Origin of the sequence: Pseudonocardia sp. (assembly GCF_050250275.1) — a bacterium.
Classification (GTDB): domain Bacteria; phylum Actinomycetota; class Actinomycetes; order Mycobacteriales; family Pseudonocardiaceae; genus Pseudonocardia.
The window spans coordinates 168501-226171 of the sequence record NZ_JBFWOY010000001.1 but is presented as its reverse complement, the minus strand read 5'-3'; the positions used below and the strand labels follow the sequence as shown (position 1 = coordinate 226171).

Annotated in this window: 49 protein-coding genes, 1 tRNA gene and 1 pseudogene (2 of these 51 cut by a window edge); 37 read left to right on the top strand and 14 right to left on the bottom strand. The window is 73.4% G+C overall.

What is annotated here, in order from left to right; genetic code table 11:
- Both AB7F12_RS01115 and AB7F12_RS01110 read right to left on the bottom strand, forming a co-directional pair.
- Window positions 1-18, bottom strand: partial view of an MBL fold metallo-hydrolase gene (locus tag AB7F12_RS01115; RefSeq protein ID WP_428498992.1) — the start only. 777 nt of this gene lie to the left of the window's left edge; the window shows 18 of its 795 coding nt (coding positions 1-18); it begins with the start codon at window positions 16-18; the stop codon falls past the left edge of the window.
- Between the two features lie 2 nt (window positions 19-20).
- On the bottom strand, window positions 21-818 hold the full coding sequence (locus tag AB7F12_RS01110; RefSeq protein ID WP_428498954.1) for an NUDIX hydrolase: 798 nt from the start codon (window positions 816-818) through the stop codon (window positions 21-23).
- 82 nt (window positions 819-900) lie between these two features.
- Here AB7F12_RS01110 and AB7F12_RS01105 point away from each other — a divergent pair, with 82 nt between their 5' ends.
- On the top strand, window positions 901-1788 hold the full coding sequence (locus tag AB7F12_RS01105) for a Gfo/Idh/MocA family protein (protein ID WP_428498953.1): 888 nt from the start codon (window positions 901-903) through the stop codon (window positions 1786-1788).
- 9 nt (window positions 1789-1797) lie between these two features.
- Here the strand turns inward: AB7F12_RS01105 and AB7F12_RS01100 are convergent, their stop codons facing one another.
- Genes AB7F12_RS01100 through AB7F12_RS01085 form a run of 4 tightly spaced genes read right to left on the bottom strand, consistent with a single transcriptional unit; the run spans window position 1798 to window position 6236 of the window.
- Window positions 1798-4953 (bottom strand): hypothetical protein, encoded by a 3156-nt coding sequence (locus AB7F12_RS01100; RefSeq protein WP_428498952.1) that lies wholly within the window; start codon window positions 4951-4953, stop codon window positions 1798-1800.
- 33 nt (window positions 4954-4986) lie between these two features.
- Window positions 4987-5595 (bottom strand): hypothetical protein, encoded by a 609-nt coding sequence (locus tag AB7F12_RS01095; RefSeq protein ID WP_428498951.1) that lies wholly within the window; start codon window positions 5593-5595, stop codon window positions 4987-4989.
- A gap of 2 nt (window positions 5596-5597) precedes the next feature.
- Complete coding sequence (locus AB7F12_RS01090; RefSeq protein ID WP_428498950.1) at window positions 5598-6053, bottom strand: RidA family protein; 456 nt, start codon at window positions 6051-6053, stop codon at window positions 5598-5600.
- Window positions 6054-6056: 3 nt separating this feature from the next.
- On the bottom strand, window positions 6057-6236 hold the full coding sequence (locus tag AB7F12_RS01085; RefSeq protein WP_428498949.1) for a hypothetical protein: 180 nt from the start codon (window positions 6234-6236) through the stop codon (window positions 6057-6059).
- A 144-nt stretch (window positions 6237-6380) separates the two neighbouring features.
- On the opposite strand from AB7F12_RS01085, the gene AB7F12_RS01080 reads away from it, so the two are divergent.
- The 3 genes from AB7F12_RS01080 to AB7F12_RS01070 all read left to right on the top strand — a co-directional run bounded on the left by AB7F12_RS01080 (window position 6381) and on the right by AB7F12_RS01070 (window position 9168).
- On the top strand, window positions 6381-7385 hold the full coding sequence (locus tag AB7F12_RS01080) for an ArsA-related P-loop ATPase (protein ID WP_428496904.1): 1005 nt from the start codon (window positions 6381-6383) through the stop codon (window positions 7383-7385).
- Window positions 7382-8560, top strand: a complete 1179-nt coding sequence (locus AB7F12_RS01075) for an ArsA family ATPase (RefSeq protein ID WP_428496807.1) — start codon at window positions 7382-7384, stop codon at window positions 8558-8560. Before AB7F12_RS01080 ends, AB7F12_RS01075 begins: the two co-directional genes overlap by 4 nt.
- A gap of 146 nt (window positions 8561-8706) precedes the next feature.
- Window positions 8707-9168 carry an excalibur calcium-binding domain-containing protein gene (locus AB7F12_RS01070; protein ID WP_428496808.1) on the top strand — a complete coding sequence of 154 codons (462 nt, stop codon included), beginning with the start codon at window positions 8707-8709 and terminating at the stop codon, window positions 9166-9168.
- A 206-nt stretch (window positions 9169-9374) separates the two neighbouring features.
- On the opposite strand, the gene AB7F12_RS01065 is transcribed toward AB7F12_RS01070, so the two are convergent.
- Complete coding sequence (locus AB7F12_RS01065) at window positions 9375-9770, bottom strand: WhiB family transcriptional regulator (RefSeq protein ID WP_428496809.1); 396 nt, start codon at window positions 9768-9770, stop codon at window positions 9375-9377.
- Window positions 9771-9940: 170 nt separating this feature from the next.
- Here AB7F12_RS01065 and AB7F12_RS01060 point away from each other — a divergent pair, with 170 nt between their 5' ends.
- The 6 genes and pseudogenes from AB7F12_RS01060 to AB7F12_RS01035 all read left to right on the top strand — a co-directional run.
- Window positions 9941-12343: a penicillin-binding protein gene (locus AB7F12_RS01060; protein ID WP_428496810.1), complete on the top strand. Its 2403-nt coding sequence runs from the start codon at window positions 9941-9943 to the stop codon at window positions 12341-12343.
- A 2053-nt stretch (window positions 12344-14396) separates the two neighbouring features.
- Window positions 14397-16496: an MFS transporter gene (locus AB7F12_RS01055; RefSeq protein ID WP_428496905.1), complete on the top strand. Its 2100-nt coding sequence runs from the start codon at window positions 14397-14399 to the stop codon at window positions 16494-16496.
- Window positions 16493-17644 carry a DNA polymerase III subunit delta' gene (locus tag AB7F12_RS01050; protein WP_428496811.1) on the top strand — a complete coding sequence of 384 codons (1152 nt, stop codon included), beginning with the start codon at window positions 16493-16495 and terminating at the stop codon, window positions 17642-17644. Before AB7F12_RS01055 ends, AB7F12_RS01050 begins: the two co-directional genes overlap by 4 nt.
- 29 nt (window positions 17645-17673) lie before the next feature.
- Window positions 17674-17829: a hypothetical protein gene (locus AB7F12_RS01045; protein ID WP_428496812.1), complete on the top strand. Its 156-nt coding sequence runs from the start codon at window positions 17674-17676 to the stop codon at window positions 17827-17829.
- A 55-nt stretch (window positions 17830-17884) separates the two neighbouring features.
- A tRNA-Thr gene (locus tag AB7F12_RS01040) sits at window positions 17885-17958 on the top strand.
- A gap of 227 nt (window positions 17959-18185) precedes the next feature.
- Window positions 18186-18353, top strand: a pseudogene (locus tag AB7F12_RS01035) (site-specific integrase); the annotation flags it as partial.
- A gap of 311 nt (window positions 18354-18664) precedes the next feature.
- Here the strand turns inward: AB7F12_RS01035 and AB7F12_RS01030 are convergent.
- The gene (locus AB7F12_RS01030) at window positions 18665-19219 is read right to left on the bottom strand and encodes a hypothetical protein (RefSeq protein ID WP_428516417.1); all 555 of its coding nucleotides are present in this window, start codon (window positions 19217-19219) and stop codon (window positions 18665-18667) included.
- Between the two features lie 193 nt (window positions 19220-19412).
- On the opposite strand from AB7F12_RS01030, the gene AB7F12_RS01025 reads away from it, so the two are divergent.
- From AB7F12_RS01025 to AB7F12_RS01015, 3 genes are read left to right on the top strand one after another with little or no spacing between them, the layout of a single operon-like run.
- Entirely contained in the window at window positions 19413-19901 is a 489-nt protein-coding gene (locus tag AB7F12_RS01025) for a (2Fe-2S)-binding protein (protein ID WP_428496813.1), read from the top strand.
- Window positions 19898-20776 carry an FAD binding domain-containing protein gene (locus AB7F12_RS01020; protein WP_428496814.1) on the top strand — a complete coding sequence of 293 codons (879 nt, stop codon included), beginning with the start codon at window positions 19898-19900 and terminating at the stop codon, window positions 20774-20776. The genes AB7F12_RS01025 and AB7F12_RS01020 overlap by 4 nt, the downstream gene beginning before the upstream one ends.
- On the top strand, window positions 20773-22911 hold the full coding sequence (locus AB7F12_RS01015) for a xanthine dehydrogenase family protein molybdopterin-binding subunit (protein WP_428496815.1): 2139 nt from the start codon (window positions 20773-20775) through the stop codon (window positions 22909-22911). The genes AB7F12_RS01020 and AB7F12_RS01015 overlap by 4 nt, the downstream gene beginning before the upstream one ends.
- Here AB7F12_RS01015 and AB7F12_RS01010 read toward each other — a convergent pair.
- Window positions 22908-23798, bottom strand: a complete 891-nt coding sequence (locus tag AB7F12_RS01010) for an SDR family NAD(P)-dependent oxidoreductase (RefSeq protein WP_428496816.1) — start codon at window positions 23796-23798, stop codon at window positions 22908-22910. The two genes, AB7F12_RS01015 and AB7F12_RS01010, sit on opposite strands and share 4 nt — an antisense overlap.
- Before the next feature lie 414 nt (window positions 23799-24212).
- On the opposite strand from AB7F12_RS01010, the gene AB7F12_RS01005 reads away from it, so the two are divergent.
- From AB7F12_RS01005 to AB7F12_RS00970, 8 genes are all read left to right on the top strand, one after another.
- Entirely contained in the window at window positions 24213-25334 is a 1122-nt protein-coding gene (locus AB7F12_RS01005) for an LLM class flavin-dependent oxidoreductase (RefSeq protein WP_428496817.1), read from the top strand.
- Between the two features lie 95 nt (window positions 25335-25429).
- A complete protein-coding gene (locus tag AB7F12_RS01000) occupies window positions 25430-26644 on the top strand; it encodes an ABC transporter substrate-binding protein (protein ID WP_428496818.1) in 1215 nt (404 codons plus the stop codon).
- Window positions 26645-26657: 13 nt separating this feature from the next.
- Window positions 26658-27545 (top strand): branched-chain amino acid ABC transporter permease, encoded by an 888-nt coding sequence (locus AB7F12_RS00995; protein ID WP_428496819.1) that lies wholly within the window; start codon window positions 26658-26660, stop codon window positions 27543-27545.
- A complete protein-coding gene (locus tag AB7F12_RS00990; protein WP_428496820.1) occupies window positions 27542-29269 on the top strand; it encodes a branched-chain amino acid ABC transporter ATP-binding protein/permease in 1728 nt (575 codons plus the stop codon). Before AB7F12_RS00995 ends, AB7F12_RS00990 begins: the two co-directional genes overlap by 4 nt.
- Window positions 29266-29991, top strand: a complete 726-nt coding sequence (locus tag AB7F12_RS00985) for an ABC transporter ATP-binding protein (protein ID WP_428496821.1) — start codon at window positions 29266-29268, stop codon at window positions 29989-29991. Before AB7F12_RS00990 ends, AB7F12_RS00985 begins: the two co-directional genes overlap by 4 nt.
- Window positions 29988-30680 carry a cysteine hydrolase family protein gene (locus AB7F12_RS00980; RefSeq protein WP_428496822.1) on the top strand — a complete coding sequence of 231 codons (693 nt, stop codon included), beginning with the start codon at window positions 29988-29990 and terminating at the stop codon, window positions 30678-30680. The genes AB7F12_RS00985 and AB7F12_RS00980 overlap by 4 nt, the downstream gene beginning before the upstream one ends.
- Window positions 30681-30732: 52 nt before the next feature.
- Window positions 30733-32814: a hydantoinase/oxoprolinase family protein gene (locus tag AB7F12_RS00975; RefSeq protein WP_428496823.1), complete on the top strand. Its 2082-nt coding sequence runs from the start codon at window positions 30733-30735 to the stop codon at window positions 32812-32814.
- On the top strand, window positions 32811-34925 hold the full coding sequence (locus tag AB7F12_RS00970; RefSeq protein WP_428496824.1) for a hydantoinase B/oxoprolinase family protein: 2115 nt from the start codon (window positions 32811-32813) through the stop codon (window positions 34923-34925). The genes AB7F12_RS00975 and AB7F12_RS00970 overlap by 4 nt, the downstream gene beginning before the upstream one ends.
- A gap of 59 nt (window positions 34926-34984) precedes the next feature.
- Here AB7F12_RS00970 and AB7F12_RS00965 read toward each other — a convergent pair whose 3' ends face one another.
- Complete coding sequence (locus tag AB7F12_RS00965; protein ID WP_428496825.1) at window positions 34985-36430, bottom strand: MFS transporter; 1446 nt, start codon at window positions 36428-36430, stop codon at window positions 34985-34987.
- 48 nt (window positions 36431-36478) lie between these two features.
- On the bottom strand, window positions 36479-37495 hold the full coding sequence (locus AB7F12_RS00960) for an NAD(P)-dependent oxidoreductase (RefSeq protein WP_428496826.1): 1017 nt from the start codon (window positions 37493-37495) through the stop codon (window positions 36479-36481).
- On the opposite strand from AB7F12_RS00960, the gene AB7F12_RS00955 reads away from it, so the two are divergent.
- The 7 genes from AB7F12_RS00955 (at window position 37473) to AB7F12_RS00925 (ending at window position 45166) form a co-directional block, all read left to right on the top strand.
- The gene (locus AB7F12_RS00955; protein ID WP_428496827.1) at window positions 37473-38819 is read left to right on the top strand and encodes an FAD-dependent oxidoreductase; all 1347 of its coding nucleotides are present in this window, start codon (window positions 37473-37475) and stop codon (window positions 38817-38819) included. The genes AB7F12_RS00960 and AB7F12_RS00955 overlap by 23 nt on opposite strands.
- Window positions 38820-38937: 118 nt before the next feature.
- The gene (locus AB7F12_RS00950) at window positions 38938-39738 is read left to right on the top strand and encodes a FadR/GntR family transcriptional regulator (RefSeq protein ID WP_428496828.1); all 801 of its coding nucleotides are present in this window, start codon (window positions 38938-38940) and stop codon (window positions 39736-39738) included.
- A 270-nt stretch (window positions 39739-40008) separates the two neighbouring features.
- Complete coding sequence (locus AB7F12_RS00945) at window positions 40009-41235, top strand: amidohydrolase family protein (protein ID WP_428496829.1); 1227 nt, start codon at window positions 40009-40011, stop codon at window positions 41233-41235.
- A gap of 3 nt (window positions 41236-41238) precedes the next feature.
- Window positions 41239-42192, top strand: coding sequence for an ABC transporter permease (locus AB7F12_RS00940; protein WP_428496830.1), 954 nt, complete (start codon window positions 41239-41241; stop codon window positions 42190-42192).
- The gene (locus tag AB7F12_RS00935; RefSeq protein WP_428496831.1) at window positions 42189-43073 is read left to right on the top strand and encodes an ABC transporter permease; all 885 of its coding nucleotides are present in this window, start codon (window positions 42189-42191) and stop codon (window positions 43071-43073) included. Before AB7F12_RS00940 ends, AB7F12_RS00935 begins: the two co-directional genes overlap by 4 nt.
- A 52-nt stretch (window positions 43074-43125) precedes the next feature.
- Entirely contained in the window at window positions 43126-44208 is a 1083-nt protein-coding gene (locus AB7F12_RS00930) for an ABC transporter ATP-binding protein (protein WP_428496832.1), read from the top strand.
- Window positions 44192-45166 (top strand): ABC transporter ATP-binding protein, encoded by a 975-nt coding sequence (locus tag AB7F12_RS00925; RefSeq protein ID WP_428496833.1) that lies wholly within the window; start codon window positions 44192-44194, stop codon window positions 45164-45166. Before AB7F12_RS00930 ends, AB7F12_RS00925 begins: the two co-directional genes overlap by 17 nt.
- A 14-nt stretch (window positions 45167-45180) precedes the next feature.
- On the opposite strand, the gene AB7F12_RS00920 is transcribed toward AB7F12_RS00925, so the two are convergent.
- Entirely contained in the window at window positions 45181-46770 is a 1590-nt protein-coding gene (locus AB7F12_RS00920) for a GMC family oxidoreductase (protein ID WP_428496834.1), read from the bottom strand.
- Window positions 46771-47039: 269 nt separating this feature from the next.
- Between AB7F12_RS00920 and AB7F12_RS00915 the strand changes: the two genes are divergently transcribed.
- The 5 genes from AB7F12_RS00915 to AB7F12_RS00895 are packed head-to-tail and all read left to right on the top strand — an operon-like array spanning window position 47040 to window position 52053.
- Complete coding sequence (locus tag AB7F12_RS00915; RefSeq protein WP_428496835.1) at window positions 47040-48569, top strand: ABC transporter substrate-binding protein; 1530 nt, start codon at window positions 47040-47042, stop codon at window positions 48567-48569.
- A complete protein-coding gene (locus tag AB7F12_RS00910) occupies window positions 48554-49402 on the top strand; it encodes a mycofactocin-coupled SDR family oxidoreductase (RefSeq protein ID WP_428517848.1) in 849 nt (282 codons plus the stop codon). The genes AB7F12_RS00915 and AB7F12_RS00910 overlap by 16 nt, the downstream gene beginning before the upstream one ends.
- 46 nt (window positions 49403-49448) lie before the next feature.
- Window positions 49449-50402 carry an LLM class flavin-dependent oxidoreductase gene (locus AB7F12_RS00905; RefSeq protein WP_428496836.1) on the top strand — a complete coding sequence of 318 codons (954 nt, stop codon included), beginning with the start codon at window positions 49449-49451 and terminating at the stop codon, window positions 50400-50402.
- A 5-nt stretch (window positions 50403-50407) separates the two neighbouring features.
- On the top strand, window positions 50408-51235 hold the full coding sequence (locus AB7F12_RS00900; RefSeq protein ID WP_428496837.1) for a mycofactocin-coupled SDR family oxidoreductase: 828 nt from the start codon (window positions 50408-50410) through the stop codon (window positions 51233-51235).
- Window positions 51235-52053 (top strand): hypothetical protein, encoded by an 819-nt coding sequence (locus AB7F12_RS00895; protein WP_428496838.1) that lies wholly within the window; start codon window positions 51235-51237, stop codon window positions 52051-52053. The genes AB7F12_RS00900 and AB7F12_RS00895 overlap by 1 nt, the downstream gene beginning before the upstream one ends.
- Before the next feature lie 86 nt (window positions 52054-52139).
- Here the strand turns inward: AB7F12_RS00895 and AB7F12_RS00890 are convergent, their stop codons facing one another.
- Window positions 52140-53015, bottom strand: a complete 876-nt coding sequence (locus AB7F12_RS00890) for an SDR family NAD(P)-dependent oxidoreductase (protein ID WP_428496839.1) — start codon at window positions 53013-53015, stop codon at window positions 52140-52142.
- A gap of 93 nt (window positions 53016-53108) precedes the next feature.
- On the opposite strand from AB7F12_RS00890, the gene AB7F12_RS00885 reads away from it, so the two are divergent.
- Window positions 53109-54551 carry an aldehyde dehydrogenase family protein gene (locus AB7F12_RS00885; protein WP_428496840.1) on the top strand — a complete coding sequence of 481 codons (1443 nt, stop codon included), beginning with the start codon at window positions 53109-53111 and terminating at the stop codon, window positions 54549-54551.
- Between the two features lie 8 nt (window positions 54552-54559).
- Here the strand turns inward: AB7F12_RS00885 and AB7F12_RS00880 are convergent, their stop codons facing one another.
- Window positions 54560-54961 carry a carboxymuconolactone decarboxylase family protein gene (locus AB7F12_RS00880; protein ID WP_428496841.1) on the bottom strand — a complete coding sequence of 134 codons (402 nt, stop codon included), beginning with the start codon at window positions 54959-54961 and terminating at the stop codon, window positions 54560-54562.
- Between the two features lie 234 nt (window positions 54962-55195).
- On the opposite strand from AB7F12_RS00880, the gene AB7F12_RS00875 reads away from it, so the two are divergent.
- From AB7F12_RS00875 to AB7F12_RS00865, 3 genes are all read left to right on the top strand, one after another.
- Entirely contained in the window at window positions 55196-55993 is a 798-nt protein-coding gene (locus AB7F12_RS00875; protein WP_428496842.1) for a FadR/GntR family transcriptional regulator, read from the top strand.
- A gap of 433 nt (window positions 55994-56426) precedes the next feature.
- Entirely contained in the window at window positions 56427-57059 is a 633-nt protein-coding gene (locus AB7F12_RS00870) for an RraA family protein (RefSeq protein ID WP_428496843.1), read from the top strand.
- 72 nt (window positions 57060-57131) lie between these two features.
- Window positions 57132-57671, top strand: the 5' portion of a protein-coding gene (locus AB7F12_RS00865; RefSeq protein WP_428496844.1) for a TIGR03619 family F420-dependent LLM class oxidoreductase. Its footprint extends 471 nt past the window's final position; 540 of the gene's 1011 nt are visible here — the first part of the coding sequence; it begins with the start codon at window positions 57132-57134; its stop codon lies off the right edge, out of view.

Sequence of the window (57671 nt, the reverse complement as noted above, 5' to 3'; positions counted from 1 at the left end):
GTAGGCGGGGTGGGCGATGGTCATCGGGGGCCTCCGGCGGGTGCGTGCCCCGACGCGACGTCGCGGTCGTAGCCCTCGTCGCCGGGGAGCAGGACGTCGGGCAGTCCCTCGACGAACATCGGCAGGATCGAGGTGATCACGCCGGTGGGGGCGGCGGCGTGCAGCGTTGCCGCGTCCGGGAACGTGGCGATGTCGGTCAGGATCGCCCGCGTCGGGCGCATGAGCCCGATCTCGCCCGCGCGGAACGCCTCCAGCGCCGCGGCCGGCGCCCACCAGGTGGCCTCGACGGCCTCCGTCGTCTGCGCGTCGGCCTCCTGGCCGGGCGGGACGATCGCGGTGAAGAACGCGGTGTCGTAGCGACGTGGCTGCACGATCGGCGTGATCCAGCGCGCCCAGGGGTGCAGGAGGTCGGCCCTGACCCGCAGCCCGAGACCGGTGAGGACATCTCCGAAGGAACGCCGCCGCTGCGCCACGTCGTCGCGGGCCTGCGCGAGCGTCGCCGCGTCGACGGTCGCGCCGTCGGCGAGCAGGACCCCGCACTCCTCGAAGGTCTCCCGCACCGCGGCCAGCACGAACCCGGCGGCCTCGTCGACGTCGCACCCCAGCCGCTCCGCCCACCACGCGGGCTCCGGTCCCTCCCACGCGACCGCGCGGTCCGAAGCGTCGACGCCGCCGCCCGGGAAGACCGTCATCCCCCCGGCGAACGCCATGCCCTTCACCCGACGCTGCAGGAACACCTGCAACCGGCCGTCGGGGTCGTCACGCAGCAGTAGGACGGTGGCCGCGGGCCGCGGCACCACGGGCTCGGCGGCATTCACCGAACGGACGTTAGCCTCCCGCCGCGGCGCGCCGCAGCATGAGCGACGCCACGCCCGCCCGCCTGGGGGCAGGATGTCGCCCATGGACCGACTGCGGATGGGACTCGTCGGAGCCGGACCCTGGGCGACGACCGTGCACGCCGCCGCGATCGAGGCGCACCCCCTCGTCGAGCTCGCCGGTGTGTGGGCGCGCCGCCCCGATGCGGCCGCCGCCGTCGCGCAGGGCACGGCGGCGCGGGTACACACGTCGTTCGACGACCTGGTCGCCGACGTCGACGCCGTCGCGTTCGCCGTGCCCCCCGCGGTGCAGGGCGAACTGGCGCCGCGCGCCGTCGCCGCGGGCAGACCGGTCGTCCTCGAGAAGCCGCTGGCGGCCGACCTCGCCACAGCCGAACACGTCGCGCAGGCCGTCGCCGACGCGGGGGTCGTGTCCGCGGTCATGCTGACCTTGCGTTTCGACGCAGCAGTCCGCGCCTGGGTCGCCGCGTTGCCCGCGGGCTCCGCCGGACCCGACACCGTCGGCGTCGGCCGCTGGTTCTCCGGGGCCCTGCTCGGCGGGCCGTTCGCCGGATCGGCGTGGCGGGCCCAGCACGGCGCCCTGCTCGACGTCGGCCCCCACGTCATCGACCTGCTCGACACCGCCCTCGGCCCCGTCACCGGTGTCGAGTGGGCGAACCGCGCCGACGCCATGTGGACGTTCGGCATGACGCACGCCGGCGGCGCGCGCAGCACCGTCTCCATGTCGCTGCGGGTCGCGATCGACCCCACCGAGTTCGAGATCGGCATGTTCGGCGGGACGGGCCGGCACGTCCTCACCAGCCGGCCCGACGATGCCACCGTCCCTTACGCGACGATGCTCGACGAGTTCGTCGCCGACGTCGCCGCCGGGCGCACCGACGGGCCCTGCTCCGCCGCGCGCGGCCTGCACCTGCAGCGGATCACGGAACAGGTCGCGGCCGCGGCGGGCTGAGCGGAGGGCTCAGCCCGCGAGGTCGGGCGGACTGCCGTCGCCGTCGTCGCGGCTGTTGTGTGGCCGCTCCCGGGCGGCGAGCTCGGCGTGCAGCAGCCGCAGCAGGTCGCGCTCGGTGGCGGTGAGCGTCGACATGGGGTCGACGACCTCGCCCGGCTCCCGCGCGTGGTCCGCCCGCACCTGGTCCGCCCGCGGGGCGGCGTCGTACCCGGCGTGGTGCCCGGTGTTCGCAGCCTCGACGTTCGCAGCCTCGACGTTCGCAGCCTCGACGTTCACGGCCCCCGTCTCGGCGGCGGCGTCGTCGGGGGCGGCGTCGGTGCCGGTGTCGACGGCGTCGGCCTCGGGTGCAGGGATGTCGGTGGGCGGCACGTCGGGCACCGCTCGGACACGGCGCGGCGTCGGGCGTGGAGCGGGCCGGGGCGCCGGGTGGGCGTGTCCGTCCGCATCGGCTGCGGCGGTGCCGTTGGCCACGGTGCCGTTGGCTGCGGTGCCGTTCGCGGCGGTGCCGTCGGCCGCGGCGGAAGGGCCGTCCGCTGCAGCCGCGGCATCGGAGGTGGCCGTGGGGGCATCGTCGATGTCCTCGCGGCCGCCGGTCGTCGGCACCGGCAGCGGCCGCACCGGAACGGGCCCGGTCGCCCCGACGGGCCGCGGTCCCGCGGCATCCGCGGCCGCGTGCGACGGCTCGTCGACGACGACGTCGCCCACCCCGAGCGGGTCGTTCGGGTCGAGATGCAGCTCCGACCCGCCGGCCCGCTCCCGGACACTCGTGACACGACGCGGGACCGACTCCGCGAACAGGTCGGCACCGGACACGGCAGAGTCCCCGTCGCCCCCGAACGGACGCAGGAACCGGGCTGCGTGCGACGACCTGCGCGGCAACGACGCGTCCGGCCCGTTGCGGCGCGGCAGGTCCTCCGGCGGCCCGACCGTGCCCTCGACACGCGCCGGGGGTCCGTCCGCCACAGCCTTGTCGGCGGCGACCGCCCGGAAACTGCCGGTCGGCTCCAGCAGCGGGTCGAGCAACGGTGTGCGCAGCGGCCCCATCAGCGGGTCGTGCATCTCGGCCATGAGCGGCGGGTCGTCGTCGGACAGGTCGACGGCAGGCACGCCCGACAGCGGCGTGGATCCGCCCGGATCGGTGTCGCCGCTGCCGACCACACGCAGCACCCGCTCGACGCGACCGTCCTCCGGCCGGTCCACGGCCGGCGCCCCGTCCGCCGCCCGGTGACCCGCCGGGTGTGCGACGGGACGATCGTCGGGGGCCCACGGGTCGTCGGGCTCCTCAGCGCGGCGGTGCGATCGGGGAGCAGGCTCGTCGTCGGGCGGGGCGAAACCGTCGGGACCCGAGCGGGACAGCGGTGCGACTGGCCGCGACCCGGCAGGCGGCGCGTCCGGGGCGAAACCGCGGTGCGCGGGCGGGATCGCGTCGGCGCCCGGGGACGCGACGGGCTCCGGTCCGCCCGCAGCAGGCGGGCGCGGCGGGCCGGGGCGGCGCGCCGCCCCGCCCTCGGGCGGCGCCGCCGAGTCGGGAGCGCGGTGCCCGGCGGGTGCGCGCCGGCGCCCGGCATCGGGGTAGGGGTCCGTGGCCGGTGCGCCGAGTCCGGAGACGGCCGTGAAGGCGGCCGTCACGGGCTCGTCGGGCTGCGTCGTGTCCCTCGCCGGGGGCTGCGGGTCGTGGGCCCCGGTTGTCTCGTCACGGGCCGGGGGCGCGCCACTCGCCGGTGTCTCGTCGCGAGCCGGGGCCGCGTCACGCGCCGGTGTCTCGTCGCGGGTCGGGGGCGCGTCGTCGGGTTGCGGGCCCGGGCCGGGGAGCGGGTCGGGGCGCCGGTGCCGGTCGGGCACACCGAGACGGCTGTCGCCGAGCACGTCTCCCTTGCCACGATCGTCGTCGCGCAGGTCAGCAGGCGGTGTCTCGTCGCCGCGGATGTCGGCGGGGCGGGGTTCGACGCTGCCGGGTTCGACGCTGCCGGGGTCAGCGGGCCGGCGGTCGGCCGGGCCGGGGTCTCCCGGACGCCCGGCCGGCTGCGGACCTGCCACGCGGCGTTCGGCCGGGGCGACACCGCCGGTGACCTCGTCGGTGGGCGCCGCCCAGGCGGGCGCACCGTTGGCGACGCCGTTGACCGGCGTTCCGCCGGTACCCGGACCGTCGACGTCCGGCCGGGGGGAGTCGGGACGCGGTGCCGGGGGCGGTACGGCCGCATGCCCGCCGCTGTCGCCGACCGGCGACCGGCCCGGGTCGAGCGGGCCGTTCACGCCGCCGGCCTCGTCGGGCCGCTCGTCGGCACGCCGCCGTCGCGGCACCGAGGGCGGACCGGCGGACCGGTGCACGCCGTTCGTGTCGATCGGGGCCGTCGGGGGTGCGTCGGCACGGGCGAGGCCACTCGGGTCGAACGGCGCCGGCAGTGACGGCGCGGCCCGCCGCGCGAGCTCCGGGCCCACGTCGACGCCCGGCCTCACCTGACGCAACGGGTGTCCCAGCCGCGACACGGCCGGGACGACGGCGAGCAGACCCGTCGCCGGCGGACCGGGCGCGTCGATGGGCGCGGCCGGCGCGGGCGAGGGCACCGGACGGGCCGTGCTCAGCGCCTCCCCGTGGTAGGCGGGCAGTGCCGACCCGGCGACGAACACCTCGACGCCCACCGCGAGCCCCACCCGCTGCAGCGTCGCCGACAATCGGTAGGCCAGCACGTCGGCGGCATGGTCCTCGGGCCCCGGCGTGCCGGGGATCTCGACGAGCAGCACCGGGTGCGGCAGCGGTCCGGGGGCGCTGCCCGCGGGCGTGGTGCGCCACGTCAGCCAGCTGTGTCCGCCTCCGGGGCGGTGCGCCGCCAACGCCTCCGCGATCCGTGCGGACAGGCCGGGGACGTCGGTGTCGGCGCGGAACCGGTGCCCGGTCCCGCTCTCGGGGGCGGCCGGGGGCAGGAGCCGGTCGGCGTCCAGATCGATGCGGACCCGCGCGGCCGCCGCGACCAGCGTCTCGCGCACCTGCGACGACAGCTGGGCCGCCCCGGCGACGAGCGCCGCCGTGAGCAGCTCGAACGCGGGCGCGTCCTCACCGACGGCGACGAGTTCGCGGCAGGTGGCCAGCAGGTCGTCGTCGACCCGTCCTGCGAGTGCGAGCAGTAGCTCGTGGGTGGTCAGGGCTGTGGCCTGTGCGTCCGCCACCTGTCCTCCTTCGCGGTGCCCGCCGGGCGCGCGTCAGGTCGACGCGCCCACCGCAGCGCCGGTCGACGACCACATCTGGGCGGAGCCCACGATCGCGGCCTTGTGGTACGGCGGTGGATCGAGGTCGACCGGGAGCACCTCGACGCACGGAGTGCGGTCGCCGTGTGCCCTCAGCAGCCGTTGCAGTGTGCCTGCAAGCGCCCACGGACGGTCGCCGCCGAGGACGACGAGCACCGTGCGCTCGCCGAACGGTCCCGAACGGACACTCCGCAGGACCTCCGCGACGCCTGCCGTGCCACGGGCGACCGCGAGGACGCCGAGCGTCGCCGCGTCGTAGCCGTCCGGCGCCGCGCGGAACTCGAAGGGGGGACGATCGGCCGACTGGATCGGCAGGACCGCGCGCACGGCACGGCGAACGGCTGCGTCGTCACCTGCTCCCGTGACGAGCAGTGCGCGTTCGTGGTCGGTGATGCCCACCCGGTTGCGCAGCAGGGCGCGCGGCAACGTCGCCGCCACGGCGGCACGGCCGTGGTCGGTGTCGTCGGCCAGCCAGTCGCGCAGGCGCCAGGTGACGTCGTCGGGCAGCCGCCCCGCGAGACGGAGCAGCAGCTCGTGGCACGCGGCGACGGCCTGCCCGGCCACGGTCAGGCCACCTCGACGATCAGCTCCACCTCGACGGGCACGTCGAGCGGCAGCTCAGCGACCCCGACGGCGGAACGGGCGTGCAACCCTGCCTCGCCGAACAGCTCGCCCAGCAGCTCGGAGGCGCCGTTGACGACCTTCGGCTGGTCGTTGTAGCCGGGGGCCGAGGCCACGAACCCGACGACCTTGACCACACCGGTGATCGCGTCGATGCCGACGAGCGCGTCGACCGCGGCGATCGCGTTGAGCGCGCACACCCGGGCCAGGTCGTAGGCCTGCTCGGTGCTCACGTCGGCGCCGACCTTGCCCTGCGCCACGACCTTGCCGTCGACGACCGGGACCTGGCCCGCGGTGAAGACGAACGAGCCCGACCGGCGCGCCGGGACGTAGGCACCCGCAGGAGTGGGCACGGCGGGAAGGGTGAGGCCGAGCTCACGGAGCCTGTCGGAGTGAGCCACCGCTCAGCCCTCCACCGGGCGCTTGAAGTACGCCACCAGCTGCTCGGACCCGGGCTGACCCGTGGTCGTCACGGTGACGAGCTCCCAGCCGTCGCGGCCGAAGTTGTCGAGGATCGCCTTGGTGTTGTGGATCAGGAGGGGAGCCGTGAGGTACTCCCACCGGGTGGATCCGGACGCGCTCATGGCCCCGAACTGTAGTTCCGTCACAGGCCGTGTCCGACGGCGGCTCCGAGGGCCACGCGGCCCGGCGTGGGCGCGCTCACCGGGCGCCGGCCCGGGGACGCTCCGTACCCTTGGCACGTGACCACCTCCTCCTGGCCGAGCGCCATGTCCGACGTGCGCCTGCACGTCGTGTCCGGCAAGGGCGGCACGGGGAAGACGACCGTCGCGGCCGCGCTGGCGATCGCGCTGGCCGAGGGCGGCCGGCGCACGCTGCTCATCGAGGTGGAGGGCCGGCAGGGCATCGCGCGAGTGTTCGACACCCCGCCGCTGCCCTACGAGGAGCGCAAGATCGCCGTCGCCCCCGGCGGTGGCGAGGTTCGTGCCCTGGCCGTCGACGTCGAGGCGGCACTCCTCGAGTACTTCGAGATGTTCTACCGGCTCGGCGTCGCCGGGCGGACGTTGCGGCGCATGGGGGCCATCGAGTTCGCGACGACGCTCGCGCCGGGGCTGCGCGACGTGCTGCTCACCGGCAAGGTCAAGGAGTGCGTCTCCCGTGTCCGCGACGGGAGACGCGTGTACGACGCCGTCGTCCTCGACGCCCCGCCCACCGGCCGGCTCGTCAACTTCCTCGACGTCACCAAGGCCATGGCCGACCTCGCCAAGGCAGGCCCCATCCACAAGCAGGCCGAGGGCGTCGTCAAGCTGCTGCACTCTCCGCAGACCGCCGTCCACCTCGTGACACTGCTCGAGGAGCTGCCCGTCACCGAGACGATGGAGGCCGCCGGCGAGCTCGCCGCCGCCGACCTGCGCACCGGCGCCGTCATCGTCAACAAGGTGCGCGAGCAGTGGCTGCCCGACCGGTCCGTCGCCCCCGCGGCCGACGGTCGCGTCGACGCCGCCCGCGTCCGCAACGGCCTCGCCGCCGCCGGGCTCGACCTGCCCCCCGAGGTCATCGACGGGCTCGTCGCCGAGACCGTCGAGCACGCCGTCCGCGTCGCCGCGGAGAGCTCCGCCGCCGCTCGGCTCGACGCCGCCACCGGCCCCGACCTGGGCCGCCTCGAGCTGCCGCAGGTCCTCGGCGGCATCGACCTCGGTTCCCTCTACGAACTCGCCGACACCCTCATCGAGCAGGGCGTCGGCGTCCGCCACACCGACGAGGTCCCCGCGTGACACCGCGTGAACGCCGCATCGAACCGCTCGACGTCGACACCCTGATCGACGACCGCGACACCCGCATCGTCGTGTGCTGCGGCTCCGGCGGGGTCGGCAAGACCACGACGTCCGCCGCGCTCGCCCTGCGCGCCGCCGAACGCGGTCGCACCGTCGTCGTCCTCACCATCGACCCGGCGAGACGGCTCGCCCAGGCCCTCGGCCTCTCCGAGCTGTCCAACGAACCCACCCGCGTCGACGCGGTGGGCGGCGAGGGTTCCGGTGAGCTGCACGCGATGATGCTGGACATGCGTCGGACCTTCGACGACATGGTCCACGCCCACGCCGAGGGCGACCGGGCCGAGAAGATCATCGCCAACCCCTTCTACCAGACCGTCTCCTCGTCGTTCTCCGGAACGCAGGAGTACATGGCGATGGAGAAGCTCGGGCAGCTCGCGGCCACCACCGACTGGGACCTGATCGTCGTCGACACCCCGCCGTCGCGGTCGGCGCTGGACTTCCTCGACGCCCCCCAGCGCATGTCCACCTTCCTCGACGGCCGCATGATCCGGCTGCTCTCCTCGCCCGCCCGTGCCGGCGGCCGGGGGCTGCGCAAGATCGTCGGCGCCGGGTTCGGGCTGTTCGCCAAGGCGGTGTCGACGATCCTCGGGGGGCAGCTCCTCGCCGACGCTTCCGCCTTCGTCCAGGCCTTCGACACGATGTTCGGTGGCTTCCGCGAACGTGCCACCGCCACCTACGCGCTGCTCCGCTCGCCGGGGACGGCGTTCGTCGTCGTCGCCACCCCCGAACCCGACGCGCTGCGCGAGGCCGCCTACTTCGTCGACCGGCTCTCCGACGAGGGGATGCCCCTCGCCGGTCTCGTCCTCAACCGGACCCACCCCGTCCTCGCGCCGCTGTCCGCTGCCCGGGCCCGTGCCGCCGCGGAGTCGGCCACCGGCCAGGGGGGCCGCCTCGCCGCCGCGGTCCTGCGCCTGCACGCCGACCGCGCCGAGCTCTCGGAGCGGGAGGATCGCCTCCTGTCCCGGTTCGCGGGCGCCCATCCCCATGTCGCCGTCACCCGGGTGCCCGTCGTGGGCGGGGACGTCTCCGACCTCGCGGGCCTGCGCAGCATCGGCGACCGGCTCGCCGCGCCCGACGACGACCTCGCCGCCACCCCGCTCCGCGAAGCCCGCTGAGCCGCAGAGGAACCCGGCCGCAACCTCACGGTCGTCCGGGCGCGCCGGACCAGCCGTGAGGTTGCGCGCGAGGACGGTGAACCGGGCGTAACGCCGGGACCACACTTTTCCGAAGGTCGGTTCGTCTCCTGACGAATGGATCCCCGATGACCTCCCCCGCCGCTCCCCGACGTGCCGGCGCAATCGCCGTTGCCGCGCTCGCCGCCCTCCTCCTCCAGGCCTGTGGCTCCTCCGAGCCCACCAGCCCCCGCTCGGTCGCCTCGGTGCCCGCGTCGACGACCGTGCCGCCCACGAGCCCGACGACGACCACGGCCACCACGACGACGAGCGCGACGCCCACCACCGTCGCGCCGGTCGTCCCTGCCCAGGTCCCCCTGCCGACGACACGTGTCGCCGTGAAGACCGTGGCTCCCCAGGGCCTCGTGGCGCCGCCGAAGCCGAAGACCCAGGCCGCGGACGCGGGCGGCTCCGGCGGCGGCTCGGCCTACTACAAGAACTGCGACGCGGTCCGCGCGGCCGGAAAGGCACCGATTCTGCGCGGCCAGCCCGGCTACGCCTCACACCTCGACCGCGACAACGACGGCATCGGCTGCGAGCCGAAGAAGTAGCCCGGGCCCGTCGTTGGTGATCGGCATTCCCGGGACATGGGCGCCATCCCTGGCGCTCGTGTCCCGAATTCGACGATCACCCCCGGTTCGGAGGCGGCGACGCCGAGGCGCACGCGAGCGACCGGTGTCGGAGCGCCCTCGCGGCCGCTGATCACCGTTTCCGGGACGTGACCGCCACCCCGACGCCCACGTCCCGGTTTCGGTGATCACCCAATGACGTCGGCGTCGACGGGCGTGGCGCGCACCTCGGTGGCGGCCTCCTCGGCAGCAGCCGCGGCGGCCCGGATCGAGGCGGCCTCCGCGGTGTAGTGCGCCAGCCGCGCCTCGGCGAGCAGGTCCGCCCAGGAGGCGACGTCCGGCCGGGCGCGCAGCATCGCGCGCCGCTCGCGCTCCGTCGCCCCGCCCCAGATGCCGAACTCGATCTGCTCGTCGAGCGCGTACGCGAGGCACTCGGTGCGCACCGGGCAGGCGAAGCAGAACCCGCGGACCTCGCGCTGCGCCGCCCCGGACACGAAGAGCCCGTCGCCGTCGTCCGTGCGGCAGCGGGCGGCGACCCGCCAGTTCCAGGTGCAGTTCCCGCTCGTACCCGTCGTCCCGGTCATCGCGGCGACCCCCGATCGTCCAGTCGTTCGTGGCCGTGCTGTTCTGCACGACCCCGCTGAGACGAATCTTCGGGTGATCCGGTTCCGTCGGTAAGTGAGTAGTTTTACTCAACTTTCGGTCTGTGCCGCCTGACGGGAGCGTCACGGGAGTCCGCGTAGGGTGGCTCCCCGTGAGGTTGCCTCCCCACGTCCGACGGCCGATCGGCATGCTGCTCGGGCTGTGTCTGCTGGCCGGTGTCGTGGCCGCGGGCATGGCGTTCCCGTTCGCGGCGGGCCTCGGGGTGCTCTCCAACGACGCGGGCGACGGCGTGAACAACTCGTCGACGAACCTGCTCGACGGCGCACTCCCCCTCCGCACGACGATCCTCGACTCCGCCGGCCAGCCGCTGGCCTACCTGTTCGACCAGAACCGGGAGTCCGTCACCGCCGACGAGATCTCGCCCGCCATGAAGGCGGCGATCGTCGCGATCGAGGACCGGCGCTTCTACCAGCACCAGGGCGTCGACTGGCAGGGCACGATGCGCGCCGTCATCGCCAACTCGGCGTCGGGCGACGTCGTGCAGGGCGCGTCGACACTGACGCAGCAGTACGTCAAGAACTACATGCTCTACGTCGAGGCGCAGACGGAGAGCGAGCGGCTCAAGGCCACCGAGCAGACGCCGGCACGCAAGCTCAAGGAAGCGCGGATCGCGCTGCAGATGGAGCGCAGCCTCTCCAAGGAGGAGATCCTCACCCGCTACCTGAACATCGTGTTCTGGGGCAACGGGGCGTACGGCATCTCATCGGCCGCGCGCACCTACTTCGGTACGACGGCCGAGCAGCTCACCGTGCCGCAGGCGGCGTTGCTGGCAGGCATGGTCCGCAGCACCACGGCGTTCGACCCGGTGGCCAACCCGCAGGCGGCCACGGAGCGTCGCAACCTGGTCATCGCCCAGATGCGCGACCAGGGCATGATCGACGAGGCCCAGGCGCAGCAGGCGCTGGCCAGCCCGCTGGGGCTGACGTCACCGCTGAACGTCCAGCCCAACGGCTGCATCGGCGCGGGCGACGCCGGTTTCTTCTGCAAGTACGTCGTGGAGTACCTGAGCGAGGCGGGTTTCCCCGTCGACCAGCTCACCCGCGGCGGCTACACGATCCGCAGCACCCTCGACCGCGACGTCCTGCAGAAGATGAAGGCGTCCCTCGACGCCGAGGTGCCGCCGTCGCAGCCCAACGTCGCCAACGTGATGGCGCTGGTGCAGCCCGGCCAGGACCGCCACCGCGTCCTCGCGATGGGGTCCAGCCGCACCTTCGGCCTCAACGCCGACAAGCAGCAGACCAGCTACGGCCTCCCGTACGAGCCGGTCAACCTCGGCGCGGGGTCGGTCTACAAGATCTTCACGGCGGCGACGGCCCTGGAGAAGGGGCTGGGCATCAACTACAACCTGTCCGTTCCCCCGAGCGGCTACGCCTCCCCGATCTACACCGACGGCGGCGGTCGCCCCATCCCCGTCGCCAACGCGGGCAACTACCCCGAGCGGATGACGCTCACCGACGCGCTCGCCACCTCCCCGAACACGGCGTTCGTGAAGCTGGAGGAGTTCACCGGGGTGCCCGACGTCGTCGACATGTCGGTGCGGCTCGGCATGAAGTCCCTGGCCACGACCCCGTTCATCGACCCCAACACGCGCCGCAAGACCGACCGCTCGATCGCGGAGGTCACGAAGGCGCAGAAGCTGGCGTCGTTCACCCTCGGCGTGACGCCGACCAGCGTCCTCGAGCTGGCCAACGTGGGCGCCACCCTCTACAGCTCCGGCAAGTGGTGCCCGCCGAGCCCGATCGAGTCCGTGACCGACGCCGCGGGCGCGGTCGTGCCGGTCACCGAGGCGCCGTGCGAGCAGGCTGTCGAGCCGGAGCTCGCGAACACCCTGGTCAACGCCCTGAGCAAGGACGACCTCATCGGCACCTCCGCCGCCGCCGCCCGGCAGGTCGGCTGGAACCGGCCGATGCTGGGGAAGACGGGCACGACGCAGCAGCACAAGTCGGCGGCGTTCGTCGGCGCCGTGCCGCAGCTCTCCGGCGCGGTGATCACCTTCGACAACTCCAACGCCCCCAAGCCTTTGTGCGACGGCGCCGGCGCGCCCTTCGCCTGCCGCAGCGGCAACATCTTCGGCGGCAAGACGCCCGCCGAGACATGGTTCGGTGCTGTGACGCCGATCCTCGAGGGCCAGCCGGTCCTGCCCCTGCCGCCCACCGCCGACCGCTACCTGACCGGTGGCGCGGAGACCCGGGTGCCCGACGTCGTCGGCCGCGGCCAGAACGACGCCACCGCGATCCTGCAGCGGGCCAACTGGCGGGTGTCGGCACGGGTGGTCGACAACAACGCGCCCCGCGGAACGGTCGTCGGCCAGAGCCCGCGCGGCACCGCGCTCCCGGGCGAGACGATCGTCCTGCAGGTGTCGAGCGGCACCGTTCCGGAGGCGCCCCCCGCCCCGGGTGAGGCGACGACGGAGCCGCCGCCCGAGCCGCCCCCGCCGGGCGACGGTGGTGGTGGTGGTGACGGTGGTGGCGGCGGTGGCCGGCCGGGCGGGTGAGCGGATCGCGGTCGCCGCACCGGAACCGGTCGTGCACCGCTCACCGCACAAATGCGCGGCGGGCCCGGTAAGGGTGTGAACGAGGCGCGGCGCGACCCGGTTGGCCGCGACGCGCCGTCCGCGCCCGTCGACCGGACGCGACCGGCGACCTAGCATTCCCGTCATGGGGAGGGGACCTGCGGATTCGCTGTGGGGGCCCGACGGGACCGCCGACGAGGAGCCCGCGAGCCAGTCCCCGCTGCCGGGTTTCGAGCTCCCCGCCCTCGACCTCCCCTTCATCGACCCCGCGGGCCGCGTCATCGGCCTCGCCGGCGGTGACGTCGACATCGGCGTCGTCGACGACGACGCCGACGACCTCGACCTCGACCTCGACGAGGAGCCCGATCCCCCGATGCCTCCGGCGGGCACCGTCGCGTGGCTCGTGGCCCAGCGCGCCCGTGAGGCGAGGGCCGCCGCCCGGGCCGGGGCGCGGTCCCGCCGGGGAGGGAGCGCGGCGGCAGGCGTCAGGACGACGTCCGGCGAACCGGCGTTTGACGAACCGGCGTCCGACGAACCGGCGTCCGGCAGCCCGGCGTCCGGCGGCCCGGCGTCCGGCAGCCCGGCGTCCGGCAGCCCGGCGTCCGGGGATTCGGCGTCCGGCGGTCCGGCGGCCGGGGACGAGGCGGAGGCCCCTCGGTCGGCGAACGGTTCGGCGACGGCACACCCGACGGCAGGCCGGGCGACGGCGTGGGCCCGGGACGAACGGGCAGGCGGTGAGGCGGCAGCGGGTCGGCTCGGCGATTCGGCAGCAGATCGACCGGCGCCTGATGGTTCGGGGCCTGATGGTTCGGCCTCTGATGGTTCGGCGGCCGATGGATCGGCGCCTGCCGACTCGGCGACAGGGGTGTCGGCGTCGGGGGGCCCGGCTCGAGGCGGTTCGGCTCAGGCAGGAACAGGTGCAGGTGGTCCGGCAGCCGCCCGCGGGGCGACGAACGGTGCGGGGCCTGACGGTGCGGGGCCTGACGGTGCGGGGCCTGACGGTGCGGGGCCTGACGGTGCGGGGCCTGACGGTGCGGGGCCTGACGGTGCGGGGCCTGACGGTGCGGGGCCTGACGGTGCGGGGCGTGACGGCCCCTCGCCTGACGCTTCGCCGCCCGATGGTTCCGTGTCCGCCGGGCCGGCGCTCCGGACCCCGGCGTCGGTCGGCACGTCGACCGCCCGTTCGACGATCAGCACGGCACCAGATGATGTGCGAGCTGAGGATGTGCGGCCTGACGGCTCGCGGGCCGACGAGGTGCCGCCTCGGGCCGGGGGCCGACGCGTCTCGGCGACCGTCGACGTGGTTCCCGACGTCTCGGCGGCACCCGAACGCGCGGACACGTCGCGGCCCGGTCCGGCCCAGGTCGGATGCACGCCGGCCTCCGGTGTGGTGCCGCCGCCCGGCGACGAACGCACCCTCGGGAGCGCGGCCGCGGAACCGTCGGAGGGCGACCGCCACCCTCCCCGGTCCACGCAGACCGCTGGTCGTCGCGGCGGTCCGAGGGCCCGGCTCCGGGCGCGGGCGGAGGCGCGGCTGGCCGCGACGTCGCAGGCGCTCGCGTCGACGCCCCTCCCGTCGACGCCCCTCCCGTCGACGCCCCTCCCGTCGACGTCGGCCCCGTTGACGAGCCCGCACCCCGCCGCACCGCGGCGGCCTCCCGGGCCGCCGCCTCTGCGGCACCGTCCCCCGATCGAGGAGGAGCCGAGCATTCTGGGTTTGACCCGGCATTCCCGGGGCAGGTTGGGGTCGCGCCTGTTCACGTGGTTCTTCGTCGGGGTGTTCGTGCTGATCTTCGTCCAGCTCGTCGTCGCGTTGCTGAATCCGTGACGTCCGGCGAGAGGAACTGCACCATCGGTGACGAAGTGGGCGTAGGGCGACCGGGCCGCCGCCCGGCCGGCGGTTCCGTCTACTCTCGGGGATGGATGGCCGGCATCCGCTCCCCGATGTCGGTACAGGTCCCGCCAGCCTGGCCGGGGCTCGCCGAGGAGGTGAGGAGCGATCGGTTCCGAGGCCCATCCGGCCGGTGACCCGGCGCTGTCGCCCCCTACGTCGCACCGTGTCCGCAGTGTCCTGTCGATTCCCGCGTTCCGCAGGCTCTGGCTGGTCACGGCGGTGTCGGCGACGGGCGACTGGCTTTCGCTGCTCGCGCTGACGTCGCTGGCGACGCAACTGACCACGGGCTACCAGGCGCAGAGTTTCGCGCTGGGTGGTGTGGTGGCCACGAAGCTGCTGCCTGCGCTGGTGTTCGGTCCGCTGGCGGGTGCGCTGGCCGACAGGTTCGACCGTCGTCACGTCATGGTCGTGTGCGACATCCTGCGGTTCTGCCTGTTCGTCTCGATCCCGCTGGTGGGGTCGCTGTGGTGGCTGTTCGTCGCGACCTTCCTGATCGAGGTCTGCGCGCTGTTCTGGATCCCGGCGAAGGACGCGTCGGTGCCGAACCTGTTGCGCCGCCCGGACCAGGTCGAGACGGCGAACCAGCTGGCCCTGGTGATGACGTACGGCGTCGCGGTGATCACGGCGGCGGGCCTGTTCACGGTGATCTCGAGCGCGGGGTCGCTGTTCGACTCCTCGTCGGCGCTGACGACGGTCTACGTCGCGCTGGTGATCAACGGCTGCGGCTACCTGCTGACGGCGACGACGGTGTGGTTCCGGATCAAGGAGATCTCGGGTCGCACGGCGCAGCGGCAGGGCGAGAGCCCGCCGAGCCTGGTGTCGTTGCTGCGGGGCGGGTTCGCGTTCGTCGGGAGCACGCCGCTGATCCGCGGCCTGGTCATCGGGATCATCGGCGCGTTCGCGGCCGGTGGCGCGGTGATCGCGTCGGCGAAGCTGTACTCGGCGAGCCTCGGGGGTGGCGACGCCGCGTACAGCGTGCTGTTCGTCGGCATCTTCGTCGGCCTCGCCGGCGGTATGGGCACGGCGCCGCGGCTGGCTCGGCGGCTGCCGCACAACAGGCTGTTCGGCGCGGCGATCGTCGCGGCCGGTATCGCGCTGACGTTGGTGGCGTTGGCGCCGCACCTGTTCGTCGCGATCGTCGCGGTGGGGCTGGTGGGGGGTTTCGCGGGCATCGCGTTCCTGACGGGGCTGACGATCATCGGTGCGCAGGTGGCGGACGAGGTCCGCGGCCGGGTGGTCGCGTTCGTGCAGTCGCTGGTGCGGGTCGTGCTGCTGGGCTCGATGTCGCTGGTCCCGGTGCTGGTCGGCCTGGTCAGTGCGCGCCGCATCGACTTGTTCGGCTACCCCTTCGTCATCGACGGCACCCGCACGGTGATGTTCGCGGGTGGTCTGGTGGCGGCCGTCGTCGGCATGCTGGCGTACCGGCAGATGGACGACCGGCGCACCGAGCCGCTGCTGCCCGATCTGCTCGCCGCGCTGCGCCGGGGCGACCGGCGCACGGGGTCGGGTGTGCTGATCGCGGTCGAGGGCGCCACGCCGGCGGAGACCGCGGTGCAGACCGAGCGCCTGGTCGCGACGTTGCGTGCCGACGGCTACGACGTCGTGGAACCCGCCGACGACCGGCTGCGTGTGGCCGAGGCGGAGACGCAGCACTCGGGTGCGCGGGCGAAGGCGCTGGCCGTCGCGGCGATCCGGGCCGACACCGTCGAGCGCCTGGTCAGGCCGGCTCTTGCAGGGGGCGCTGTCGTGGTCATGGACCGGTTCCTGGCGAGCCCCCTGGCGCAGTACGGGGTGGAGTCGGATCGCGACGACGCGGCCCTCGACAGCGGCGAGCTCGAGAACATCGTCTCCTGGGCGACGGGCCGGCTGCGTCCCGACGTGTCCGTCCTGCTCGACCGTGCCCCCGGCGGCTCGGCTCCCCCAGCGGGGGTCGCCGGTGAGGAGCACGTCCGGGTGCAGCGCCTGCTCACGCGCATGGCCGCGGCCGAGCCCCATCACTACGTGGTCGTCGACGCCGACGCGTCCGCCGACGTCGTCGCCACCAGGGTCATGGACGGTCTCCGTCCCCTGATGCGGCCGCCCGCGAGCGCGCCCGGTGCGACGGTGCCGGTGCAGAAGGACGCCGCGACGCGACCGGTCCGGGTCGGGCCCGTCGCCGCGCCGAACGGTGAGCAGCCGACGGAGCCCGTCGCCGCCCGGCCGGTGCCGCGGGAGGACGACGACCCGGCGCCGGCGCCATGAGTGTGTGGCGCGATGTCGTCGGCCAGCCGTGGGCCGTCGGCGAGCTGACCGCCGCGGTCACCGATCCGGGCTCGATGACGCATGCGTGGCTGTTCACGGGCCCGCCGGGGTCCGGTCGCTCGACGGCTGCGCGTGCGTTCGCCGCGGCGCTGCAGTGCCCGCGGGGCGGGTGCGGGGAGTGCGCATCGTGCCGGACGGTCATGGCGGGCACCCATGCCGACGTCCGGGAGGTCGTTCCCGAGGGCCTGTCGATCTCGGTGGCGGAGATGCGCAGGCTCGTGCAGCTGGCGGCGCGGCGGCCGAGCACCGGGCGGTGGCAGATCCTGATCATCCAGGACGCCGACCGGCTCGGTGAGCGCGCCGCGAACGCCCTGCTCAAGGCGGTCGAGGAGCCGGCGCCGGACACGGTGTTCCTGCTCTGCGCACCGTCGGACCATCCGGAGGACGTGTCGATCACGATCCGTTCGCGGTGCCGTCCGATCCCGCTGCGGACGCCGTCGGTGGAGGCGATCGCCGAGGTTCTGGCGACGCGCGACGGTCTCGACCCCGAGACGGCGACGTGGGCCGCGTCGGTGTCGGGTGGTCACGTCGGCCGGGCGCGGTGGCTGGCCCGCGACGAGGAGGCCCGCCGCCGGCGTGCCGAAGCGCTCGACCTGCCGTTGAAGGTCCGCGGCATCGGCGACGCGTTCGCCTACGCGGGCAAGCTCGTCACCGCGGCGAAGGCGGAGGCGACGGAGATCGCGGAGGGGCGTGACGCGGCGGAGCGCGAGGAGCTCGCCGTCGCCATGGGGGCGGGTGGCACCGGCAAGGGTGTTGCCGCCGCGGCCCGGAGTGCCAAGGCCGCGGAGCGGGAGCTGGAGAAGCGCCAGAAGAGCCGCACGACCCGAAACCAGCGGGACGCACTCGACCGCGCCATCATCGATCTTGCCGGTTTCTTCCGTGACGTCCTCGTCACCGACGCCGGGGCCCGGGTTCCGCTGACCAATCCCGACCGGCTCGCGGACATCCGGCGCGCCGCCGCGGAGTGGACCCCGGAGTCGACGCTGCGCCGCCTCGAGGCTGTGCTGGCGTGCCGGGAGGCGTTGAACGCCAACGTGAAACCCGAGATCGCGGTCGAGGACATGCTGCTCTGCCTGCACCGGGGTTGACGCTCCCGCGGGGCGGGTGCGCGCCGCCAGTGGATTTCGAGCAGTTCGAGGACAACCACTTCGTCGACGCCACCGGCCGCCGTTTCGTGGCCGAGCTCCTGACGCTCGCCGGCCACCGCCTCTCGGGCCTGCGCACCTACTGCGACACCGCGGCCTTCGTGCCCATCCGCGCAGGTCAGGGGTGATCGACGGGGCGCTGTGGAGGCGGGAGGGGTGGTCGGTAGACTAGGCATGCACCACGCCGCCTTAGCTCAGTCGGTTAGAGCGACGCACTCGTAATGCGTAGGTCTGGGGTTCGACTCCCCAAGGCGGCTCCGCAGGTCAAAGGCCCCTCCGAGGGCCCTTTGGTCGTTCCGGAGGTCGATTCGTGGCCTCCACGCCGCCTACGCTCGTCGCCGTGGCCTCCACCGAGAAGCGTCAGAGCGGACGATCTCGTGGCTGCCCAGCGGCTCGGCGCGGGTCAAGGTCTATGCCGGAGTTGACCAGCTGACCGGCGAGAAGTTGTGGCTCCGCCAGACGATCAAGGCGCTGGGCACCAAGCGTGAGACCGTGCGCGAAGCTGCTCAAACAGGTCGACGAGCAGCGGAACCCGCGCACCGGCGCGACGGTCGACGAGCTGCTCGACAAGTGGCCCGACGTCGTCGACGTCGAGCGGAAGACCCGCGCCGGCTACGTCAGCAAGATCGACGAACACATCCGCCCGGAGCTGGGCAAGTTGCCAGTGCGCAAGGTCCGCGTCGACACCATCGAGACGCTGTACGCCAAGCTGCGTCGCTGCCGCGACCACTGCAAAGGCCGCAAGGAGATCCGCCATCGGACGACCCGCGAGCACTTGTGCGACGAGCACACGACGCGGCGCAGGTGCGCCCTGGGCTACGCGTGCACCGTGCACGCCGCCCAAGGTGCCACTGTGCGACCGACGACCGCGTCACTGACCTCGAGGACGATGTCGACGAGGTCTACGCCGCGGAGATCGCCTGACCCACGACGGCGTACTCAGACGACCATGCCGCCGGCCGATCACCCACCGGCCGAGCTGCCGATTCGCTGCCGCTCGGCGCGACAGCGGGCACGGTCGGCGGCGGGAATCGGCTCAGCGGAGCCATCCACGACAGGCGACATCACCCGCGCGTCGGTGACCCAGCCCAGAGCGACCGCAACACCGCGTGCGTAGTGGCGCTCCCAGCCGCTGTCCGTGCGTTCCTCCACTCTGGTCTGCGCATCCGGCTGGCGCGGTCCAGGCGTGACGTATAGGGTAATAGTAAGAGCGTTTGATGCGCAGCGGCGCGCTGAGAGCGGCGACGCACCCGAACATGTCTGGAGGGTGGACGGTGTCACCGTCACCGCGGGGAGCGGCCGACGAGGCGTCAGGGCGCCAGGTCGCGCCACCGGAGCGGCTTGTCGCACGCCCCGGGGAAGTCGGTGGAGACGCGGGTGGTGAATCGGCGCATGTGCTTGCGCATCGCCCACCGCGAAGCGCTCCAGCATCTCGCGCTCGCTGGCGAGCTTGGTGTCCGGACCGAGATCGCCCTCGGTGATGTCGTCGACGATCTGCTGGGCGGTGGTCAGGGCCACCTTGTGTGCCCGGCGGTGCACGAGACGGCGGCGGGGACCCGGCTGTGTGCCTCCCACGCCGGGCCTCCTCGGTGCTGTTGATCCACAAGCACCCTCTCCTAATAGGCGAACGATGACACCTGTAAGTCGGCCGGATCAGCGGCCCAAGATCGGACTCGGGCGCGGAGGACGCGTCGATGAGGAGGTGGGGGCGGTGGACAACGACGCGCGGACGCCGATCCCGGTGACGTTCGTGGTCAACGGGGTATCCAGGACGGTCGTCGTCGATGCGGACGTCATGCTGCTCGCGGTCCTGCGGGACCAGCTCGGGTTGACCGGCGCCAAGCCGGCCTGCGAGGTCGGCGTGTGTGGGGCGTGCACGGTGCTGGTCGACGGCGAGGCGACGAGCAGCTGCCACACCTTCGCCGCGCTGGTGGACGGCGCGGAGGTGCGGACGGTCGAGGGGCTGGCGACGGATCCCCGGCTCCGGCCGCTGCAGGAGGCGTTCGTCGACGAGGGCGCCTTCCAGTGCGGGTTCTGCACGAGCGGCCAGCTCATGGCGGCGGCGTCGCTGGTGCTCTCCGGAGTGCTGGACACCGCGTCCGACGAGGAGATCCGCGAGTACATGCTCGGCAACCTCTGTCGCTGTGGCGCGTACCACGGGATCGCGCGCGCTCTCACCCGGTTCCGGGAGGCCCGATGAGCTCTGGGTTCGTGCGTCCGCGCACCCTCGACGAGGCGTTGGACGCGCTGGCCGGCGAGAACGTCCTGCCGGTCGCCGGCGGCGTCGCGGTCGGCCTCCTGACCAACCTCGGGCTCGTTCCGCCAAGCAGGTTCGTCGCGATCGGGGGCGTCTCCGGCCTGCACGGGGTCGCCCTGGGCGAGGACGGGGCGGAGCTGCTCCTCGGGGCGGCGACCCCGCACGCCCGACTCGCCGCCGATCCGCTCTTGACGGGTGAACTTCCCCAGGCCGCCGGAATGTTCGGCCGGATCGGGAACATCAGGGTGCGCAACCGGGGGACGGTTGGCGGGAACCTGGCGCTCGCCGAGCCGGCGCAGGATCCCCCCGTGCTGCTGGCCGCTCTCGGTGCGGACGTCCTCGCCGCAAGCCGGTCGCGACACCGCAGGCTGCCGGTCGCCACGTTCGCCACGGGTCCGATGGCGACGGTCCTCGAGCCGGGCGAGCTGGTCACGCAGGTCGCGATTCCGCGCCTCGGTCCCGACGAGCGGTGTGCGTACCTGAAGTTCCTCCCCCGCACCGCCGACGACTACGCCACCGTCAGCGCGGCGGTGCGCCTGCGGCTCGACGGCGACACCGTCGTCGAGGCGCGGATCTTCTGCGGATCGGTCGGCCCGGCGCCCGTCGACTGCGCGACGGCCGCGGACCTGCTCGTCGGCCGGTCGATCACCGCGGCCGGCCGGTTCGAGGGGATCGCGGCGGCAGTGGCCGAGGCCGTCGCTCCGGTCACGGACCACCGTGGCGGAGCGGAGTACAAGCGCGAGATGGCCGGTGTGTTCGTCTGCAGGGCCCTCGACCAGGCGCTCACCACTCCACGATCGTACGGAGGTCGGGCATGAACTCCCAGCGGTCGTCGACGCTCCCGGTCGGGGCGTGGGACCGGGTCAGCGGCGGTGCAACATACGTCGGCGACGTCCGGGTTCCCGGCGCGCTGCACGTGGCGTTCGTGCACGCGCCGGTCCCGGCAGCGCGGATCGCCGGCATCGACCCCTCCGCGGCGTGGGCCGTCCCCGATGTCGTCGACATCATCACCGCAGAGGACATCGGGGAGCTCCTCGTGGGTCGGGCGCTGCGCGACTACCCGGTGCTCGCCGCCGGCGAGGTGCGCTTCGCGGGGCAGCGCGTCGCGGCCGTCGCGGCCCGGACACGCGCGGCCGCCCGGGAGGCGGCGCTGCTCGTCGACGTCGACTACGACGAGGAGGCGGGCGTGCTCGACCTGGATGCGGCGCTGGCCGTCGGCGCGGCCGTCCATCCCGGTTACGACGACTACACGGGCGCTGTGTCGGACCGGCCCACGCCCAACGCACAAGGCGTCTGGAGGTCGGCCCACGGCGACGCCGACGCCGCCCTCGCGGCCGCGGACACGGTCTTCGACGATGTGTTCACCATGGGCCGCAGCCATGCCGCGCCGCTCGAGCCGCATGCGTGCATCGTCTCGGCGGGCCCGGAGCGCATCGACGTCTGGTCGACCCACAAGGAGCCGTACAACCTCCGTGCGCTGCTCGCGTCGGTCGCGGGCGTGGCGCCGGAGACCGTACGAGTCCACCTCGCCCCGATCGGCGGGGACTTCGGATCGAAGGGGTTCGCTTTCGCCGAGGTGGCGTGCTACCTACTCTCCGCGCGAACGGGCCGGCCGGTGCGGCACACCATGAGCTATGACGACGAGCTCGCCACCACCGCGGCGCGGCACCCGATGCGGCTGCGGCTGCGGACGGCGGTGACCGGGCGCTCCCTGGTGGCGCTCGACGCCCGCAGCGAACTGGACGGCGGCGCGTTCGGCGGTGTGAAGGCCGCGCCGATGGTGGTCGTCCCGGTCGTGCACGCTCCGCTTGCGTCATACGCGGTGCCGCACCGTCGAGAGGTCTGCACGAGCTACTACAGCAATACGCTGCCAGGTGGCCACGTCCGTTCGCCGGGGGAGTTCCAGGCGATCTTCGCCGCGGAGTCGCAGCTGGACATGATCGCCGCACGGCTCGGCCTCGATCCGCTGGAGCTGCGTGCCGGCAACGCTGCGGACGACCGCGTCCGCCGCGTCGTCGCCGAGCTCTCCACGGTGGTCGAGAGCTGGCGCGCCACGAAGGCCGCCGACTCGGGCATCGGTGTCGCGCTGACCTTCCGCGACACCGGGCCAGGCTCCACGACAGTGCGGGCCACGGCTCGTCCGTCGCACGTGGACGTCGAGCTCGCTGTCGCAGACCAGGGCGCGGGGAGCTACGAGATGTTCCGAGGGCGTGCCGCCGAGACGCTCGGGGTCGCCCCGGAGCTCGTCCGGATCCGGCCGGTCGCGGCGGGCGAGGATCCGGCGCTGACCGACGGGGGAGCCGGAGCGAGCCGGGTGACCGCGGTCGCCGGCCGGGCCGTGACGGAGGCGTGCGTCGACCTCCTGCGGGTCCTCGGCCGGCCCCCCGATCCGGCTGCGGACGACTGGGTTCTCGGCCGGGTCGCCGAGCTCGGTGGTAGCCCGCTGGTCGGCCTGGGGAGTGCGGAGGCGCAGTGGCCGGCGGCGCCGGGCGCCGACCTGCGCAGCCATGGCGCCGTCGCGGTCGAGGTGTGCGTCGACACCCGGACCGGCGCGGTCGACGTGCTGCGCGGGGCGGTCATCGCCGACACGGGCCGCGTCCTCAACCCGGTGGCGCATCGCGGGCAGATCGAGGGCGGCTTCGTCTACGGGTTGAGCCAGACGTTGCTGGAGGACCTGGTCGTCGAGGCGGGGATCGTGACGACCGTGAGCCTCGGCGACTACAAGCTCGCCTCCGCCGCGGACGTGCCCCCGCTGCAGGTCCGGGTTCTTCCCCCGCACCCAGGCACCGGCGACGTGCCGCTGTCGGTCGGCGAGCTGGTCAACGTCGGGGTCGCGCCCGCCGTCGCCAACGCCGTCGCCGACGCCACCGGGGCGCGGGTGCGGGACCTGCCGATCACCGCGGAACGTGTGCTCGCGGCGCTGCGGGTCGCGGGGCGGGGCGGGCCGACCTAGGCGAGATGGGGCGCGCGGCCCTCCCCGTAGGCCAGCAGGGTCCGCGGTAGGAGGTCCGCCAGCTCTTCGCAGGGCCACGGACCCGAAGACTCGTCCCGGAAGATCGCGCGCACCTCCGTCGGGTGGGAGTAGACACCGACCTTGCCGCCGCCGACCCTGAACACCCGACCGGACACGCCGGCCGCGGCGTCGGACGCGAGGTAGACGACGAGAGGGGCCACCAGTGCGGCGTCGGCGCGCGCCTCCTTCGCCGCGGCACGCGTGCTGCTCATGATTCCCCTGGCCTGCAGATCGGCGTCCCGCTCGGCGGCGTCGGCCGTCATCCGGGTCAGGGCGAACGGCGCGACCGCGTTGACCGTGATGCCGTCGCCGCGCAGCTCGAAGGCGAGGTCGTAGGTCAGGCTGGTCACTCCGCCCTTGGACGCGGCGTAGTGCGCGTTTCCGAGCGGTGCCGTCCATTGGTTCGAGGTGGTGTTGACGATCCTTCCGTAGCCGGCTGCCCGCAGGACGGGGACGGCGTGGCGGCAGACGGCGAAGGTGCCCTTGAGGTTCGCGGCGATCGTGGCGTCGAGGTCCTCCTCGCCGATCTCCTCGATCATCTGCTGCCGGACGATGCCGGCGTTGTTGACGACGATGTCCAAGCGACCGAACGCCTCGACGGCGGTGCCGACGACTCGTTCGGCCGCAGCCCAGTCAGCGACCGACTCGATGCTGGCGACGGCCTCGCCGCCGCGGTCTCGGATCTCCTGGGCCACGGCCTCCGCGGGGACGTTCGACGACCCGCGCCCGCCCGCGGCGACGCCGAGGTCGTTGACGACGACGCTCGCGCCGGCTGCGGCGAGCGCAAGAGCCTCGGCGCGCCCGATGCCCCGACCGGCTCCCGTCACGAGCGCGACCCGTCCGGCGAGCGGACCGGAGCAGCGCCGTCTCGCAACGGTGGTGGTCGGCCCGCCAGGACCGGTGGTTTCGGTCGGGATCATCGAGTGGATCACTTCCTTCGTAGGCTCCCAGGACTGTTAAGGATAATGATATGTCCGAGTGACGGCGTGCTGGCACCTTCGGCGCCGCCACCCGTTCGGCAAGAATCCCCGTCCCGGCACGGCCCGCTGCGGCAATAACTCCGACGTCGTCGCCGTGGTACATGATCCGCCCCGGCGCGCAGGGTCTGATCCGCCCACCTCGTGCCGAGGGCGGCAGCGGTCCGATAAATGTCGGTGTCTTGAGGGGGCCGCGCGCACATGCTCTAATCATTAGAGCGATCGCATCGAGGCGATCCTGGCCTCGAGAACGAGGAGACGGCGATGGACAGCCCCGCAGCGGCCCTTCCGGTCGGTGGTCCCCTCCGCAACGACAACCCCATGAAGCTCGGCGTGTTCGCCATGAACTGCAAGGGCGGCACCGCTCTCACCCGCTACCCGCGGGGACGGATCGTGCCGACCTGGGAGCAACAGGTCTCGCTCGCCAGGACCGCCGACGAGGCCGGTTGGGAGTTCCTGTTGCCGTTGGGCCGCTGGCGAGGGCTCGGCGGGGACACCGACCCGGTCGCGGCGCAGTTCGAGGTCTTCACCTGGGCCGCCGGCATCACGGCCAGCACCTCGCGGATCCACGTCCTGGCAACGGTTCACACCGCGCTGTTCGAGCCGCTCGTCGCGGCCAAGCAGGCTGCGACGATCGACCACATCGGCGGCGGGAGGTTCGGCCTCAACATCGTCGCGGGCTGGAACCAGCCGGAGATGGCGATGTTCGGCAAGCAGATCCCCGACCACCACGCCCGCTATGCGCAGGCGGACGAGTGGACGACTCTCGTCCGCAGGCTGTGGTCGGAGACCGAGGAGTTCGACTTCGCGGGCGACACCTACTCGGCGCAGGGCGCGTACCTGTCCCCGCGGCCGGTGAACCAGCCGGTGATCGTCCAGGCCGGGCTGTCCCCGGACGGTATGGCCTTCGCCGCGAAGCACGCCGACTACGGGTTCCAGTCCCATCCCGACATCGGCCGGCTCGCCGAGATGGGCAAGGACCTGCGCCGGCGGGCCGAGCAGCACGGGCGCGAGCCCGGCGTGCTCGTGACCGCTTACGTCGTGTGCGCGGACACGGAGGCCGAGGCGCGCCGCTTCCACGACCACTACGTCGACGAGCTCGGTGACTTCGCCGCGGCGCGCAATCTCGTCGACCAGCTGATCGGTGGCGGGTCCCGGTCCTGGCCCGCGGAGACCTACCGGGCCATGGTGCGGGGCATGGTCGCATCGTGGGGCGCCTACCCGCTCGTCGGGACGCCCGAGATGATCGTCGAGAAGCTCGTCGAGCTGCACTCGATCGGCGTCGGCGGTGTCGGCCTCAGCTGGGTGGACTACCAGTCGGGGATCAGACAGTTCGACGAGAAGGTCGTGCCGCTCATGGTGGACGCGGGCCTGCGCAGGCCCTGAGCCCGGTGGACCCGGACACCGCGGCCGGAACGTCCCCCGGGCGTCATCGCTCAGACCATCGTCATCACAGGGGTGCCCACCCCGGAGGAGGAACCGTGCTGCTCGGCCACGCGCGCAGGGGACGCAGGGGCCGCACGGCAGCCCTGCTGTCGCTCCTGCTCGGCACCGTCCTCGTCGGAGCTGCGTGCGGCGGCTCCGGCGGCGGCTCCGGCAACGGCACCGGCGAAGGCCCGATCAAGGTCGGTGCCGTGTTCGCGCTCAGCGGGGTGTACGGCGCGATCGGGAACGAGACGCTCGACGGTGTCCGGTTCCGGGTCGACCAGGTCAACGCCGGCGGTGGCATCGGCGGTCGAAGGGTCGAGCTGGAGGTCAAGGACTACCGGTCCGACCAGAGCCTGATCGTCGGTCTCGCGAACGAGCTGCTCCAGAGCGGGGTGGTGGCGATCGTGGGGCCCGAGACCAGCACGTCCGCCGTGGTGCTGGACCCGACCGTCGCGTCGGCCAAGGTTCCGATGATCTCCGGGGCAGGGCTCGATCCCAAGGGTGAGTACAGCTTCAGCGTCCAGCCCCTCACCGGCTACTTCAGCCTCGCCGCGCAGTTCGCGAAGAGCCGAGGTGACTCCGCGCTCTGCGACCTGGGGGTCAGCGGGGCGTCGTTCGAGTCCCTGCAGAAGGTGCTCGAGCCCGCCGCGGCGGCGGTGGGGCTGCCGATGGGGACGCGTGTTCCGTTCGACGCGGCGGCGACCTCGCTCACGCCCCAGGTCACCCAGCTCAAGAGCGACGGATGCAGCGCGGTGTTCGCCGGCGGTACCGGTTCGTCCCTGTTGGTGGTGGCACGGGCGATGGTCGACCTCGGTATGACCGACGCGATCCTCATGACCCAGCCGACGAACGCGACGAGCGCGACCCTCGCGCAGCTCGGGCCCGCGGCACCGTTCACCAACTTCGGGCTGCCCAAGGTCGTCGTGGCGGACCTGATCCCGGCCGACGATCCGCACGCTGCCGCGATCAATCCGTTCGCCAGGGCGTGGAAGCAGGCCGGCAAGCCGGCGTTGACCACGAACAACGTGCTGGGCTACGCCGAGGCGGAGATCGTCGTCGCCGCCGCGACGGGCGGCGCGCCCACGCCCGACGGCATCTACCGGTACCTCACGTCGGGCAAGGACATCCCGACCCCCGTCCTCACCTACAACTTCGGGAGCACGCACAACGGCACGCTGCCGGACCGGGGTGACGGCTGGTTCGTGTTCGCGCGCTGGAACCCGGCGACCTCGACCTTCGAACTCACCTACGACGGCACCGGCAGCTGAGCGGGGGCAACCGGTGCGAGAACTCCAGTCGCTGGTCAACGGTATCGGGCTGGGCGCCCTCTACGCCCTCGTCGGGCTCGCGGCCGCCTTCGTCCTGCGGGTTACGAAGATCATGAACTTCGCGGTCGGCGGGATCGTCGTCGTGGCGGGGCTGCTCGCCGCATCCGTGACGGATCTGCCGGCGGGACTGCGCCTGCTGCTGCTCCTGCTCGTCGGCGCGCCGGCGGGGGTGGCCGCCCACCTCGTGTCGACGCGGTGGCTGGCTGGTCGTCCGCGCTCGGCCCAGGAACACGACCTCGGTGGCGTCCTGGTCACCGTCGCGCTCGCGACGGCATTGCAGGGACTCGGGTACCTGCTGTTCGGCTCGGACCTGCGCTACGCGACCCCGGTCGTCCCGGCGCACACGTTCGGACTCGGCGGCGGGGTCACCGTCACCACAGGGACGCTCGTGCTGGTCGCCGCGGTCGCGCTCGGCGCGTTCGCGAGCTGGATCGTCCTGGAACGGTCGGGCCTCGGACGGGCGCTGCGGGCTGTCTCGGACGACGTGGTCACCGCCCGCCTGTCCGGGGTACGGGTGTCGACGATCGCCCACCTCGCCTACGGGTTGCTCGGCGTGCTGTGCTTCTTCGTCGGCGACGTCTCCGCCCAGGTCGTCGGCGTCACCCCGGACAACGTCTTCCACATCATCGTCGGCGCGCTGTTCGGGCTGGTCATCGGCGGCGGCGACCGGATCATCGGGCCGATCGTGGGCGGGCTCGTCGTCGGCGTCACCGAGGCCGTGGTGAACGCGCGCGGGGGCCAGTTCGTCGCGAACCTCGTCCAGCTCGGGTTGGTGCTGGTCATCCTGCTGGTCGCGCCCCGGGGCCTGTTCCCGGACCGGACGAGCAGAGCCGTCGGATGAGCGGGCGCAGCACCGGCAAGACCGGCCACGAGCGTGTCTGGCGGCGGGCGATCCAGGTCCTCGTCCTCGCGTTGTACGGCTACGGGATCACAGCGGCCGGCTACGGCTTCCAGGCGACCCTGACGACGGTCACCTTCGTCGCCGCGCTCGCGGTCGCCTACTCGCTGGTCCTGGGCTACCTCGACGTCTTCGACTTCGCCCAGCACGCCGTGATCGGCATCGCCGCCTACGGCTTCGCGATCACCGCCGCGGGGTCCGGTTCGGTGTGGCTCGGGGTCCTGGTCGCGTGCGCCGGCGCGGTCGCCCTGCTCGTCGCGATCGCGGGACTGAGCGTGCGGCTCACGGGCTTCCAGCTCGGGCTGGTCACGATCTCGATGGGCACCGTGTTCCTCACCGCTCTGACCACATTCACCGACCTGACCGGGGGATCGTCCGGTATCTCGGGCTTCCCGGGCTGGTTCGACTTCTCGGCGTTGCAGACGCGGCCGGCGCTGCTCGTCGCCGTCGGGGTGCTCGTCGCCACGGGACTGCTGGTCCGGCTGGTGATGTCGGGCCGGCTCGGCAGGCTGGGGGTCGCGATCGGTGACGACGAGTTCCTCGCTCGGGTCGTCGGCACCAACGTTGTCGTCGTCCGGATCGCCGTGTCGGTGGTGTGCGGCCTGCTCACCGCGGCAGGCACGGTCATCTGGGTGCAGGAGCAGAAGGTCGTGGTGCCGACGACCTACGGCCTCCCGCTGCTCATCCAGATCTTCCTCGTCCTGATGGTCGGCGGTCGGCGCAGTGTGTGGGGACCGATCGCGGCCAGTGTCGTCGTGGTCGGGATCCCCGGCTGGATCGGCGGGCTCGACGGCAACCTGCTGACCATCGTGTTCGCCATGCTCGTGATCGTCGTCGTCGTCCGGCGTCCGACCGGGCTGTTCCCGGAGCCGTTGCGCGACCGGCGCCGGCGGGCGCTCGTCCACCGGCGGCGGAGCGCCGAGCGGCCCACGATCGTCGGCATCGCCACCGACGGCGTCGGCAAGACCTTCGGGTCGGTGGTCGCCCTCGACGACGTGTCCGTCACGTTCCCACCCGGCCAGATCACGGCCGTCATCGGTTCGAACGGGTCGGGCAAGACGACGCTGCTCAACTGCCTCAACGGGATCTGGCGGCCCGACTCCGGACGGGTCGGACTGCAGTGGTCCGACGGCGTGGACCGGTCGTTCGGCTGGGGCCGGGTGCACCGGCTCGCCCGCCACGGGCTCGGGCGCAGCTTCCAGGTGCCGCGGCTCGCCCCGGGCCTGAGCGTGCGCGACAACGTCGGACTCGCGGGTGACGGGTGGGGACGGCTGGCCCGCGATCGGTGCCTCGAGGAGACGCTGGAACGCTGGCACCTCACTCCGTGGCTCGACAGTCCGGTGTCGGTGCTGCCGCACGGGGTGCGGCGCTGGGTCGAGCTGGCCCGGCTCGACCTCGGCGGCTGCCGGGTGGTCCTGCTCGACGAGCCGGCGGCCGGGCTGACCGACGACGAGGTCGAGGTCCTGGTCGAGGCGCTGCGGCGGTGGCGGGCCGACGGGTGCGCGCTGGTGCTCGTCGAGCACAACCACGCGCTGGTCGAGCGCGTCGCCGATCACACGGTCGTGATGGTCGGTGGTCGGGTCGTCGGGACCGGCGACCTCGCGGAGATGCGCGCCCGCGGTGACCTGCGCGACGTCATCGGCTCCACCACGAGGAGCGGGACGTGAGGCGGCGAAAAGTGGCGACTGCCCGCGTCCGCGCGCTCGCCGTCGAGGGCGCGGACGTCGGGTACGGCCGGATGACGGTCCTGCGCCGGGTGAGCCTCGCGGTGGGCGCCGGCGAGTGCGTCGGCGTGCTCGGGCCGAACGGCGCAGGCAAGACGACCTTGCTGTCCTGCCTGGCCGGGGTGCTCGATGCGGGCCCGGGCACGGTCACGGGGTTCGACGAGGCGGCCGCGCCGGTCGACCTGACCCGTGTCGGCCCCGAGGTGCGGCGGATGGCCGGCATCTCCCTGGTTCCCGAGGGCAGGCGGATCTTTCCGCGGCTGACCGTCGAGGAGACGCTGAAGTTCGCCCACGAGGCGTTGCACGTCCCGCGCCCGCTGATCGACGCGGCGATCCATGACGTCTACGCACGGTTCCCGGGCCTCGCCGCGCGGCGCGGGGTGGCCGCGGGGATGCTCAGCGGCGGTGAGCAGCAGATGCTGTCCCTCGCGCGCGCGATGGCCGGCGGCCCGTCGGTGCTGCTCGTCGACGAGCCCTTCATGGGTCTGGCGCCCAAGATCGTGCACGAGCTGATCGACTACTTCCGCGCGCTGCGTGGCACCGGGGTGACCTTGGTCGTCGCCGACGAGAGCGCCGCCGCCGTCGCGCTGCTCGGCCCCGAGCGGACCGTCGACGTCCGCGACCTGCAAGCGGTGGCGGAGACGACGGTGGGGGGCGGCCGATGAGCACCGATCCGTGCGGGGCGACGGTCGAGGCCGCGCTCGCCGAGCTGCGCGCGCAGGTGAGTGCGGCGCCTCGGCACGGACCCGGCCGTCGCCCGTGCGTCCTCGTTGTCGACATGCAGCGCCATTTCGTCGACGACACCGACCGGGGCGCGGTCGCGGCGGTGGAGGCCACGGCGCGGCTGCTCGATCGGGCCCGGACGGCGGCGGTCCCCGTCTATCTGGCCCGGGTGGTCGTCGACGACCTCGCCGACGTGGACCCGGCATGGGCCGCCCGGTTCGACCTGCGCCCGTTGCTCCGTGGCGGGAGGGCCGCCGAGATCGACCCGCGGGTGGGTCCCGCCGCAGGCGACGTCGTCGTCGAGAAGCGGCACGCTTCGGCGTTCGCCGGCACCGAGCTGACGACCGTCCTCGGCGCCGCCGGGATCGACACCGTGCTCGTCTGTGGGCTGACGACGAGCGGCTGCGTGCGCGCCACGGCCGTCGACGGGGCCGCAGGCGGATTGCGGATGCAGGTCGTGCGCGAGTGCGTCGCGGACCCACGGCCGCTGTCGGGTCCTGTCGCGCTCGCCGATCTTGCCGACCGCTATGCCGACGTGATCGGTCTACGGGAGGCCCTCGACCAGCTGGATCGCGCCTGCACCGCGCACCGAGGTCCAGCCGGACAGAGTCCGACAACCCGAACGGAGTGATGGCGATGCCGGAATCAGAGTGCGATCACCGGACGACCCGGGCCGACGGCCGATGACGACAGCGGCGGTCCAGGAGGACGCGGTGTGGTGCATCGGTGTCGACGTCGGGGGGACCTTCACCGACGTCGTGCTCTCCGACGGTGCACGGGTCCGGCGGGCCAAGGCCCCGAGCACGCCGGGTGAGCTCGGGCGGGGAGTCCTCGACGCCTGCCGGCTCGTCGCCGAGCGGGCCGGGACGACGCTGGAGCAGCTGCTGCCCTCGGTCCAGCGGTTCGGCCTCGGGACGACCGCGGTCACCAACGTCATCGCATCCCGGACCGGGCGCCGGGTGGGGCTGCTCACCACCGCCGGATTCGAGGACCTCGTGCCTGTGGCCCGGGGGATCCGCACGTCCGACAACGGCTGGCTGGTGCCTCCGACCGCGCTCGTCGAGCCCGCCGACATCGTCGGCGTCCGCGAGCGCGTCGACCGCTCCGGGACCGTGCTGACCAAGCTGGAGGTGGCCGATGCCGTCGCGGCCGCCCGGCGGTTGGTCGCCGACCACGGGATCGAGGCGCTGGTCGTGTCGTTCCTGTGGGCGGCGGTGAACGACGGCCACGAGCGCGACGCCGTTGCAGCGATCCGCGAGGCGCTGCCGGAGTTGCCGGTCTCGTCCGCGGCCGCGCTGCTGCCCGTCGTCCGCGAGTACGACCGCACGCAGTTCGCGCTGCTCAACGCCTACACCTCGGGCGCGCTGGACGGCGTCGAGGAGCTCGCCCGCGAGCTGGCAGCCCGGGGGCTGCCCAACGACGTGCTGCTGGTCCACTCCGGTGGGGGCTCGCTCTCGGTCGCCGAGAGCCGCCGGGCCCCGGCGACGCTGGCCGAGTCGGGGCCGGCCGCCGGCGTCGTCGCGGCGTTGGCCGCCTGCGAGGCCGCGGGCGTCACCGATGCGGTGGTCGGCGACGTCGGCGGGACGTCCTACGACGTGTCCCTGATCGTCGGCGGCAACCCGAGCCGCCGGACCCGGGGCGAGCTGATGGGCGTCTGGACGGCATTGCCCATGCTCGACATCGACTCCGTCGGTGCCGGCGGTGGATCCCTCGCGTGGATCGACCCGCTCGGCATCCTGCGCGTCGGCCCGCGCTCGGCCGGTGCCCGTCCGGGCCCGGCCTGCTACCGCCGCGGCGGCACCGAGCCCACGGTGACCGACGCGCTGGTCGTCCTCGGCTACATCGACCCCGACCGCTTTCTCGGCGGCGAGATGACGCTCGACCGCGAGGCGGCCGTCGAGGTGTGCGGCCGGCTCGGTACGGCGATGGGCGTCGGGCCCGAGCAGGCGGCGTGGGGGATCTGGGAGGTCGCGACCGCCGGCATGGTCCGCGCGCTGCGCAGCCAGTTCGCCGAGCGCGGGCTGGACCCGCGCGCGTTCACGATGGTCAGCATGGGCGGGTGTGGCGGGCTGTTCGCCGCCGCGCTCGCCCGCGAGCTGCACATCGGGCGCGTCCTCGTGCCCGAGCTCGCCTCCGTCTTCTCCGCGTTCGGGGCGGCCGCCTCCGACATCCGTCGCGAGCGCAGCCGTGCGGCCGGCCTCGTCCTGCCGGCCGACCCCGAGGTGCTGCGGTCGATCGTCGACCGGCTGACCGCCGAGGTCACCGACGACCTGGCGGCCGACGGCGTGGCGCCGGGGAACGCGCAGGTCGGCGTCGAGGCCGAGCTGCGCTTCCACCGGCAGCGCTTCGAGCTCGCGATGGAATGGTCCGACGACGTGGGCGAGGACTCGCAAGCCGCGCTGCGCGACCGGTTCGTCGGGGAGTACTCGCGTCGATACGGGAAGGGAGCTCTGGTCTCCGGCGCGCCGGTCGAGGTCGCGAACGTCCGGGTGGTCGGCGTCGGCCGCACGGTGCGCGCCCGGCTCGTGCCGCACCCCGCCGAGGACGACCGCGATGCCATCCCGTCGGCGCGGCGGACGATCCACCGGGGCAACGGGCGCGAGCCGTGGGATGCCGGCGTGGTCCGGCACGAGGACCTGCGCCCCGGCAGCATCGTGACCGGCCCGGCGATCGTCGAGGCCGCCGACACGACGATCTGGGTGCCGGCCGGCGCCGCCGCCCGGATGGACGCCCACCGCACCCTGGACATCGAGGTCGACCGATGACGAACCCCGCCACGACGGAGCCCGTGCTGGACCCGGTCTCGCTGGAGGTCCTGCGCTCACGGCTGCAGGCCACCGCCGAGGACGGGGCGACGACGATCGAGCGCACCGCGATCAGTCCGGTCATCTCCGAGTCCCGGGACTACTCGTGCACCCTGCTCGAGGCCAACGGCGACCTGATCCTCGCCGGCGGCGCGCTGACCCACCACTTCGGGGTGTGCGGGCAGGCGGTCCGCGCCACCATCAAGGCCTACGGCGACTCGCTCGCGCCCGGTGACATGTTCTTCGCGAACGACCCCCACAACGGCGGCGGGCTGCACGCCCAGGACGTGCTGATCCAGCTGCCGGTGTTCGTCGACGACCGGCTGATCGCGTGGGTCGTCAACTCCGGCCACATGCTGGACATGGGCGGCATGGTCTTCGGCTCCTGGTCCCCGGACGCCGTGGACTGCTTCCAGGAGGCGCTGCGGCTGCCGCCGGTGCACCTGTTCCGCGGCGGCGAGGAGCAGTCCGCCGTGTGGAAGATCATCCTCAACAACGTCCGGGTTCCCGACATCGTGGAGATGGACATGCGCAGCCTGGTCGCGGGCTGCGAGGTGGCAAAGGACAAGCTCGTCGAGACCGCCCGCTCGATGGGTGTCGAGCGGTTCCTGAGCGGGCTGCACGGCCTGCGGTCGCTGGCCGAGCGTGAGATGCGGCGGCGCATCTCCGGGCTCACCGACGGCGTCTACCGCTACACCAGCTGGGTCGAGTGGCACGGCGAGCTCTTCGAGGTGCCGTGCGCGTTGACCGTCGCCGCCGACGAGCTCGTCTTCGACTTCACCGGGGCGCCGCCGCAGACCGACCACTACTTCAACTCGAAGCCGCACATCATCGAGGCCATCGTCGTGGGCGACTGCACCGACGTGCTGGCCTTCGACCTGCCGCTGGCCGAAGGCATGTTCGCCCCGATCACGGTGGTGTGCCCGCCGGGAACGGTGGTCAACTCGGCGCCGCCGGCGCCCGTGGCGTCGGCGCACATCGACGTCGCGATCAACGCGACCACGGCGGCCCAGCAGTGCGTCATGCTGGCGATCGCGGCGTCGGAGGCGAACGAGGCCTCGGGGCTGCTGTGCGGACCACTGGCGGTCTCGTCGATGGCGCTCAACACCTGGTCGTACGAGACGCAGGCCGGGACGCCCGACGGGTGGATGATGATGGACGGCTCGCTGGCCGGCAACTCGGCCGGGTTCGACCGCGACGGCACCGACTTCTGGACGTTCATGATCGCCCGCAAGCCCATCCTGGAGGCGATCGACGTGGAGATGCTCGAGTCGTGGTACCCGGTGCTGGTCGACTTCAAGAAGATGCGGTCAGGCCCCTACGGCGCCGGCCGCTACCGAGCCGGGGCGGGCTGCCACATGCGGTTCCGCGCGCACGGCGCCGCGCAGCTCACCGGCGCCCTGTTGGCGATCCGCGAGGACTTCCCGCTCTCCGGGACCGCAGGCGGGCTTCCCGGGGCGACCAGTGAGTTCGTCCTGCACCCCGCCGAGGGACCGTCGGTTCCGCTGGCGGGGAAGTCCACCGGCGTCGTACTCGGCCCTGACGACTCCCTCGAGTTCTGCCTGGGATCCGGTGGCGGACACGGTGACCCGCTCACCCGCGACCCCGCCGCGGTGGCCCGCGACGTCCAGCACGGTCGGCTGGGTCCGGCCGAGGCGGTGGACGTCTACGGCGTCGTGCTCGTCGACGGCCGTCCCGACGACGACGCCACCCGCGCGCGCCGCGCCGACGAACGGAGACAGCGGCTCGCGGCGGCCGTCCCGGCCCGCCGGCCGGTGCCGGCGGACACGCGGGGCACCGGCCCGACCGGCCGGATCTACCCGGGCGTCGATCAGCACGGCGAGCTGGCCGTCGCCTCCGCCAGCGGTGCCGTCCTCGCGGTCGCCCCGCAGCCCTGGACCGACGGCTGTCCGACCCTCGAACGCCCGCTGGCCCCGGGGCTGGTCGAGCGGTCCTATCTCGACCCGGTGACGGGCGACCTGCTGCTCGTCGAGGTGGCCCCTGAAGGCCATCCCTGCACGATCGAGAGCCGTCCGCGGCGCTGGATCGAGGCGTCCCCGACCCCCGGCTGACCCGGCTCACCGGGCGCGCCGGCTCCCGCGGACCGGGGGTCGGCGCGCCCGCGGCGTCGTCAGGCGGCGGCCGGTGCGCGGCGTTGCACCGCGGTCACGGCCAGATCCGCCACGAGCAGCAGAGCGGCGATCACGACGAAGACCCGCGAGAGGGCCGTCAGCCCCGCGACGTCGGCGGCCGACCCGAGCATTGCCCCGATCAGCCCGGTGGCGACGATCGAGCCGAGGTACCACGTCATCCGGAAGATCCCGGCCGCGGTCCCCGCCGACGCGCCCGGCGCCTGGGTGAACATCGCGGCCTGGTTGGCGACCCCGGTGAGCCCCACGGAGATCCCGAGGGCGCCCGCGACGGCGAGCAGCCCCCAGACGGGCGTGGACTCGTCGAGGGTCAGCAGCAGCGCGACCCCGGCGAGCATCGCCACGTGCGCGACGAGCAGGGGCAGCCGGTAGCTGAGCCGGCGTGACGCCCAGAGCGCGCACAGCGTCCCGATCAGACACATCGGCAGCATGATCAGCCCGGCCACCGGTGCGGTGAAGCCGCGTCCGTTCTGCAGCCACTGCGGCAGCGACACGAACATCCCGACGACGACGACCGCCGATGCCCCGTTGCGCAGGAAGGTCCAGCCGAGGGCGGGGTGCCGCGTGACGATCATGACGTCGACGACCGGATTCGTCGTGCGCCGCTCCCACCCGACGAACGCGGCCAGGAGCGCGACGCAGGCACCCAGCAGGAGCCAGCGCGGCCGGCCGAGCTGCAGGAGGAACACGAACAGCAGGCTCAGCGACCCACCCAGGAGCGCGAGCCCGGGAAGGTCGAACGCGGCGAGGCGGCGCCGCAGACCAGAGGCGGCCGGTGCCGGCCCGACGGCGTCGGACCGGGGGAGCCAACGCAGGGTCATCACCAGCGTGGTGATGACGATCGGCACGTTGACCAGCAACGTGATCCGCCAGCCGACGAGCCCGATCAGCGCGGCACCCAGCGGCGGGGCAACGGCCCCGATCACCTGCCCGGTGATCGCGAGCGCGCCCAGCGCCCGCGCCACGCCGTCGGAGGTGATCTGGGCGGCGTGACGGTGCAGCATCGCCAGAGCGCTCGGGTAGGCGACGGCGGTACCGACGCCCTGCAGCACGCGCGCGACGATCAGCACCGTCAGGCTGGGCGCCAGCGCACCGAGAACGCTCGAGGCCCCGACGACGACGAGCCCGACCGCAAACACCGTGCGCGGCGAGGCGCGGTCCGCCAGCCCGCCCGCGATCGGCTGCACGGTGACGGCGGCCAGGTAGAAGCCCGCGATCAGCCACGTCGCCGTCGACAGCCCGACGCCGAAGCTGCGCGAGATCGGGACGATCGCGATCGCCATCAGGGTGGCGTTGATGGGGTTGAGCGAGGTCCCCACGAGCATCGGCAGCAGGAACCGGGTGCCGAACCGGGCGGCGACCGGCCCGGGGACCGGGTCGTCCGCCCCCGGCCCGGCGGCCCCGTCGCTCGCCCGCTCACGTCTCATCGACGGCCGGTCTCCTCGGTCGTGGCCGCCGAGCGCGCCCGAGCCCGCTCAGCGGGTCAGCCCGTGTTCACCGACGTGCGGTGCGACCTCGTCGACGATGAACTCCAGCACCGGGGTGTCGGCCCCGTCGGTCCGCGCGAGGTCGAGTGCGAGCGAGAGGTCCTTCTTGTACATCGCGACGACGCCGTCCTTGCCGTTCCACGAGCTCTCCTCGTGCCCGCGGATGGCGGCCCAGCTGGTGCTGACCCAGCTCGAACCGACCTTGGAGTCCGCGACGATCTCGAGGATCCGCGACTCGGGGATGGCGGCCCGGGCGGCGATCCGCAGCGCCTCCCGGACGAGGGTGATGTTGCCGTCCAGGAGGAAGTTGCTGATGATCTTGGACGTGACGCCCGTGCCGAGCGGGCCGACGTGATGCACCGTCCGCGACATGGCCGCCAGCACAGGCCGAGCGCGCGCCACGTCGTCGTCGCCGCCGCCGACCAGGAAGGTGAGGGTGCCGGCGGTCGCGGCGGTGTCGCCACCGCCGCTCATCGCGGCGTCGATGACCCGGACGTCGTGCTCCGCGGCCGCAGCGGCGATCTCGCGGACGAGGTGCGGCGACACCGTGCTGTGCAGGACGACGACCGTCCCGGGGCGCGCGCCGGCCAGCACGCCGGGTTCGCCGTCGGCGCCGAGGACGGTGTCGCGGATCTGCGGTTCGCTGAAGACCGCCACGCAGACGACGTCGGCGTTCGCGGCGGCGTCGGCCGCGGTGTCGGCGGTCTTCGCGCCGGCCTCGGCGAGTGCCCGCATCGGCTCCGGCCGGACGTCCCGCACGGTGAGCTCGAACCCCTCCGCGACCAGGTTGCGGGCCATCCCCGCGCCCATGTTCCCGAGCCCGATGAATCCGACGTGCATCTTCCTGACCTCCTCGTGTGCCGCCCGCGCGGCCCGCCGTTCCGGGCACCGGTGACCCTGGCGCCCGATAAGGATTAAGATTATCCTGGTTGTGGGGTGGAGCGGAAGGCCGGATGCGGCCGTGGCAGGTAGGAGACTGACGGTGTCCGATCCCGACGAGATCACGGTCGACGTCCTGGTCGTCGGCGCGGGGCCGGGTGGCCTCGCCGCGGCAGAGACGGCAGCGTCGCGCGGGGTGTCCGTCCTGCTGGTCGACGCCGAGGGTGACATCGGCGGCAACGCGGCCTTCTCGACCGGCTACGCCGCGTTCGCCGGGACGTCCCTGCAGGTCGAGCAGGGCATCGCCGACAGCCCGGCGCAGCTGCTCGCCGACATGCGTGCCGAGTTCGACCGGCGCCGCGAGGAGTACCCGGAGGCCGTGTTCGACGAGGCCGTCGCGGCGCGGTTCGCGACGGAGAGCGCGGCGGCCTACGACTACCTGGTCGACCTGGGCTTCGCGTTCGACCGGATCGTGTCGCGACCGCGCCAGCACCGGATCGACCGGACGGTGGTGCTGTCCGACCCGGCGCAGTTCCGCGACGTCTTCGCACGCCGGCTCGACGAGCTGGGCGTGCGGATCCTGCCGCACCGCCGAGCCCGCGAACTGACGACCGACGCGTCGACGGTGACCGGGGCGCTGGTGGAAGGGCCCGGCGGAACGACGACCCGGGTACGCGCCGTCCGCGGGGTCGTCCTCGCCACCGGCGGCTACCAGGCGAGCGCCGAGCTCCGGGCGCGCTTCCGCCCGGACCTGGACCCCACGTCACCCCATCCCGGCCTGGACGGGAACCTCGGCGACGGCCAGCTGATGGCCGAGAAGATCGGCGCGCAGCTCGTCAACATGCGGATGGTCCCCGAGGTCGTCCTGGTCGCGTCGCGCCTGGTCGAGGACTGCATCGCCGTCACCGAGGACGGCGAGCGGTTCCACGACGAGGCCGGACCGGAGCACGAGCGTCTCGTCGCGCTGCGCAGGCTGCCGGGGGCGATCGCGTACTACCTGTGCGATTCCCGGACGGCGGCCGGCAAGGCGCAGCTGCTCGCCGACATGCCGGGCGCCCGCAAGCAGTTCGACACCCTCGCGGGCGTCGCCCGGGGGATCGGGGCGGAACCGGCCGTGCTCGCCGCGACGGTGGAGCGGTGGAACGCCGCCGTCGGCGCCGGTGCGGACCCGGAGTTCGGCCGGGTTGTGTTCCCGCGCGACGGTGTGGGGATCGTCGAGCCGCCGTTCACCGTCGCGCCGATGGTCGTCGGGACCAACATCAGCTCCGGGGGCGTCCGTGTCTCCCAGGACATGCAGGCCTTCGACGCCGCCGGGTCGCCGATCCCGAACCTGTTCGCCGTCGGCGACTGCACCGGCTCGATCAACGCGACGGTGGGCCTGGGCGGGCTCCACCTCGCGGCCGGTATCACGCTGGGCCGGGTGGCGGGCCGCGGCGCGGCCGGCGGCTGACACCGGGAACCGCGCGGCGCCGCGCGGTTCCCGGCGCCCGGATCGGGGCATCGGCTACAATCAGGGTCATGGTTCGAGCGTCGGTGTCGCCCGGCGGGACGTGGGGATGTGGCCGCCGGTGACCGACGTGTCCGCAGAGAGTAATCAGAACGACCGGCTCGGCCGGTCTCCCCGGCGCCGCGAAGAGGTCCGACGCAGCCGGAAGGCGGCCGTCTCGGTCGCCCAGATGATCGTCGACGACGTCACGATCGGCCGACTGGCGCCGGGCACGATGCTCGCGAGCGAGCGCGAGATGATCGAGCGCTTCGGTGTCGCCCGGGGCACGCTGCGCGAGGCGCTGCGGTTCCTGGAGATGAACGGCGTGATCACCGTGAAGGCCGGTCCGGCCGGGGGTGCCGTCACCGCGGAGCCCGACGCCCGTGACTTCGCGGGTGTGCTCGGCCTCTTCCTGCAGCGGCGCGAGATGCCCTTCCGGACGCTCGTCCAGGCCCGCGAGGTCCTCGAACCCGAGCTGGCGGGCCTCGCCGCGAGCAACGGCTCCGACGAGACCATCGCGACGATCGTCGACTCGGTCGACGGCATGGAGGCCTTCCTGGACGACGAGGAGAACTTCCTCGCCGAGAACCACCGGTTCCACTACGCGGTCGCCGCGGCGGCCGGCAACCGCCTGCTGGAGCAGCTGATCTCGGCCCTCCACATCATCACCGAGGGCCAGATCCGCGGGATCGCCTACCGCACCGACCACCGCCGCGAGGTGACGCGGGCGCACCGCAACGTCGCCGACGCGATCGCGGCCCGCGACGCGGAGGGCTCGCGCTGGGCCATGCGCCAGCACGTCCGCGACCTTCGGCGGTACCTGGAGTCGGACTACCCGGCGGTCCTGGACCGGCCGCTGCGCTGGCGCGACATCACCGCCTGAGCAGAGTCCCCCGTCCGGGTCCGGCGCGCGCGTGTCGCCGCGCTGGGAGGGCGGCGGCCCGCGCCGCCACCGGCCCGTCCCCGGGGCCTCGAGCCCGGCCTGCACCGCCCGGTCCGCGGCGCTGCGTGCGCGCACGCTCCCTGCCGGTGCCGCCCGGCTGCGGTCGAGGGTTGACCCGGCTCCTATTGGAAGTATCATTATCCTTGTTAGCCGCCGCTGCCGCTGGTGACGGGTTTCCGGGCGGCATCCCAATCCTTCGCGGGAGGTTCGATGTCCCATTCGATCGAGGTTGCGCGGCAGGTTCCGTGGCGAATCTCCTCGGACACCCACGTCGTCGAGCCGCCGGACCTGTTCACGAGCAGGATGAGCGCCGCGTTCCGAGAGTTCGCGCCGCGGCTGGAGTTCGTCGACGGCGTCGAGATGTGGATCGCCGATGAGAAGCCCGGGTTGCCGGCCTTCGTGGCGTCCCGTGCCGGCGACCGGTTCGAACCGGTCGAGACCCGTCCGCGCCGCGCGATGCCATCCACCTACAGCGGCGCCACGTTCGCCGACGACGTGCGCCCCGGCGGCTACGAGCCCGACGTCTGGATCAAGGACAACGTGTCCGACGGGGTGTACGGCGGCGTCGTGTTCGCGAGCCTGACGATGATCTTCTACCGGATGGTTCCGCGGAGTGACGTGCTCACGGAGATCCTGCGCGCCTACAACGACTGGATCCTCGACTTCGCCTCCCACGACCTCGACCGGATCAAGCCCGTCACGATGCTCTGCCTCGACGACATCGACCTCGCGATCGCGGAGATGACGCGGACGCGCGAGCGGGGAGCGGTCGGCGCGATCATCCCGGTCCGCGACCTCGTGTCCTACGACGACGTGCGCTACGAGCGGTTCTGGTCCGCGGCCGAGGACCTCGAGATGCCGCTGAACATGCACGTCGCGACCGAGCGGACCGACAAGCCGTTCCACTTCACCCACGGCGGCAGGCAGCCGCACATCCAGGGTCAGTACACGCCGCCGGAGATGCTCAACACCCCCGACCTCATGGTGCGGACCTCGCTGGCCGAGATGACGATGTCCGGGGTCTTCGCGCGGCACCCGAAGCTGCGGGTGGTGTCGGTCGAGCACGAGGGCTCGTGGCTGCCGTACTTCATGGAGCGGATGGACTGGCACTACCAGTACAACCTGCGGACCACCGACAACGGATACCGCTACCCCGACGACTCGCTGCCCAGCGACTTCGTCCGGCGCAACGTGATGATCTCGTTCACCGAGGACACACCGTTGCCGAAGGTGCGCGACATCATCGGCGTCGACCGCCTCATGTGGGGGAGCGACTACCCGCATGCGGAGAGCACCTTCCCGCGTAGCGACGAGCTGCTCGCGGCCGCGCTGGCCGAGGTGCCCGAAGCCGAGCAGGCCCTGATGGTCCGGGACAACTGTGCGCGGCTGTTCGGGTTCGACACCGCGGTGCTGGAGCAGAAGGCCGCGCAGGGCTGAGGTTTGGTCCGCTATGTCCTCGGACGGTTCCTGCGCGGGTCCGTCGTGGTGGTCGTCGCGACCTTCCTGGCCACGATGCTCCTGCGACTGGTACCCGGTTCGGTCGCCTACGCCATCCTGGGGGACACCGCGACCCCGCAGGCGGTCACCGAGTTCGAGACCCGGCTCGGGCTCGATCGGCCGCTGTTCGCCCAGTACGCCCAGTGGGGCCTCGGCCTGCTGCGCGGCGACCTCGGGGATTCGCTCCTCAGCGGTCAGCCGATCCTGGGAACGCTGTTGTCGCGGCTTCCGGTGACCCTCGAGCTGACGCTGCTCGCGCTGCTTCTGGCGCTGGCGCTGGCCGTTCCCGTCGCCATGGTGGCCGCGGCGCACCCGGGAGGCGTCGTCGACCGGGTGTCGTCGGCGGCCTCGTCGGCGGCGCTGTCCGTCCCGGCGTTCGTCGCCGGCCCGGTGCTCGTCTACCTCTTCGCGGTCAAGGCCGGGCTGTTCCCGGCGACCGGCTGGGTTCCGGTGGACCGCGACCTCGGGCGCAACCTGCGGTCCGCGCTGCTGCCGGCGATCGCGATCGCCCTGCCCGAGGCGGCGGCGTTCCAGCGGCTGCTGCGGTCGGACCTGGCCGGCACGCTGCGCGAGGACTACATCGAGGCCGCCCGCAGCAAGGGTCTCGGGCGGGGCTACGTGCTGTGGCGGCACGCGTTGCGGCCGTCGGCGTTCTCCCTGATGACCCTCGCGGGCATCAGCCTCGGGCGGCTGCTCGGCGGCGCGATCGTCGTCGAGACGCTGTTCGCCCTGCCTGGCATCGGGCAGCTCATGGTCCAGTCGATCACCGCCCGCGACATCGCGACGGTGCAGGGGGTCGTCGCGTTCGTGGTCATCGCCTACGTCCTGATCAACACCACGGTCGACGTCACCTACGGACTCGTGGACCCGCGTGTGCGCCGGGTTTCCGTCCGATGAGCGCGGGGTCGCTGAGTGGCGGCGAGCTGCTCGGGGTGTCGGACCGGCCGGCCGCGGCGCGTCGCCGGCGCCGGCGGCGACCGGTGCTGACCTGGCTCGCCGTCGGCTGGCTGGGGCTGGCGGTGCTGTGCGCCGTGACGGCCCAGTGGCTGCCGCTCCCGGCCTACGGAGTGGTGATCGGCCGGCCGGGGTTGGCGCCGCAGCTGTCCTGGGATCTCCTCCTGGGGACCGACGTCCTGGGGCGCAGCGTGTTCTCCCGGCTCGTCTACGGCGCCCAGGTGTCGCTGATCGTCGGCGCGGTGTCGAGCCTGGTGGCCTTCGCCCTCGGCACCGTTCTGGGCCTGCTGGCCGGGTACCTGCGCGGCTGGTTCGACACGGCGACGTCGTACCTGTCCGACGCGATGCTCGCCTTCCCGCCGCTGGTCCTCCTGCTCGCGGTGTCGTCGATCCTGCGGCCCAGCCTTCCGACGATCCTGTTCGCCCTGACGGTCATCGTCGTCCCGACGTTCGTGCGGCTCGCCCGCGCGAACACGCTGCGTTGGGCGAGCCGTGAGTTCGTTCGCGCCGCGGTGAACATGGGGGCCGGCCGCGGCCGGATCATGGTCCGGGAGATCCTGCCGAACCTGCTGCCGTCGCTCGCGGCCTACCTGCCGGTCGTCACCGCGATGCTGATCGTGGCGGAGGGCTCGCTGAGCTTCCTCGGCTACGGCATCCCGTCACCGATACCGTCCTGGGGCGGGATGATCGACGCCGGCAAGGACCAGATCGCGACCCGCCCGCTGCTGGTGTTCGTCCCGGCCGCCGCGATCTTCGCCACCGTCTTCGCCCTCAACATCGTGGGCGACCGGCTGCAGTCCCGGTTCGCCGAGCCCCGGCGCTGACCCGGGCACCGTCGTCCCGTCCGAACCCGCTCCGACCCGGAGGTGCGCCAGAGTGACGAAGACGTCCGCACGGCCGTCGGCTCCCCTCACGACGGCGGCTCACGCCGCCGACCCCCCACGGCCTCTCCTCGAGGTTCGCGACCTGCGGACCTGGCTCGGCGCCGAGGACCCCGTCCGCGCCGTCGACGGCGTCTCGCTGCGGATGGCCCGCGGCGAGGCGCTGGGCCTCGTCGGCGAGTCGGGATCCGGCAAGTCGATCCTGGCCCGCAGCATCATGGGGCTGCTGCCGGAGTCCGCCGCCACATCCGGTCAGGTCCTGCTCGACGGGGTGGACGTGCTCGGATCTGCGCCGGCCCGGCGGGCGGCGCTCTGGGGCCGCACGGTGGCGATGGTCTTCCAGGACGCCGGCCGCGCGCTGAACCCGGTGGTTCGCATCGGCCGGCAGATGTGCGAGGGAATGACCCGCCACCTCGGGATCTCGAGCGCCGACGCCAGGCGACGCGCCGTCGAGCTGCTCGGCGAGGTGGGGGTGCCCGAGCCGGCGGCCAGGCTCTCGTCCTATCCACACGAGCTCTCGGGCGGGCAGCGTCAGCGCGTCATGATCGCCATGGCGCTGGCCGGGGAGCCGGACCTGCTGATCGCGGACGAGCCGACCACTGCCTTGGACGTCACCGTCCAGCGGCAGATCCTGGACCTGCTGGGACGGGTCCGGGCGGACCGGGACATGGGCCTCCTGCTCATCACCCACGATCTCGCCCTGGTCGCCGGGCGCACCGACCGGACGGCGGTGATGTACGCGGGGCGGCTGGTGGAGATCGGCCCGACGCCGGTCGTCTTCGCGGCGCCGCGGCACCGCTACGCGTCGGCACTGCTGGAGTCGACGCCGTCGTTGAGCACCGCGCGCGGGTCGACGCTGCGGGCGATCCCGGGTGGGTTGCCCGACCCCCGCCGGGCCACCGACGGCTGCCGTTTCGCGCCCCGCTGTGAGGCGGCTGCCCCCGAGTGCGTGGCCCGTCCCGTGCCGTTCGCGATGGCGGACCGGGCCGATCACCGCTTCGCCTGCCTGCGCCCGGTCGGTCCCGGGACGCGCGGCCGGGTGTGCCCGGAGGGAGACGGCCGTGGCCGGGATCGGTGACGCGCATCTGGTCGACCCGGCACCGCTGCTGGAGGTCCGCGACCTGACCGTCGAGTACCGCGTCCCCGGCGGGCGCGTCCAGGCGGTGAGCGAGCTCAGTTTCGACATCGGCCCGGGGGAGACGCTGGGCCTGGTCGGCGAGTCCGGCTGTGGCAAGTCGACGGCCGGGCGCGCTCTGCTGCGGCTCGAGGACGTCGCCTCCGGCACCGTGACCTTCGACGGCGACGCGCTGACCGCGACGCCGCGGGGGCGGCTGCGGGCGTTGCGGCGCAAGCTCCAGATGGTGTTCCAGGACCCGGTGTCGTCGCTGAACCCGCGCCGGCCGGTGGGCGAGATCGTGGTCGAGGGGCTGCGGGTCGCGGGCCGGTCCGGCGAGGAGTGCGCGCGCACCGCGGAGCGCGTCCTGCGCGAGGTCGGCCTCGACCCGGGGCGGTTCGCCGGGCTGCGGCCTCGCCAGCTCTCCGGGGGGCAGGCGCAACGGGTGGCGATCGCGCGGGCGCTCGCCGTCGAGCCGGCCCTCGTGGTCTGCGACGAACCGGTGTCGGCACTCGACGTCTCGGTGCAGGCCACGATCATCAACCTGATCGCGGAGCTCAAGGAGCGGCACGGCCTCACGCTGGTGTTCATCAGCCACGACCTCTCCGTCGTCCGGCTCGTGAGCGACCGCGTGCTGGTCATGTACCTCGGACGGATCTGCGAGGTGGGCGAGGTCGAGGCGGTCTTCGGGGCGCCGCGCCATCCCTACACGCGCGCGCTGCTCGACTCCGTCCCACGGGGGTCGGCCGACGGCGGGTTCGCCGGGCCGGCGTTGGCCGGCGACGTCCCCAGCCCGCTCGCCCCGCCCTCGGGGTGCCGGTTCCGGACCCGCTGTCCCGTCGCGGTGGACCTGTGCGCCGAGCAGGTGCCCGAGTCACGCCAGGTCGGTGACGGGCATTTCGTCGCCTGTCATCGGGCCTGACACCGCGGCGGCACTCACGTCCCGGCGTGTCGTTGGGCGACGTCGCCCCGCACGAGGTCGGCGGCGCGCTCACCGACCATGATGGCGGTGGCGTTGGTGTTGGCGCCCGGGATCCGCGGGATGACCGAGGCGTCGACCACCCGCAGGCCCTCGACGCCGGCCACTCGGAGCTCGGGGTCGACGACGGACCCGATCGCGCAGGTCCCGCACGGGTGGTGCATCGAGACGCCGGTGCGCCGGACCCAGGCCAGGACGGAGTCCGGGTCGCGGCCCGCCGGGCCGTCGAGCGGGGCCCCCGCGATCACGCCCCGCAACGCAGGCCGGTCGGCGATCTCGAGCATGCGGACGACGCCGTCGACGGCCGAGCGCCGGTCCTCGGCCGTGCGGAGGTGGTCGTGCCGGATGGCTGGCTGCTCCCCGGGGTCGCGCGAGCGCAGCCGGAGCAGGCCGGTGCTCGTCGGCCGGGTCGTCCAGCCGGCCAGGGCCAGTCCGCCGCCCGCCGATGCCAGCATCCCCCCGATCGCGCAGGGCACGCCGGCGACGTGGAAGTCGGGTGCCGGCAGGTGCGGCGCCGACCGGATGAAGCCGGCCGCCTCCCCGACGTGCGCCATCGGGGGCAGCGTCCCGTACCGCTCGTAGGTGGTCCGTTCCTCGACCGTGAGCTCCGCGCGGAGCGAGGCCAGCCGTGACGGCCAGGAGACGGCCAGCCGCAGATGGTCCTGCAGGCCGTCCCCGACCGGCAGGTCGCTGACGACGGGGATCCCGAGCCGGCGCAGGTGCTCCGCCGGGCCGATGCCGGCGAGCATGAGCAGCTGGGGTGAGTGGTACGCGCCGGCGGCGAGCAGCACCTCGCGCCCGGCGCGAATCCGCGTCGGCACGCTGTGCCGCCGGCCCGCGACGCCGACGACCCGCGTGCCGTCGAGCAGCAGGGCGGTCACCGGGGTCTCGAGTACGAGCCTCAGGTTCGGGCGGCCGGCGATCGGACGGAGGTAGCCGGTCGCGGCGCTGCAGCGCAGCCCGTCGCGCTGGGTCGCCTGCGCGTACCCGACGCCGTCCTGGTCCGGGCCGTTGAGGTCGTCGAGCAGCCGGTATCCGGCCTGCTGCGCCGCACTGAGGAATGCGGCGGTGAGCGGGTGCGGCGCGCGGCTGTCGGAGACCGCCACCGGGCCTCCGACGCCGTGCAGCGGGCCGGCACCGCGGTCGTTGTCCTCGGCCCGCAGGAAGTAGGGGAGGACATCGGCGTAGCTCCAGCCGTCGGCTCCGGACCGAGCCCATCCGTCGTAGTCCGCGGGTGCGCCGCGCAGGTAGACCATCGAGTTGATCGACGACGAGCCGCCCAGCACGCGGCCGTGACCCAGCGCGAGGACGCGGCCGTCCAGGCCGGGCTCCGGGTCGCTGTGGAACCCCCAGTCGTAGGCGCTGCCGAGGAACCGTCCGGCTGCCAGCGGGACGTCCATCATCGGAGCGTCGTCGGCGGGCCCGGCCTCGACGAGCGCCACGGTCACCCCGGGGTCCTCGCTGAGGCGGGCGGCCACGGCGCATCCCGCCGATCCCGCGCCGACCACCACGTAGTCGGCCTCGATGTCCACTCGCTCGGTGTCCATACCCGTCCTCGGACTCGCGGTGCCAACTGTTTGGTCCTATCATAGGAGCGAGTCGGCGCCGGAGGGATGGGCCGGGTCCCGTGGGTGCCGCGCGGGCCGGCACCGTAGGTCGGGGACGGGACGCCGGCCGTGGGTCGGAGGTGTGCCGCCGGTTGCGGGTCCTCAGTCGCTTGACTCGACTCTTTTATAGGGTAATGATTACCCGCGACGAGAGGAGACGCTCGATGTCGACGTGGACTCGAAGGTTCCTGACAGCGTGGGTGGGCGTGGTGACGGCGGGGGCCCTGGTCGCCTGCGGCGGCGCGTCGGACGGGCCGGGGGCCGCCCCGGGGGCAGCGGGCCCGGCCGGGCCCCCGGTGCCCGGCGGCACCGCCACGTTCCTCGTCTACACCGAGCCGGCCCGCCTCGATCCCGCGGCGCTGGTCAACAGCTCGACGGCCGACTCGACGATCGGCAACGCACTCTACGGTCAGCTGCTCGTGGACGACCCCGCGTCCGGGGGCGTGGTGCCCCGTCTCGCCGAGTCGCTGACGACCACCGACGGGCTCGACTGGGTCCTCGACCTGCGCGACGGGGTCACGTTCTCCGACGGCAGCCCGTTGGACGCCGCCGCGGTCGTGGCGAACTGGAACCGCCACAAGGATCGCGCGGTCGGGTCCCGGTCGGCCTCGGCCGCCCAGGCGGTCGCCGCCGCCACGCCGGCCGGGCGCACCGTCACGATCCGGCTCACCGAGCCCAACCGGCAGTTCCCCCAGCTGGTCGTCAACTCGGCGATGAACTGGATCGCGTCGCCGGCCGCGCTGCAGGGCGGGACCGGCGCGTTCGACGCGAACCCCGTCGGCGCCGGGCCGTTCGTCCTGCGGGAGTGGCGCCGGCAGGACCAACTCGTCCTGGCCCGCAACTCCCGGTACTACGACCCGCCCCGGCCCTACCTCGACCAGCTCGTCGTCAAGGCGATCCCCGACAACGAATCCCGGTTGAGCACGTTGCAGAGCGCGGGCGCCGACGCGGCCATCGCGAACGTCGAGATGGCGGGCCGGGCCGGGCAGGCCGATCTCTGGGTGGCCAAGGACGAGCTCGACGGCATCACCGCGAACATCTTCAACACGCGCAAGGCCCCGTTCGACGACCCGGCGGTGCGCCGCGCCGTGGTCCAGGCCATCGACCTCGATGGACTGACCGAGGTCCTCTACAAGGGCCACGAGCAGTCGCCGCGTGCCATGTTCCGGGAGACTGCGGCTCTGCACGAGTCGGGCCTGGACTTCGTCCGGTTCGACCGGGACGCCGCACAGCGCGAGTTCGACCGGCTGGCGGCCGCGGGCACCCCGCTGTCGTTCACCCTCACCGTGCTCAACCTGTCGGAGACGGTGACCATGGCACAGGCCGTCCAGGCCCAGCTGCAGGGCTACCGGAACGTCACCGTCGCGGTGCAGGCCGTGGACTCGTCGACCCGGGCGGCGCAGCTCGCGAACGGCAACTTCGACGTCGTCAACGTGAACATGGCCTTCGGCGACCCCGAGCCGCTGCTGTACCAGTCGCTCAAGACCGGGAGCCCGCAGAACTACAGCGGGATCACCGACCCGCAGCTGGACGCGGCTCTCCTCGACGGTCGTACCTCGGGCGACCTCCCCGGCCGCAAGGACGCCTACCGGCGCGTCCAGCAGCGGTGGAACGAGCTGAACCCGGCAATCCCGATCTCGTCGCTCGCGTCGCTGGTCGTCGTCCGGCCCGAGACCGGGGGCATCGGCTTCTACGGCAACGGGTCGGTGGTCGTCGACGGCGTCTGGAAGGCGTCCTGAGCACCGCGGAACCCGGCCGCGGGGCAGCCCGGCCGGGGCGGGTCGCGGGGAAGGTCGTCCTCGTCACGGGCGCGGCCCGGGGCATGGGGCGCAGCCACGCGCTCCGGCTCGCCGAGGAGGGGGCGGACCTCGTCGTCGCCGACATCTGCCGCGACGTCGACGGGGTCCGGTACCCGATGGCCCGGCCGCAGGACCTCGCCGACACCGCGCGGGCGGCCGAGCAGCGGGGGGCGCGGGTCGTGCCCGTCGCCGTCGACGTGCGCGACGGGGAGCGCCTGGCCACGGAGACCGCCCGCGCGGCCGACGATCTCGGCGGCCTGGACGCCGCCGTGGCCAACGCCGGTGTGCTCGTCACCGGGGCGTGGGACTCGCCGTCCGCCCGGGACTGGAGGGCGGTTGTGGACGTCAACCTGATCGGCGTGTGGCACACCTGCCTCGCAGCGATCCCACACCTGGTCGCCCGCGGCGGCGGCAGCCTCGTGAACATCAGCTCGACCGCCGGAATCAAGGGCAACCCCCTGATGACGGCGTACACCGCGGCGAAACACGGCGTCGTCGGGCTGTCGACCTCACTCGCCAACGAGCTCGCCGCGTTCTCCGTCCGGGTCAACACGGTGCATCCCGCGGGCGTCGCCACCGGGATCGAGTCCGATCTCGACGCGCTCCTCCGCACCGACCGCCCCGATCTGGCGCCGGTCTACACCAACGCGCTGCCGGTGCGCCGCGTGGAACCGATCGACGTCAGCAACGCGGTCGTCTACCTGGTCTCGGACGAGTCGCGCTACGTGACGGGCACCCAGCTCAAGGTCGACGCCGGGGCGGCGATCCGGTGAGCGTTCTCGAGCGCGAACCGGGCCCGGACGTCGGGGAGATCTGCCGGTGAAGTTCATCGCGAATCTGATGGACCCGGGGGTGGACCCGGCGTCGTGGGCGGCCGACCGGGAGGCCGAGGGCTGGGACGTGCTGGCAGCCAGCGACCACTACTTCCTCCCGATCGGCGACCGTGCCCGCTGGTTCCCCCACGTGTGGGTGACCGTCTCTCAGATGGCGGCCGCGACCAGCAGGGTGCAGCTCACGAGCACCTTCGTGAACAACCTGCTCCGGTCGCCCGTGGAGTTCGTCCAGGCGTCGTGGAGCATGCAGCGGGTCAGCGGCGGCCGCTGGCAGGCCGGTCTCGGCGCCGGATGGAACCGCGCCGAGCTGGAGGCGGTGGGGCTCGAGCTGCCCTCACCGCGGCAGCGAGCCGACCGCTACGCCGAGGCCGTCCGGGTCGTCCGCGCGCTGTTCGACGACGGCCGCTGCGCCTTCGCCGGCGAGCACTACTCCGTCGACGTCCCGGCGATGGACGGGTTCGCCGACGTCGAGCGGCCGGCGCTGGTCGGTTCGGTCGGCGGGCCCCGCACGATCGCCCGGGTGGCGCCGCTGCTCGACCGCGTCGAGCTCAAGGCCTCGAGCGCGGCGACCCGCGGCGGCCGGACCGACCACGCGGCGTTCGCCGCGATCCCACGGCGGCACCTCGTCGAGCTCGTGGATCGGGTCCGCCGGGTGAACGAGGGTGCGGAGCTGACCTTCTACGCGCGCTGCGGGACGACGCACGACCCGCTGGCCCGTCACCTGGCTGACCTCGTCGACGACGAGGACGCGCTCTATCACGGCTTGTTCGGCGAGCCCGAGGCGGTGGCGGACCGATTACGGGAGTTCGCCGAGTACGGCTTCAGCCACGTCGACGTGAGCCCGACCAGCGCCGAGGCCTTCGCGCACCTCGCCCCGCACCTGTTCGGCCGCCCGGCCGAACAGGTGGAGCGACGTGCGGTTCAGCAGCAGAAAGGGTGAGGGAGATGGGACGAGTTGAGGGCAAGGTCGCCCTGGTCACCGGCGCCGGCCGCGGGCAGGGGCGTCGACATGCCGTGCGCCTGGCGGAGGAGGGCGCCGACGTCGTCGCGCTCGACGTCTGCACGCCGATCGCGACGGTGCCCTACGCGATGGCGTCGGCCGATGACCTGGCCGAGACGGCCCGGCTCGTCGCGGCCGCCGGCCGGCGCGTCGTCGCGGTCGAGGCCGACGTGCGCGACGGCGCCGCGCTCGACGAGGCGTGCGCGCGGGCCGTCGACGAGCTCGGCCGGCTCGACGTCGTCGTCGCGAACGCGGGGATCACCTCGACGTCGCCGGCCCTCGAGATCACCGACGAGATGTGGTCGACCATGATCGACGTCAACCTCACCGGGGTCTGGCGGACGCTGAAGGCGGCCGGCCCGCACGTGGTCCGGGGCGGCCGAGGTGGCTCGATGATCATCGTCAGCTCGATGGCCACCATGCACCCGAACGAGAACATCGCCCACTACACCGCGGCGAAGACGGGCCTCGTCGGCCTGATGCGCGTGCTGGCGAAGGAGCTCGCGCGGCACAGCATCCGGGTGAACACGCTCCACCCGGGAACGGTGGCGACGCCGATGGTGCTCAACGACGCCGTGTACCGGCTGTTCCGGCCCGACCTGGAGAACCCGACGCGGGAGGACCTGGAGGCCGTGACCCGGACGACGCACGCGCTGCCGGTCGCGCTGATCGACCCCGACGCCGTCGCAGACGCCGTGCTCTACCTCGCGTCCGACGAGTCGCGCTACGTCACCGGGAGCACCGTGACGGTCAGCGCCGGGAACGATCTCTGATGGCCCCGGACGGGGTGGGCACCGCGACGGCCACGAGGCAGCGGACCTGGGCCGTCGGGCTCGAGGGTGCGGCCCTCGCGCTGATCCACGTGCACCCGGGGCACGAGGAAGCGTTCGAGGACTGGTACGCCGGTGACCACTTCTACTCGGGCGGCGTGCTCGGCCCGGGAGTGCTCGCCGGTGGGCGGTGGTACGCCACCGGCCACCTGCGGGCTCAGCGCTTCGTGGCCCCCGGCTGTCGACTGGCCGACCCGTTCGCCGGGAACCACCTCGCGCTGTACTGGCTCACGGTCGGCGGGATCGAGAGCTTCTTCGGCTGGGTGCGGCCCCAGCTCACGGCCCTGCGGGCGGACGGTCGGATGTTCGACGCCCGCACCCACGTCAACGTCGACGGTTACGGGTCGGCCCGGGTGCTCGCGCACCGCGACCAGGCCCGGGTGCCCGCAGCCCTGGCGCTCGACCACCCGTTCCGCGGCCTGTTCCTCACCTACGGCGAGGCGCACGACGGGCCGGCCGCCCCGGGCGGGGACCTGGATCTGCCGGCGGGCAGCCTGGCCGTCAGCTTCCGCCCGGCCGCGGGCACCCTCGACCGCCGGGCCCTGAACAGCGCTGCCGGGTCGCCGGGCGGACGGTTCCCGGCCGACGGCGGCGTGGTGGCGACCCTGCTCTTCCTGCCCGTGCCCCCGCCCGCCGACCGGGCCGGTTGTGCCACGCTCGCCGCCGGTCTCGGGGCCGCGGCCGGTGCCGTACCCCTCTGGGGCGGCGGTTTCCTGCCCGTCGTGCCCGGTGCCCGGGACCACCTCGACCGAATGGCGTGAGCACGCTCCGTCCGCTCCCCGGTGCCGGGTGGCGCCTCCCGCCGGCCGCTGGGCGGCCCGCCGGGAGGCGCCCGGGCCGGCCCGGGTCAGGGCCGCACCATGCGGGCGACCTCCGTGTCGGCGAAGTCGCCGAGCCCGTCCAGGTCGGTCGACAGGCTCAGCGGACGCCAGCGGGCGTCCTCGGCCGCCCGGGCCTCGGTCACCAGCCGGCCGATCCACGCCGCGTCGGAGCCGAGCAACAGCCGGGCGGGCGGATCGGGCTCCTCGGTCAGCGCGACGAGGACGCGCGCGATCTTCGCCGGGTCCCCCCGCTGCACGTCGGGGTTGTCGTGGTACGTCCGGGCGAACCGTCCGACGGTCTCCTGGTACTCCTCACGCACGTCGACGTCCGACGTCGGCTGCTCGGCCCAGGCCGTGCGGACGCCACCGGTCTCGATCAGGGTGGCCCGGATCCCGAGCGGGCGGACCTCGCGCGCGAGGATCTCGCAGAAGCCGCCGACGGCCCACTTGGCGGTCTGGTAGGCGCCCAGGCCGGGCTGGGCGCGGCGGCCGCCGATGGTCGAGATCGTGAGGATGCGCCCGCTGCGGGCCTCGCGCAGCACGGGCAGGACGGCACGCACGACGTTGACGACTCCGTAGAGGTTGACCTCGACGTTCCGCCGGAACTCGGCTTCGCTCATGTCCTCGATCGACCCGAGCGAGCGGTACCCGGCCGAGTTCACGACGACGTCGAGCGCGCCGAACGCGGTCACGGCCGCAGCGGTCGCGCTCCGCACCGCGGCGGGGTCGGTGATGTCGAGCGCGTGCACGCGCAACCGGGGCCCGTGGGTCGCGGCGAGCTCGCGCAGGCCCTCGACGCGCAGGTCGGCCGCGAAGACGCGGTCCCCGGCCGCCAGCGCGGCCGCGGCGAGGTGCTGCCCGATGCCGCCTGCGCATCCGGTGACGAACCAGGTTCTGGTCATGGCACTCCTCGGTGCTACGCGCCGGTGTTGTATATAGGTGAATCATAGTAACAGTTATCGCCAGTGAGGGGATCCTGCGTGGAGTGCTTTCGGATGTATGTCGACGGCGCGGCGGCGGACGCCGCGTCCGGGGCGACCTTCACCTCGACCGACCCGTTCGACCTGTCCGAGTGGGCCCGGGTGCCGGAGGCCGGTCCGGTCGACGTCGAGCGAGCCGTCGACGCCGCCCGCCGCGCCTTCCGCACGTCCTGGTGGCGGGCCCGGCCGCGAGAGCGGGCCCGGGTGCTGCGCGCGTTCGCCGTCCTGCTCGACGGCCACGTGGATCATCTCGCCGCGGTGGAGAGCCGCGACAACGGCAAGACCATCACGGAGGTCCGGGCGGGCTTCGCCGGCGTCGGTGACCACTTCCGGCACGCGGCGAGCATCGCGGAGGCGGTCCCGGACACCGCCCCCGCCGGTGGCCGGCCCGACGTCCTGGCGCTGACCCGACGGGTCCCGTACGGCGTGATCGGGATCCAGATCCCGTGGAACACGCCGGGTGTCATCCTCGCCCAGTCCGCGGCGCCCGCGCTGGCCGCGGGGAACTGCATCGTCGTCAAGCCGTCGGAGGTCGCGCCGTGCTCGACCCTCGAGATCGCCCGGCTCGCCGGCGACGCCGGGTTCCCGCCCGGCGTGGTCAACGTCGTCACCGGGTACGGGGCGGTGGTCGGCGCCGCACTGTGCGCCCATCCCGACGTCGACAAGCTCGTCTTCACGGGGAGCACCGCCGCCGGCGCGGTGGTGGCCGGGCACGCCGCGGCCCGCACCGCCCCGGTGGTGATGGAGCTCGGCGGGAAGGCGGCGCACCTGGTGTTCGCCGACGCCGACCTCGACGCGGCGGCGCTGGGAGTGGTCAGCGGGTTCACCACCGCAGCCGGTCAGAGCTGCATGTGCGGGAGCCGCGTCCTGGTCGAACGGTCGGTCCACGACGAGGTGGTCGACCGCGTGGTGGACCGGCTGCGCACCCTTCGGATCGGCGACCCGGGTGACCCGGCCACCGAGATGGGGCCACTCTGCGGGCCGGGCCAGGCGGAACGGGTCGCGCGGTACATCGCGGCCGGCCGAGCCGAGGGCGCGGTGCTACGGCACGGCGGTGGTCGTCCGGCCGGGTTCGAGGACCATCCGCACTTCGTCGAACCGACGTTGTTCACCGGTGCGACCAGCGCGATGACGATCTGCCAGGAGGAGATCTTCGGCCCGGTGGCGGCCGTCATCGGTTTCGACGACGAGCCGGAGGCGGTGCGGATCGCCAACGACACCCGCTACGGCCTCTCGGCGGCCATCTGGACCGACGACCTGCACCGGGCGCACCGGGTGGCGGAAGCGCTCGACGTCGGCGTCGTCTTCGTCAACACCGCGCGCAGCGGCGACCCGGCCTACGCCAACGGCGGTCGCGGCCAAAGCGGGTACGGGCGCGTCAGCGGCCTCGACGGCTTCCACGAGATGACGCAGAGCAAGAGCATCCAGGTGCTCTTGCGGCCGCCGCCGACTGCGTAGACCCGAGCCTAGGCGGTTTCGGCGAATACCTCGGTCGCGATCTGATATCCCTCGAAAGCCCTGGCCACGCCGGCGTAGACGGCCACCTGGACGAACAGCTCGACGATCTCCTCCTTGGTCACGCCGTTGTGCAGCGCGATGCGCAACTGTCCCCGGAGCGGCTCGGTGACGCCCAGGGAGGCGGCGACCGTCACCGATATCAAGGCTCGGGTCCGGGTGTCGAGGTGCTCCGTGCGCGACCAGGCGTCGGCGAACGCGTGCTCCGTGGCGATGCGCATGAAGTCGGCGGCGTTCGTGGGTTCGGTCGGGGACGTGCCGAGGAACGACTCGAGGCGGAAGCCCAGTAGGTCGGCGGCAGTCTCCAGGGCCGCGTCGTACCGGGCGGCGGCCGGGTTCGGCGGTGTGGTCATCGACGCTCCTCTGATGGCCGGGCGCAGCCCGGTGCAAGGGTTGTTCGAGGGTCGGTGCGGCACCGGCCCTGTCGGCCGCACTATAGGCTCATGATTCGCGGAAACGCTCCCTGGTCGCCCGCGTGCGCGCGGCACCCCCGCTCCGCGAGGCCCGCAAGCCGGCCGGGGCGACCTGTCGTACGATCCCTGCAGGTGCGCCAGGGATCGGCTCCGGTGCGGGAGGGGGCTCGGCGCATGGGAGGTGTCGACGACCTCGATGCCGACCGCGCTTCCCAACGGGTTCCGCGCCGGCTGCCGGACGAGCGTCGCCGCCTGAAGGCGGCGGAGGCCATCGCCCAGCAGATCGTCGACGACATCTCCGACGAGCAGCTCCCGGCCGGCGCCCGGCTACCCGGCGAGAAGGACATGCTCGCGCGCTTCGACGCAGGTCGCGGCACGCTGCGCGAGTCGTTGCGGTTCCTCGAGATGAACGGGGCGATCCGGCTCAAGGCCGGCCCGGCCGGCGGCCCGATCGTCCGGCGCCCGGACGGACTGGACTTCGCCGCGATCCTCGGGTTGTTCGTCCAGTCCCGCGGGCTGCCGTTCAAGGAACTCGTCACAGCTCGGCTCACGGTGGAGCCCGAGCTCGCGGCGATGGCCGCCACGTCGATCGCGCCGGAGCAGCTGCTCGAGCTCAAGGACTCGGTCGACGGGATGCGTGCGTTCCTCGACGACGAGCAGAACTTCCTCGCCGAGAACGACCGGTTCCACGCGATCGTCGCCGCCGCGGCCGGGAACGACCTCCTCACGCTGCTGACCTCCTCGCTGCACGAGATCACCGACGGGGTATCGCTCGGGGTGAGCTACTCGATGGCGCGCCGCGAGGGTGTCCTGCGTTCGCACGAGGCCGTCTACCAGGCGATCGCGGACGGCGACGCGGAAGGTGCGCGCTGGACCATGCGCCAGCACCTACAGCGCTTCCAGCGGCGGATCGAGCAGGACTTGCCCGAGGTGGGCGACCGGACCGTCCGCTGGCGGGACATCTCGCCGTAGGCGTCTGCCGCCGACGCCGTGCGCCGCCGTCCCGTGACGGCCGGGGCTCGACCGCTGCCGCGCCCGCCGGTGCCGAGCGCACGGCGCCCGCTCGGTGTCCCCGCTCCCGCACCCCTCCCGGTCGTCGTCCCGGCTCCTGACCGGACCGTGCTGCCACCGGACCGTGCTGCCCCCGGACCGTGCTGCGACTCCGAATGGAAGCGCACGGGCCGGGCTCCCGGCGCGGTCCTCGTCCCACACCGCGACCCGGGCACCTCCGCTCGTGCCGTGCGTGGGTCTTTCGATGCTCAGGCCTAACGAGTATATTCATGAGAGCGAAGCTGCTGGCGGGGTGCTGCCACCTCTCGTCTCGGGCGCGTGGCCGTGGTGCCACGGCCTGTCCCGGCGCGTACCGGCGGCATCGCTGCACCTGTGCCACAGTCGAAGGAGGACGATGAGCGAGGTTCCGGGAGCCGGGAAGGTCGCGCGATTCAGCGCGGCGACGCTGGTCGAGTCGGGTGCGATCGCCCTCCCGTCCCGCATCCGCCCGCTGGAGGCGAGCTGGCGGATCGCCGGTCGAGCCTTCACGGTGGACCTGGCCGGAGGCCACAACATCTGGCTGCACCACGCCGTCGCCGCGGCCGCGCCCGGCGACGTGCTCGTCGCCGCGGTGGCGGGCGACCCCGACTTCGGCTACTGGGGCGAGATCCTCGCCACCGCGGCCCGGGTCCGCGGCTTGGCGGGCCTGGTGATCGACGGCTGCGTCCGGGACCGCCACGAGCTCGTCGAGATCGGGTTCCCGGTGTTCGCTCGCGGGCTGTGCATCCGTGGTACGGGCAAGGACACGTCGGTCGGCGGGCTCGGCCGGCCGGTGACGCTCGGGGACGTCACGGTCCGTCCCGGCGACCACGTCGTGGGCGACGCGGACGGCCTGGTCGTCGCCACAGCTGATGCGCTGGACGGCATCGCCGCACGCGCGGCGGACCGCGTGAGGGGCGAGGCGGAGATCCTCGACCGCATCGTCGGTGGGGAGTCGACCGTGGACATCTACGGGTTCGCCCGGGCGGCCCCGCGCGTCGGCGCCTGAGCGACGCACAGTGCCCGCGGCCGATCACGGGCGGAACCGGTCGAGACACGGACGAGACGGAGGCGGTGAGTGATGAGCGAGCCGGACACGCCGCAGGCTCCAGGCTTCGGGCTGTTCAGCCCGATCGTTTACCCGATCAACCGGCAGGACTGGGAGGACCGGGCGACCCCACACGATCTCGTCGAGGTGGTGCGTGCCGCCGAACGGTGCGGGTTCGACTACGTCACCTGCGGCGACCACGGCGTGATTCCGGCCGTCGATCTCGAGGCTTACGGAAGCGGCCGCTTCTTCGACCCGATCGCCACGCTCGGCTACCTGGCCGCGGCGACCTCGCGGATCGGGCTGGCGACGTTCGTCTACCAGGTCCACCTGCGCAGCCCGTTCGTCACGGCGAAGTCGCTGGCGACTCTCGACCTGCTCTCGGGCGGACGGGTGATCGCCGGGTTCGGCGTGGGGAGCAGGCGCGTCGAGGCCGAGGTCGCGGGTGTCGACTTCGACAGCCGGGGCAAGGTCGCCGACGAGTACATCACGGCGATCCGACGACTGTGGACCTCCGACGTAGCGGCGTTCCGTGGCCGGCACGTCGCGTTCGAGGACGTGGTGTGTGCCCCC

Coding starts and splice junctions, on each gene's coding strand:
- AB7F12_RS01070 (WP_428496808.1), top strand. CDS start 8,707: ATGACCTCCCCCGCCGCTCCCCGACGTGCCGGCGCAATCGCCGTTGCC.
- AB7F12_RS00885 (WP_428496840.1), top strand. CDS start 53,109: ATGTATGTCGACGGCGCGGCGGCGGACGCCGCGTCCGGGGCGACCTTC.
- AB7F12_RS01085 (WP_428498949.1), bottom strand. CDS start 6,236: ATGAGCGCGTCCGGATCCACCCGGTGGGAGTACCTCACGGCTCCCCTC.
- AB7F12_RS00895 (WP_428496838.1), top strand. CDS start 51,235: ATGGCCCCGGACGGGGTGGGCACCGCGACGGCCACGAGGCAGCGGACC.
- AB7F12_RS00990 (WP_428496820.1), top strand. CDS start 27,542: ATGAGCGGGCGCAGCACCGGCAAGACCGGCCACGAGCGTGTCTGGCGG.
- AB7F12_RS01065 (WP_428496809.1), bottom strand. CDS start 9,770: ATGACCGGGACGACGGGTACGAGCGGGAACTGCACCTGGAACTGGCGG.
- AB7F12_RS00875 (WP_428496842.1), top strand. CDS start 55,196: ATGGGAGGTGTCGACGACCTCGATGCCGACCGCGCTTCCCAACGGGTT.
- AB7F12_RS01050 (WP_428496811.1), top strand. CDS start 16,493: ATGAGTGTGTGGCGCGATGTCGTCGGCCAGCCGTGGGCCGTCGGCGAG.
- AB7F12_RS01005 (WP_428496817.1), top strand. CDS start 24,213: ATGGACAGCCCCGCAGCGGCCCTTCCGGTCGGTGGTCCCCTCCGCAAC.
- AB7F12_RS00975 (WP_428496823.1), top strand. CDS start 30,733: ATGACGACAGCGGCGGTCCAGGAGGACGCGGTGTGGTGCATCGGTGTC.
- AB7F12_RS00935 (WP_428496831.1), top strand. CDS start 42,189: ATGAGCGCGGGGTCGCTGAGTGGCGGCGAGCTGCTCGGGGTGTCGGAC.
- AB7F12_RS00965 (WP_428496825.1), bottom strand. CDS start 36,430: ATGAGACGTGAGCGGGCGAGCGACGGGGCCGCCGGGCCGGGGGCGGAC.
- AB7F12_RS00945 (WP_428496829.1), top strand. CDS start 40,009: ATGTCCCATTCGATCGAGGTTGCGCGGCAGGTTCCGTGGCGAATCTCC.
- AB7F12_RS01020 (WP_428496814.1), top strand. CDS start 19,898: ATGAGCTCTGGGTTCGTGCGTCCGCGCACCCTCGACGAGGCGTTGGAC.
- AB7F12_RS01080 (WP_428496904.1), top strand. CDS start 6,381: ATGTCCGACGTGCGCCTGCACGTCGTGTCCGGCAAGGGCGGCACGGGG.
- AB7F12_RS00870 (WP_428496843.1), top strand. CDS start 56,427: ATGAGCGAGGTTCCGGGAGCCGGGAAGGTCGCGCGATTCAGCGCGGCG.
- AB7F12_RS01015 (WP_428496815.1), top strand. CDS start 20,773: ATGAACTCCCAGCGGTCGTCGACGCTCCCGGTCGGGGCGTGGGACCGG.
- AB7F12_RS01105 (WP_428498953.1), top strand. CDS start 901: ATGGACCGACTGCGGATGGGACTCGTCGGAGCCGGACCCTGGGCGACG.
- AB7F12_RS00970 (WP_428496824.1), top strand. CDS start 32,811: ATGACGAACCCCGCCACGACGGAGCCCGTGCTGGACCCGGTCTCGCTG.
- AB7F12_RS00890 (WP_428496839.1), bottom strand. CDS start 53,015: ATGACCAGAACCTGGTTCGTCACCGGATGCGCAGGCGGCATCGGGCAG.
- AB7F12_RS00920 (WP_428496834.1), bottom strand. CDS start 46,770: ATGGACACCGAGCGAGTGGACATCGAGGCCGACTACGTGGTGGTCGGC.
- AB7F12_RS00880 (WP_428496841.1), bottom strand. CDS start 54,961: ATGACCACACCGCCGAACCCGGCCGCCGCCCGGTACGACGCGGCCCTG.
- AB7F12_RS00980 (WP_428496822.1), top strand. CDS start 29,988: ATGAGCACCGATCCGTGCGGGGCGACGGTCGAGGCCGCGCTCGCCGAG.
- AB7F12_RS00900 (WP_428496837.1), top strand. CDS start 50,408: ATGGGACGAGTTGAGGGCAAGGTCGCCCTGGTCACCGGCGCCGGCCGC.